This window comes from Micromonospora sp. HM134, from assembly GCF_007833915.1.
Classification (GTDB): Bacteria; Actinomycetota; Actinomycetes; order Mycobacteriales; family Micromonosporaceae; genus Micromonospora; species Micromonospora wenchangensis.
Window position 1 is genome coordinate 5,843,187 of the sequence record NZ_CP041061.1, and the last position, 57,039, is coordinate 5,900,225.

A 57,039-nucleotide genomic window follows, 5' to 3' on the forward strand; every position below is an offset into this window, starting at 1 on the left:
TATCCATGTTCGGTGTCCAGGTCCCGACGACCAGGTCGGCCCGGAAGCCGCGCGGGAGCAGCGCGGCGACCGCGTCCAGGCAGCGGATACGGTCGTCGAGTGCGGGGAACTCCTCCGCCGTGATCATGACGGGCATGTGCAGCAGGAGCGCAGCGAGGCTCGCGACCCACTCGAACCCCAGGCCGTCGATGTCCTCGGCCAGGTGGTCGAGATTCGCCGGGGGCAGCGCCGGTGCGAGGGAACAGCTGGCGGGCAGGGCCACGGCGACCACCGCCGCATACAGTTCCCGGTATCCGGGTGCGGTCTCGGTCCCGATGAACGGGATGTCGAAGTACCGGGTGGCCGCGATGGGTCGACCGGATCTGTCCCGCGCGCCGGTGGGTTCCCAGTCGACCAGCGAGATGCCCAGACGCTCCCGCGCGTCGAGGTGTCCCCCGCTGCCGGCGAACGTGACCCAGGGCAGGCCACCTGCTCCGGAGGCAGTGACCTGAGGCGCTCCGGGCAGTGACTGACGGATCAGTCGCCCCAGTTCCCTGCGCTCGCGTCCGCCGCTCGAATCGGCGATCACCGCGTAGTCGTCGAAGCGGTCGGGATGCTTGCTGTGCAACGCCCACCTCAGCGGCTGACCGGGCGCCGGATCGACGCTCATGATCACCACTTGCCGGTCCGGATTCGCCGTTCCAACGCGACCACAGGTTCCAGGATGTTGATCGGACGAACCCGGTCCCGGATACGAGGTTCGTTGTCGACCGTGACGACGTTGGCGTAGTCGCTGGGGTCGAAGGCACCGTGTTCGTCGAGCCGGAATCCGATCGCGGAACAGACGAAGTACGCCACCCGGTCGGCGAGGAAGTACTGCTCCAGCGCACGGCGGACCCGGTCCGCCCCGCTGCCTGCGGTCTGCTCGCAGAGCCAGCCGAAGAACTTGCTGGCGTCCCTGTCGGGAATGTAGGGCTGGTTGGTGACGGGGTGGGTGCTGGCCCAGTCGGACCTCAGAGCCGCGTTGAAGAGCGCCGGGTGGTCGAACTTGGTGACACAGACCGCGACGTGATGCGGCAGACGGTTCCTCACCAGCTTTCCGTCCCTGCGCAGACGGGTCATCAAATGTTCCAGGACACTCTGGAAGTAGCGGAAGTTGCCCTGCTCGTCCTCCTCCTTCGTGACGTCACGTACCGGGTCGAACAGGTACAGCAGGCCGTCGGCGTCGGCGAGCTTGCTGAGGACTGTCTCCTTGATCTCCTCGTCCTGCTTCCGGTCCAGCACGAACCACCCACCGGGCATGTCCTGCAGATCGAGGACGAACTCGATCTCCGACTGGTCGCCGGTCCGCCGGTCGCCCGGCAGGAGGCCCCACCCCCGGCGCTGCGCAGGTCGGGGCCGGGGCTCGCCGGCGATATACCAGCTCAACGGCATGCCGAGCTGCGAACTCTGCGGGAACCGCTTCTCGTGATCCAGAAGCTGGGTCATTTCGAGCAGGAATTCCGACGCTTCCTCGGTGGCGCCGTTGATGGTCCAGCTGCCGTTCTCGTCCGGCGCGCTCAGGACCGCCAGTGGCAGTGCAGCGAGGAAGGTCGTCTTCCCGCCGCCCGCCGCCCCCCAGATTCCGACCCGGACCGGCGGCTCCGACCTGGACGTCGACGCGATCGACCTGCTCGGCGGCCGGGACGTCGGCGATTCTCCGGGAGACCGGCGGCGAAAACGCAGCGCCATGTTCTCGGACTGGCGCGCGTCCGGCACCGCGGATGCGGGTTGCGCGACCGGGATCTGCTGTGCTTGCGGAGCAGCCGGGGCGGTGTGCTCCACCGACGCCCCAGGCTCGCCGGCTGCATCACCGCGTGCCTCCCTCCGGTCGCCCCGGGCCGAGGTGCGCGGTGGACCGGTCACCGTCTCGGGACCCGGATGTGTCCCCGAACCGTGGGGCGCGTCGTCATCGGACGTCGGTGACGGCGACCAGGCAGGCTGGTTCGGCAGCCGCCAGTCGAGTGGATCCAACGGCTGGGGGCGGGTCGGCGACACCGGTTCACGCGGGGGAAGACCGCTTCCCTGGACGTCGTCATCCTGCGGATCAGAGTGCATCGTCGCCTCCCTCGGTGAGCGTGCTGGGCATGCTGGGGCAGGGCCGCGCGAACGGTGGTAGGTCCGGTACAGACGGAGAGCCGAGCAGCGCGATCGCCCTTGCCAGGGAGCTCGGCGGCACGTCGTAGCCGTACCTCCCCTGCACGCCGAGTTCCCGCCAGGCGTCAGCCCGCCGTTCGATCGCACTGCGGATCCGACCGCGGTGCCGCCAGCCGGGAGGTTTCTGCACCACCACGATCGACACCCCGTCGTTACGGAGTTGGTCGGCGTAGTCCCGCCAGTCGAGCCGCTGGGGGCAGGGCAGAGCGGGGTCGAAAGGGTCCTGGGCCACCGGATAGGGGGGCTTGCCGCCGACGAACACGGCCACCCGCCGCGCCGTCGGCCGCCAGATCACCTTCGAGACCGCGACGAGGGCGTGTTCGACACCGGCCGCGACGTCGTCACGGTTCGGCAGGGCCTTCCAGAATCCCAGCTCCATCTGTGCGTCGGCAGCCGAATCGAACGCCTTCTCGACCAGGGGCACCTCGGCATCGCGCGGGTGCCGCACGTCGTGCTGCCCGTAACCCACGAGCACGACCCGCAGTGATCCCGGGGCCGGCTGACTTCCGGAGGACGCATCGGTCAGCTCACCGAGGACGGCACGGCCGAGCACGAGCCGCTCCGCCGCCTCCGCCCCGCTGATGTCGATGGCGAGTACCAGATCGGTCCGAGGGCTGCCGGCACCGACCGCGGCGAGCAGTTCGGGCCAGCCACGATGTTCGTCGCCGAACCGGTCGATGCTGAGCGTTCCGGAACTGCTCAACCGCATCGTGACCATGTCGGTACCACCCGCCGGCAGCTCAGCGGAGCCGATCCGGACCGGAAGCCACTCACGGACGTCCCGCTGACCTTCGCCGTGGCTGTCCTGGCAGAGCATCACCGGCAGGGCCAGCGGACCACGAATCCCGGGCGGCACCGCGACCGGCACCACGGCGACCGCTGGCGGCACCGTGCCCGACGGAAAGGCGAGCACCGGAACCAGCCGGCTCACACCGTCGGCATCGGCATCGGCGAGGACGAGGTGGTAGGGCCGGTCGAGCGGACGCGTACGGGACAGCCTGCGCACGGTTTCCTCGACGCCCACACCGCGCCAGACCGTCGCGGAACGGTTCCGGCAGTAGAGCTGCACCGTCCAGACGGTGAGCGCCCAGTCCGGTTCAGGCAGCACGAACAGCATCGAGCGACCGGCGAGCGACGTCATGGGAAGGTTGGTCCAGACCTCACGGGCCAGTGCCACCGGATCCACGTCACCCGGGCCGATCCCGCCCGCGACGTGGAATCGAAGCTGCGTGGCATCGCAGTCCACGCTCGTCAGCAGCTTGGCCCACGGCCACTGCTGCCGATCGCCGGCCGCGAACAGGCCCCCCTCGTCGGGAACCATCTCGACGATGTCTATACCGTCCGGCCCCAGTCCGAGCAGTGCGACGGTGCTGCCCGGTGCGGCGACCACCAGGCCGGGCCGCTGCGCGACGGCCGCCCCCGCGTCCCCGACCTCCGCACCGGCCCGCTCGGGTTCGTGGTCGTCGGGCGGGCCAGCCCGAAGAAGGTCGTGGTGCTCGCCCCCGGCGAGGAACCCCACCCCGAGGGCCCGGCGGGCCGCCAGCAGGTCCCAGCGGTGCCGCGCCGCCCCACGCAGCCTCGTGTCGTCGCGGCCGGAATCCCAGCCACACGTCGCGCAGCGGTTCTCCGCAGACCGTGGCCATCGGCAGACTTCACACCTGTCGGCGTCGAAGCCGTGCTCTCCCGTCATCGTCGACCCTTCAGCCCTGTCAGCCCGCCAATGCCGTCGCGAAAGCGGGGGACCATGTCATCACGCTTGTGCATGCGACCCACATCGGTAGGGCGTGTGTAGTTGTTTACCGGGTCAATACTCGATCGACCTCCGTTCGGTCGCGTGACTGCCGTTCTGACGAGTAACGCGGGTGCCCGATCGGCCAGGTGTGAGAGATGTTGTAGCGCACTTTCGTCCACTATGGCGCAACCAATTCAGTCGGCAATCAGACTGCTGGTAACGCTCGCCCCCATGAGGCGAAAGCGATCATCGCCGCGAGCGGCCCGCATTGTCCCCCGGCGGGACGCAAATGATCCGGGGCCTGCCGAAACACCTATCCCGACCGGCAGTGACCGCATCGGCCGGCGCAGGCGACGACCCACAAATGCCACGGTCGGCCGTAACGGAGAATTTACAAAGAATGGCAGGCGATCCTGGTATGGAAAGACCATCCAAGGGTAGGCGGGCACCATGAGGGCGAGTTTCCGGCTTGGCCGGATCGCGGGGGTACCCGTCGGGGTCAACTGGAGCGTCCTGGTCATCTTCGTGCTGATCGCGTGGGTGCTGTCGGCCAACCAGTTCCCCCGCTCGTACCCCGACCGGCCCGGTTGGGCGTACCTGCTGGCCGGGCTGGCGGCGGCGGTGGTCTTCTTCGTCGGCCTGCTGGCCCACGAGGTGTCGCACGCGGTGGTGGCGAAACGCAACGGCCTCCAGGTGGAGGGGATCACGCTGTGGCTGTTCGGCGGCGTCGCGGAGCTGCGCGGCGAGCCCTCCGACCCGGGCGCGGAGCTGCGTATCTCCGGGGTCGGCCCGCTGGTCAGCCTGATCCTCGGGGTGTTCTTCGGGGCGATCGCGGTGCTGCTGGCGCTGGCCGGGCAGGAGGGGCTGCTGCTCGGCTCGGTGTCCTGGCTGGCCGGGATCAACGTGCTGCTGGCGGTGTTCAACATCCTGCCGGCCGCCCCGCTCGACGGGGGCCGGCTGCTGCGCGCCGCCGTGTGGAAGGCCACCGGCGACCGGGCCAGGGCGTCGGTGGTGGCCGCCCGCGCCGGCTGGGTACTCGGCGTGCTGCTGATCGGCCTGGGCATCTGGCAGTTCCTGGCCGGGTACGGGCCGGGCGGGCTGTGGCTGGCGCTGATCGGCTGGTTCCTGATCGGCGCGGCCGGGATGGAGGAGCGCCAGGCCCGGCTGGGCAGCGCGCTGACCGGCGTCCGGGTCGGTGAGGTGATGACCCCGCAGCCGCAGACCGCATCGGCGGAGATGACCGTCGCCGACTTCGTCGACCACTACCTGTTCGCCTACCGGCACACGGCGCTGCCGTTGACCGAGGACGGCCGGCCCGTCGGCCTGGTCACCCTGGACCGGGTACGCGGCGTCCCGCCCGACCGGCGGGCCGCCACCACGCTGGCCGAGGTGGCCTGCCGGGCCGACGACCTGGTGCTGGCCCGGCCGGAGGAACAGCTCAACGACCTGCTCCCCCGGCTCAGCGAGTGCTCCGACGGCCGTGCCCTGGTGGTGACCGGCGACCAGCTCGTCGGCATCGTCTCCCCCAGCGACATCAGCCGCGCCGTCCAACGCAGCACCCTGCGCCCCCACCCCGCCGGCTGACGGCCGGGCAGAACCGCAACTAGGCCGATGTTGCGGCATCCGCAGCACGCGGACCCCGCAACATCGCCGACAACGGTGTCGATCAGGCAGTGCCGGCCCGCTCCACCGGGATCCACAGTTCGGCGTCGGCGTGGGTGCCACCGGCCGCGATGCGGACACTGGAGATCTCCGGACCCGGCCGGCTGCGGTAGGGGTTCGACGGGAACCACTGGGTGAACACGTCCCGCCACAGGTGCTGCACGGCCGCCGGGAACTCCCCGGAGGTCGCGAAGACCGCCCAGGCCCCCGCCGGCACGTCGAGCGCCTCCAGGTCGTCCGGCACGTCCGCGCCGGTCACCGCGCCGTACCAGTAGTCCAGCTCGACGCCCTCGGAGCGGTCCTCGCCGGGCAGGTCGCTGACGTTGACGATGCCCGCCGGCTCCTGGTCGGACAGGGCCTCGATCCGGGCCGTCGTCTCCGCCGGAATGCCCCTGACGAACGCCACGATCGCCGGGTTCATCCCCTCGTGCACCAGGGGCACCCGGGCGCGCCGACCCACCAGCCGGAACGCCGGCTTCTCCACCACCCGGTACCGCATGCTGCCGCTTCCTTCGACCACGAGCCGGAAGGACAACCGCTGCTGGGAGTGCAGTACGGCCCCCGTACGCCGCGCCTCACCCGGCCCGATGCCGTGCATCGCCCGGAACGCCCGGGTGAACGCCTCGGTCGAGCCGTATCCGTGGCGGACCGCGACGTCGAGCAACGTCCGCTCACCCGCCAGCACCTCGGCCGCCGCGACGGTGAGCCGCCGCCTGCGGACGTACTCCGACAGCGGCATTCCGGCCAGCGCCGAGAACATCCGCCGGAAGTGGTACTCCGAGGTGAGGGTGATCCGCGCCAGGTCGGCCACCTCGATCGGTCCGTCGAGGTGCCGTTCCACGTACGCCAGGGCCTCGTTCAGCCGGTCCAGCACCTGATCTCCTTCCGCGTGCCTGATCCACGCTAGGCAGCCGGAACCGGCCTGACCCGACTTCCGGTGCCCGCTGCGGTCGGGTGGTCAGGCGCGGGGGAAGTAGTGGTCCAGCAGGTCGGTGCGGAACACCCCGGCCGGGTCCAGCTCGGTGAGCAGGGCGGCGAAGTCGGCGTACCGGGGGAAGGCGGCGGCGACCACGGCCGGGTCGAGGGTGAAGACCTTGCCCCAGTGCGGCCGGGGGTCGAACGGGGCGAGCCGGGCCTCGACCTCGGCCAGCACCGGCTGCACCGCCGCCGCGTCGTCGACCCAGGTGAAGTGCACGGCCAGCGTGTCGCGGCCCTGGTTGGGGCTGAGCCACAGATCGTCGGCGGCGACGGTGCGCAGCTCGCAGATCTGCAACACGGGCGCGATCCGCTCCCGCATCCCGGCCAGCGCGGCGAGCGCCCCGGCCCCGGCCGACCGGGGCAGGTGGTACTCGGACTGGAGTTCGTCGCCGCTGCTCGGCAGGAAGCCGAGCCGGAAGTGCGGCAGCCGCTCGTGCCACGGACCGGGCTCGCCGAACTGCGGGGTGCAGCTGACCGGGTCCATCCCGGGCACCGGGTGCGCCGGCCGCCCGGCCGGGGTGGTGCCGAGCCAGTCCGGCTCCGGCGGCGGGGCGTCGGCGAGCTGCTTGCGCCAGACCTGGTCGATGTCCGTCGAGCGCCAGGTGGTGAAACCGCTGACGCTGTACGCCGAGGCGAGCGCCGCGTCCAGCGCGCCGACGGGCAGGCCCTCGCGGACGTACTGGCGGACGGTGAAGGTGGGCAGCACGTCCAGGGTGACCCGGGTGACCACGCCCAGCGCGCCGAGCGACACCACCATGCCGGCGAACCGGTCACCGGCGGACCGGTCCACGGTGAGCACGTCCCCGTCGGCGGTGACCAGTTCCAGGCCGGCCACGGCGGCGGCCAGGTTGCGGTTGCCGTCGCCGGAGCCGTGGGTGCCGGTGGCGACCGCGCCGGCCACCGAGATGTGCGGCAGCGAGGCGAGGTTGGCCAGGGCCAGCCCCTGCTCGTGCAGCCGGGTCGCCACGTCCCCGTAGCGCAGGCCGGCGGCGACGGTGACGGTGCCGCGTTCCCGGTCGACCTCGACGGTGGGCGGCAACCCGGCCAGCGAGACCAGGTCGCCGGTGGTGTCGCCGATCCGGTTGAACGAGTGGCCGCTGCCGACCGCCCGTACCCGGTCGCTGCCGGCGACCAGCCGGCGCAGCTCGTCGAGGGTGGTCGGCCGGTGGAAGGCACGGGCGGCGTAGTGGACGTTGCCGGCCCAGTTGTGCCGGGGCGCCCCGCTCACGCGTCGCCGCCCTCGGTCAGCGCCGCGTGCAGGGCGTCCAACGCCTCGTCGACCTGCCGTACGTCGTAGCCGCGCAGGGCGACCGGCAGGCCCGCCGCCCTGGCGGCGGCCAGTTCGTCGCGGGCCGCCCGGCGCCGCGCCGGGTCGTCCGAGTCGAGTGCCGCGCGGGCGTGTCCCACCAGTGTGTCGACCACGTCGGAACTGTACCCGCGCAGTCCGACGGTGAAGTCGGCGACGGAACCGGCCGTGGCGCCCCGGTCGTCGCGGAACCGCTGGCCGGCGTACCGGGCCAGGGCCGCCGCGATCTCGTCCGGGTTCTCCCGCACGTGGCCCAGGTCGAGCAGTTCGGTCGCCGGCCGGCCGTCGACCCGGGCGTCGGCGGGCAACCCGACGGCGGCGTCGGCGGGTACGCCGAGCAGCCGCAGCCCGCCGGTGCCCGGTGCGGGGCGGTCCAGCACGACCAGGGCCAGTTCGGCCCAGCGCAGCCGGCGGTGCAGCCCCCGTCGGCGCACGGTCAGCCCGTCGGCGTCGATGACGAACCGGAACGGTCGCAGGGTGTTGGCCAGCCCCACCCCGCCCAGCGCGACGCCGCCGAGCGCGGTGGCCGTCCGCAGCGGCCCGCCGCCGGTGGCCAGCAGCACCACCCCGGCCAGTACGCACACCGCCGGCAGCACCTGCCGGCCCCGTTCCCGGTGCAGCTCCACGTCGTCTCCCCCGTCGATGAGCGCGGTCCGGTGCATCATCCGGCACGGTTGTCGACGGCGTCCACGGGGAACCATGGCGCGATGAGCAGCTACCGCGACCCGATCCTGCACGGCGACGTCTACCCGTCCGAGGAGGAGATCGACCCGACCGGGGTCGGCCTGGAGCCGGCGAGCGCCCCGCCGTCGGCGTACCCGGACCGGCCGGGACCGACGACGGCGTCGACGCCCCGGGTGGCGCAGAGCGGGGCGCACTCGATCGTCACCCACCACCTGGACGGCTCGACGCAGGTGGTGACCGACCTGGACGGTGACGGGATCGCCGACGTGGTCCAGTTCGACCTGGACGGTGACGGCGTACCGGACATCACCTACCTGGACAGCGACCGGGACGGCCGGTTGGACACGGTGCTGCGCGAGCCGGGCGCCCGCCACCGCTGACCGTCCCGGCCGCCCGCCACCGGCGGGTGGCCGCCGGTGTCACAGCTGGGGCATCACCTCGGCGGCGACGAGTTCCAGGTGGTCCAGGTCGGCCAGGTCGAGCACCTGGAGGTAGGTCCGCTCGCTGCCGGCCTCGGCGTAGCGGCCGAGCTTGTCGACCACCTCGGCGGGGGTGCCGGCGAGGCCGTTCTCCCGCAGCTCGGCCGGTTCCCGACCGATGACGGCGGCCCGGCGGGCGACCTCGGCGTCGTCCCGGCCGCAGCAGAGCACCAACGCGTTGGACCAGCGCAGGGTGCCCGGGTCGCGGCCCATCTCGGCGCAGGCCGCGCGGACCCGGCCGAACTGGGCGACCGTCTCGTCGACCGAGACGAAGGGCAGGTTGAACTCGTCGGCGTAGCGGGCGGCCAGGCGCGGGGTGCGCTTGGGGCCCTTGCCGCCGAGCAGGATCGGCGGGCGGGGCTGCTGCACCGGCTTGGGCAGTGCCGGGGAGTTGTCGACCGGGTAGTGCTTCCCGGCGAAGTCGAACCGTTCGCCGGCCGGGGTCTCCCACAGTCCGGTGATGACGGCGAGTTGCTCCTCCAGCCGGTCGAAGCGCTCCCCCACCGACGGGAACGGGATGCCGTAGGCGGTGTGTTCGTCGGCGAACCAGCCGGCGCCGATGCCCAGCTCGACCCGGCCGCCGCTCATCTGGTCGACCTGGGCGACGGTGATCGCCAGCGGGCCGGGCAGCCGGAAGGTGGCCGCCGTGACCAGCGTGCCGAGGCGGATCCGGGAGGTGTCCCGGGCCAGTCCGGCCAGGGTGGTCCAGGCGTCGGTGGGGCCGGGTTCGCCGGTGGACGACCCCATCGCCAGGTAGTGGTCGGAGCGGAAGAACGCGCCGTAGCCGGCGTCCTCGGCGGCGCGGGCCACCGTGAGCAGTTGGTCGTAGGTGGCGCCCTGCTGGGGCTCGGTGAAGATCCGCAGTTCCATGCCCCGAGCATAGGGAGCCGGGCGGGCACCCGCGCGGGCCCCGCCGACCGGGCATATGCCATGACAGAAATATGCTGGTAGAGGCATACTACCTGCGTGTCCGTTGACGCCTTCGCCGTCCTCGCCGAGCCGAGCCGCCGCCGCATCCTCGACACGCTCCGCCGGGCCGAGTGCAGCGTCGGCGAGCTGGTCGACACGCTGGAGCTGAGCCAGCCGGCCGTCTCCAAGCACCTGCGGGTGCTCCGCGAGGCCGGCTTCGTCTCCTGCCGGACGGTCGCCCAGCACCGCATCTACCGCCTCGACCTGCGCCGGCTACGGGCGGTGGACGACTGGCTGGCCCCGTACCGGCGGATGTGGGAGACCCACCTCGACACCCTGGAGCGTCACCTCGACAAGGAGTGAGCACGGCCCCGCCGGCCGGCGGTCAGCCGAACGGCCTGGTCGCGTACGCGGCGCGCAGGGCGGCCAGGCCCGCCTGCTTCGGCGTCAGGGTGCCCCAGCCGGAGTTGAAGTAGTTCGCCCGCACGATCCGGGGCCCCCGCTCCGCGTTGAGCCGGGCCAGGGCCGGTGGCACGGTGGCGATCCAGGCCGCCTGGTCGGGGAAGGCGGACACCTGCACCCCCCACTCGGCGATGATCACCGGTCGGGAGAGCGCCACCGGCCCGAGGTCGGCCACCGCCCAGTCCCTCGTCCGGCGGAACCGGCCCAGCGCGGTGTGGGCCGGGTCGGTCGCGTAGACGTTCCACTGGAGGAAATCCACCCGGGACATCAACGCCTCCGGATGGGTACGCCGGAAGGCGGCCCGGTCGAAGCCGCCCGCGCCGACCGAGAAGGTGGTGCCGGCGGGCAGGCCCCGGGCCCGCAACCAGTTCACCACGTAGGTCAGCGCCTGCACCGCGCGGGCGTCCGACTCGGCCCAGGTGAACGACACCCCCGACTCGGTGGTGCCGAACTCGTGGTCGGTGTCCAACTCCGAGGCGAGTTGCAGGTTCACCGGGAACCCCAACGTCCGGTACTGCGACAGGGCGCGGGCGAGCAGCCCGTCGCACTGACCGGCGAGCACCTGCCCGTACCCGTACGCCCGGGGCCAGGTGGTGCCCGGACGCTGCTGGATGGTCATCGCCGGCGCGGGCACGGTCCAGGTCACCCCGTCGACGGTGAACGTCTGCGCGCCGGGGCTGCCGGCGCCGTAGTGCTTCAGCTCCAGCACCACGTTCGGCGCGACCCCGGCCCGCCCCAGATCGCGCAGCCAGGACATGCCGTAGCCGGGGAAGACGTACCCGTCGGCGAGGCTGCGGTACTGGGTCAGCGAACGGAAGTTCCCGCCCACCAGGTCCGCCGTCGGGTCGGCGTTGCCGGCCAGGTAGTAGCCACCCCACACCGGGGGCGCCAGGGCGTAGTCGGCCGCCGCGCTGGCGGTGCGTCCACCCTGGTCACGAACGGTCACGGTGACCCGGGGCATCAGGCCACCGCCCGGTACACGGCGGTCGCCCCGGTGTCCGAGACCACCGTCCAGGCCCGGCCGGAGTCGTCGGCGACCTCGACGCTGAGCGGGTCGATGACCGCGGTGACCCGCACCGGGGCGCTGCTGTTGCCGTCCGGGTCGGTCAGCACGATCGTGACGGTCACCGGGCGGGTGTCCGGGTCGGCGTAGCCGACGGTGAGCGTCATCGGCTCACCCGGGGAGTAGGTCGAGGCGTCGAGGCTGGCGGTCACGGTGGGAGCGGCCATCCCGGCCCCTCCTTCCTTGCTGTCCCGGTCGACGGGCACGACGCCCGCCGGCCGGAGATGGTGACGTCGTTGTCCGGACCGGGCGGTGGCGACCGGGCCCGGTCACCGCCGGCCGGCCGGGCGGGTGCGCCGCGCCTCCCCGGCCACACCCCCATCCACCTGCGTCAACAGTGCCCCCTACCGACCCCGGGCGTCCTGTCGGCAATCCGCCAGCCGGGGCCGGCGGTGCGGTCACCGGGTGCGGCGTCGGCGGAGCAGGTGGGTGCCGAGGCTGACCAGGGTGCTGCCGAGGCCGGTGCCGAGGAACACCAGCACCGCCCCCACCACCCACAGCCCGGAGTCGTCGGTCGCCGCCGCGTGCCCCGACCAGGCGGCCGTGAACGCCACCGTCATCACCGGCGCCACCAGCACCGGGCTCAGCAGCCAGCCGGCGACGGCGGCGACCACGACCAGGGTGAGCACCGCGCCGGCCACCTGCCACACCGCGTACGGGCCGGTGGTCGCGCCGGTGCGGGGGTCCGTCGACCAGCCGCTCTCCCACCCCAGCCAGGCCGCCCAGGTGCCGATCGTCGCGGCGGCGAGGAACACACCGCCGAGGAGGGTACGGGTACGCGTCATCTGCACGCCCCGATCATCGTCGGCGGGGACGGCCACCGGATGAGCACCCGTACTCACGATCACCGTCACACCACCCTTCGCAGCCGTAACCGCCCTGGTCGGGGGCCGTGTGGCGCGGGTTGACCCGATCAGCGAGACTCGGTCGGACCACCCCCGGGGGCCGTCCCCCGGACCCCGGCGAACGGTTGGAGCCCATGGCAGACCCCTCCCTGTTCTGGCTGGCCGGCGCGGTGCTGCTGGTGGCCGCGGGCGTGGCGACCACCCTGCTGCCCCAGCGACGGGCCCGCGCGGAACAGCGGCGGACCGCGTGGTCGGCCGCGCGGGCGGCGATCGACAGCGCGGCCGTCAGCCGGGACGCGGCCCCGGCCCGGGTGCCCGAGGCGGAACGGTTGCTGACCCGCGCCGAGTCGCTCGCGGGCCGGCGCGGTGGGGCCGACGCGGCGCGGGCGGCGGCCGAGCACGCCCGGCAGGCCGACCGGCTGTGGCGGGAGCAGCGGTGAACGCCGACAGGTACCGACGGCTGGCCGAGCCGTTGCGCTGGACGCTGCTCGGGATCGCCGTGCTCGTCCTGGTGGTCTTCCTGCTCGCCCAGCGGCAGCAGGGCATCGACGTCAGCTACGGCCGGTCGCCGACGTCGACGGCCGGGGTCGACACGGACAGCGCCGGCACCTCCGACCGGGCCACCGTGCCGTCGGTGGACGAGATGACCGCGCTGGTGGCCGCCGCGCCGGTGGTCCGCCTGCCGGGCTCGGTGGCGTATTGGAACGAGCAGCGGGTCCGGGAGGTGGCCGGCGACACCCGGATCCTGGTCGCCCCGCCCGGCCTGGACTCCGACGAGCGGGAGCGGGTCCGGGACGTGGAGAACGCCACGATCCGGGTGATCGGCACCGAGGTCAGCGGCGGTTTCTACCAGGCCAGCTCCGACCGGCTGCCCGCCTGGCGGGCGCAGTTCGCCACCGGGGACGTGACCGACCTGCTGATCGCCCTGATCACCGCGCTCCGCAAGGAGTCCACCCCGGCCGACCGGGACGAGTTGCGCTGGCGCGAGCCGAGCGGGCCGGAGCTGGGCACCGTCCTGACCGACCTGCGGGCGACCGGGCGGCACATCGCGCCCGGCGCGACCCTCACCGACGTGCCCGAGACCGCCGCCCGCAACGCCTTCCCCGACGGCGCGTGGTACGTCGCGCTGCCCGTGCAGCGCTACGGCGAACCCCTGCCCCGGTACGGCCCCGCCCTGAGCGCCCAGTTCCCCGACCAGCCGATCGTGGTGATGTACGGGCTCTGGATCGAATACCACGGACCCGGCGCGGCGGACTTCGCGGAGTTGGCCGGGGCCAGCTTCTACGGCCAGTTCGCCAACCTGCTCAGCCGCACCGACTACCCGCAGCGCAACGTGCTGGGCGTCTACCTCAACCGGGTCACCGACATCCGCTACGCGGGCCTGTTCGAGCGGCCCCTGCCGTACCGGCCGGCCGATCCGCTGCGGGTGGCGCTGCCGGCGCTGCCGTGGCTCTTCGCGGGCTGCGTGGCGGCGTTCATGGTGCTGTCGGCCCGGTCGCTGCGCCGGCCCGACCGCCGACCGGGCAGCCGGCGGGACACCGCGCCGACCCGGCTGGCCGGGTTGACCGCGCTGGCCGTCGAGGTGTCCCTGCTGACCGACGCCCGCAGCAACCCGGCACTGACCCGGGGCATCGTCAAACTCCAGGCCGCCCGGTCGGCGTGGGAGGAGAAGTTGCCCGCCCGGCACGTCCGCACGCTGCTCGACGAGGCGGCGGCCGAGCTGGACGACACCGCGCGCCAGGTCGGCATCGCCAGTTACCGCCCGGACAACTACCTGCGGGGCAGGCTGTCATGACACGTTCCGTATCCCCGCAGACCGGTGCCGGCCGCCCCTGGCAGCGACGCGTCGCCGGACTGCTCGGCACCCCGTTCGGCCTGGCCGTGCTGGCCTGCCTGGTGCTGGCCGGCTGGGCGGTGTGGAGCGGCGGGGCGCTGGACGGCCCGATCGCCCGGCACGTCCGCACCACGTCGTTCTACGCCGACCCGGGGCTCGACGTGGACCGGGCCGAGGCGGAACGGATCATCGGCAACCGCCGGCTCGTGGTGATCCTGCGCTCCCCCGGGGCCGACCTGCGGGACACCTGCAAACGGGTGCACCGGGCCGCCGACGGGACCGTCGTGCTGGTACTCAGCCGCGACGGCGACGACTACGACACCTACGGCTGCGCCCTGGTGCCCGGGTACGAGAAGAAGAACCTCGGCAAGGCCGCCGCCGCAGAAATGATCATCGGGCGGGGCATCGACACGTTCGTCGACCGCCCGCTGGAGGCCGTGAAGGTCATCGCCGTCAACTACGACCGGCTGGTCAAGGCCGGCACCGTACCCGACGGCGCGCGGACGATCAGCCCGTCGCTGCCCCGGTTCCTGCTCGCCGCCGCGGCGGTGACCGGGGTCGTCGCCGGAGCGTCGGTGCTCTACCTCGGCGGCCGGCGGGCCGGGCGGCTGGCGGCGGCCCGGCGGGTCCGCCGCGACGAACGCACCGACAGCCGCAGCGCGCTCAGCGCCGCCACCGCCGGCCTGGCCCAACAGATCATCGACCTCGACCCGAAGTACGCCCTGCTGAGCAGCCGCCCCGACGGCGACGACAGCAGCTTCGTCCGACGCTACCGGCAGTTGACCTCCGACCACGCCGCCCTGCTCGACCGGCTGTCGACCCTGGACGACGCCGACGAGGCGGCGGTACGGGAGCTGACCGCCCGCGTCGAGTCGCTGAGCCGCCGGGCGCAGTCCCTCGCCGACGGGAAACCCGCCAGGTCCCGGTAGCCCGCCGCACCGGCCCGGCCGGCCACCGTGCGCTCAGCTGTCCGAAGCACGACTGACCGGGGACGGCTCTGGCGCTTCCGGCGAACCGCTTCGTAGTGTGTTCGGGTTCGTCCGATAGCCGCACGGGAGGATGAAGACCGCTGAGTTCCGCCCGATCCGACCTCCCCCGGGAAGCGGCGGTCGCGGTCCACGCCGGTGACCCGCCATGAGTCTCGTCCAGCAGCTCGCCGGGTTGCCGGTGGATCGCGTCGTGCAGCTCGGCGGCGTACCCATCGACACGGTCGCGGCGACCACCACCGGGGAGACGGCCGGCCCGGTCGCCGTCGTGCTACGGCCCGGCCCGACCCGTACCCCCGGCGCCTTCGTCCGTGCCGTCCTGGACGACCTCGAACGGGTGGCGGTGGCGCTGCTGCCCGGCTGGCTCACCGAGGCCGCGGACGTCCCCCGCGCCGACCCGTTCGGCCTGGCCGCCGTCCGGGCCGCCGCCGTCCGGCGGGCGCGGGGCTCCGCGCACTTCGCACCGTTCCTGGCGTACCTCGCCGGCGTGGCGCTGTCCGGGCGGCGTCCACCGACCGACCCGTTCCCTTCGGAGATCCGCTGTCCGGGGTTGACCCGGGTGGTGGCGGACGGCTTCGGCCGACCCCGGGTGAGCCTGTTGGTCGAGGTTCCCGCCGGTCTCGACCCGGCCGGGGAACGGGCCGTCGTGGCGGGCGCGGAGTGGTTGTGCCACCACGGCCGGGTCGCCGTGTGGCTGGCCGGGACGCCGTTGCGGCACGAAGACCGGGTGGTCAGCGTCGCGCTCACCCCGGCGGCGGTCGCACCGCCCCCGCCGGCCCCGGCGACGTCACCGACGGTGCTGGGGCGTCCCCATCCCGGCAGCAGCACCGAGGCGGCTCTGGAGGCCGCCCTGGCCGCCGAGAGTTGGGCGGCGGGCCGGGTCTGGAACCACTACCACCAGTCGCATCCCCTCACGCCCCCGGTCTGCCTCGACCTGCTCTGGCCCACGGAACGGTGTGTCGTCGAGGTCGACGGCCCGGAGCACTGCCGGCCGGACCGGTTCGAGGCGGACCGGCAGCGCGACGTGCGGTTGCAAATGGACGGTTACGCCGTCCTCCGCTTCACCAATGCCCGAATCAACCACGACGTCGGCGCGGTGGTGCACCAGATCGGCACCGTCATCCGGGCCCGGCGACGCGACATGGCGGAAGGAACGTTCCATGCCCGGCGATGACCTCACCCCCTCCGAGAGCGCGATCCTGGTCGTGTTGATGGCCGAGGCCCGGGAGGTGCCCAACACCGAGTTGCGTAAGCGCTACGGCGTCGACATCCGCAAGTCGTACCGGGACAAGCTCAACCGGCTCGGCTACCTGGACAGCCGCCGTGAGGGCAACACCTTCCTGCACCAGCTCGCCGACAAGGGCTGGGTACGGGTGCAGGAGGACCTGCCCTTCCAGTCCCCGGTCGGCCGGATCCTCGGTGGGGCGCTGACGGCGTTGCAGGTGAACCTGCGGGACCGGGTCATGGCGCGCAGCGACTACCGCACGTTCGGTGAGATGTTCGCACTCACCGACGTGCGGGGCGGTGAGCCCCGGCCGGACCTGCGGCGCACCCTCGGTCTGCGCGTCCGGCACGCGTACGGGGCGTTGGCCGCCGAGCCGGGGGCCTGGGTCAGCCTGGCCCGGTTGCGGCCGTTCTTCGGCGACGTCGACCCCGCCGACCTCGACGAGGCGCTGCGGGATCTGGAGCGCGAGCCGGACGTGGACATCGTCCCGGAATCCAACCAGAAGGCGCTCACCACGGCCGACGTGGCGGCGGCCCTGCGGCTGGGCGGCCAGGACAAGCACCTGCTGGCGATCGGGGTGGGATGACCGGGGCGGAGCACGCCGCCCTGGCGGCACTCAGGTTCGACTGGGCGCCGGTGCCCGACGACGTCTGGCGGCCCTCGCCGTTCCACGTGGAGGGCCTGCACAGCGCCGTGGTCCGCGACATCCTCGACGGGGTGGCCGACGCCCGCCACAGCGCCGACAGCAGCCCGATCGGGCTGGTGCTCCAGGGGCAGCGCGGCTCGGGCAAGACCCACCTGCTGGGCTGGATCCGGCAGCAGGTGCAGCAGCAGGACGGCTACTTCTTCCTGGTCGGGCTGCTCGACGCGCACGGCTTCTGGGACAGCGTGCTCGCCGCCGTGCTCGACGGACTGTCCCGGCCGGTGCCCGGCGGCGAGAGCCAGCTCCGGCTGCTGCTGCGCCGGCTCTCCTCGCTGGTCGGGGCACCCCGGTCGGCCCGCCGCGCGGTGATGGGGGAAACCGAACTGACCCGGCCGGCCCTGGACGCGTTCGTCGAAGGGCTCGTCGGGTACGCGCCGCACGTGGCCCGCGTCTGCGGGGAGACGGCGCGGGCGCTCGCGCTGAGCGCCTCGGAGGACGTCGCCCACCGGGACGTCGCGGAGAACTACTTCACCTCCGGCGAGGAGGGGGAGCCGGGTGAGCGCAGCGCCTGGGGCATGCGGCGGACGCCGCGCGGCCCACAACGGATCGTCCAGGAGATCTCCTGGCTGCTGGCCCTCACCGGCCCGTCCGTGATCGCCGTCGACCAGATCGACACGCTCATCGCGCAGTCCGTGGCCGCCGGTGACGTCCTGCACGCCCGACCCGGCGCGCAGGACGACCCGGAGCAGGCTGCGGTGCACGCCCGGATCGCCGACGGCCTGATGTCGTTGCGCCAGCTCACCCGCCGCACGCTCACCTTGGTGGCCTGCCTGCCGACGTCGTGGACGATCATCAGGAGTCGGACGGTGGACACGGTGAGCGACCGGTTCCGGGTGCCACCCCGGCTCACCACCATCCATGATCCCGCGCTGGCCCGGAGGATCATCGAACGACGGCTCGCCGTCCGGTTCGCCGAGGTCGGCTTCGTACCCCCGTATCCCTCGTGGCCGGTGCGGCCCGACGCCTTCGCACACGCCGAGGGGATGACCCCTCGGGAACTGCTGATCGACATCGACCGGCACATCCGGGACTGCCTCGCGGCCGGCGAGGTGCGGGAGCTGACCCGGCTCGGTGATCCGACGCAGCCGCAGCCCCACAGCCCGCGCGGCGTTCCCGCCGCCGGCCTGGAGCCGTTCGACAAGAGGTTCGCCCAGCTCAAGAACGAGGCCGACGTTTCCGGTCCGCTGACCCGCGACGGCGAGGACGGAACGGTTCCCGCCCTGCTCGCGGCCGGCCTCACCGCCTGGGTGGTGGAACGCGGCGAGGGCGGCGGATCGTTCAGCGTGGACCCGCCCCCGAGCGCCCAACCGCCGCTGCACGCCCGGCTCCGGCTCACCCTCGACGAGGCCACCGAGGACCAGGTCCACTGGTGTTTCCGGGCGATCAGCGAGGAACACCACGCCATCGCCGCGCTGGCCCGGCTCCGCAAGGCGTGCACGGTGGCGGGGCTCGACGCCCGGGTGGCCCGGCGCAGACTGTTCCTGCTCCGCAACGGCGCCTGGTCCGGCGGCGCCAAGACCCGGCAGGCGGTCACGGCCTTCACCCGGGCCGGCGGGACGATCCTGCCGCTGGACCACGGGGATCTCCGCATCCTCGGGGCGCTGCGGGTCATGCTCGCCGAGTCACCGGTCGACATCCGGGGTTGGCTGACCGCCCGTCAACCGACCCGGGACCTCACCGTGTTGCGACAGGCCCTCGCCTCCGTCGCCGACTGGCTCCCCGCCGCTCCCGGTGACGACACGGCGGGACGCGTGGCACCGTCCGGACCGGGCGGGGCCGGGCGGACCGACGCCGGGTGTGGGCGACCCGGTCCGGGGCAGGTCGATCCGCTGCCGGCCGGGGCTGCGGAGTCCGGTCCGCGTCTCACCGTGGGATACGACCACCGCACCGACGAACCCGTGTCGCTCCCGCTCGAAGCCCTCCGCAAGCACACCACCATCTTCGCCGGCTCCGGGTCCGGCAAGACCGTGCTGATCCGCCGCGTCCTGGAGGAGTGTGCCCTCGCCGGGGTCTCCGCCATCGTCCTCGACCCCAACAACGACCTGGCCCGGCTCGGCGACGGGTGGCCGGAACCGCCGCCGCAGTGGCGCGCCGGGGACGCCGGGAAGGCCCGCGACTACCTCGCCGGGACCGACGTGCTGGTGTGGACGCCACGCCGGTCGTCGGGCCGCCCGCTGAGCTTCCAGCCGCTGCCGGACTTCCGCAGCGTGCGCGACGACCCCGACGAGTTCCACGAGGCCGTGGAGGCGGCTGTCGCGTCGCTCGCGCCCCGCGCCCAGCTGACCGGTCGCACCAACAAGGTCCACCTGGGGCTCGCCGTGCTGCGTAAGGCCGTGGAGCACTACGGCCGGCGGGGTGGCAGCCGGGTACAGGGCTTGATCGACACCCTGGCCGACCTGCCGGACGGGCTGCTGGACATCGACGGGGCGGACAAGATCGGCGTGGGGATCGCGCAGTCGCTGGCCGCGGCGATGGTCAACGATCCGCTCTTCGGCGGCGAGGGCAGCCCGATGGACCCGGGGCTGCTGCTCACCCCCGCCCCCGGCGCGCGGGCCCGGATCTCCGTCGTCAGCCTCGTCGGGCTGCAGTCCGACGAGGCCCGGCAGGGCTTCGTCAACCAGTTGCAGATGGCGCTGTTCGCCTGGATCAGGAAACACCCGGCGAACGACCGGCCGCTGCTCGGGCTGCTCGTGATGGACGAGGCACAGACGTTCGCCCCGTCCGGCGCGATGACGCCGTGCACCCAGAGCACGCTGGCCCTGGCGGCGCAGGCCCGCAAGTACGGCCTGGGGCTGGTCTTCGCCACCCAGGCGCCCAAGGGGTTGCACAACCGGATTCCGGGCAACGCGGCGACCCAGCTCTACGGCCGGCTGAACAGCCCGATCCAGATCGAGGCCGCCCGGGAGATGGCCAAGGCGAAGGGTGGCGACATCGCCGACGTCGCCCGGCTCGGCACCGGCGAGTTCTATCTCGCCGCCGAGGGTGCCGCACCGGTGAAGATCCGGACCCCGCTGTCGCTCAGCCATCATCCGCGTAGCCCGCTGACCGCCGAGGAGGTGCTGGAACGGGCCCGCCGCAGGTGAGCTCGACGACCCCGCCGGCCTGCGGATCTTGTCACCGGGATCTAGCGTGGAAGGAGCCTGTTCACCGGCAGTAAGGATCATCGATGTTGCGCAAGCATCTGGTCGGGTTGATCGTCGGCGTCGTCCTCATCGCGGTGCTGGGGGCCGCCGCCGTGGTCTGGCTCACGCTCAACGGGCCGCAGAAGACCGGACCGGGTCCGGACGCGGCGGCACCGGCCGGGGCAACCGCCTCCGGGGCCACGCAGCCGCCGTCCGGCAGTCCCGCCCCGTCGACCGCCGCGCCCGGCACGGCCGCTTCGGCCTCGCCGGAGGCCGGCCCACGGCGAATGAGTCGCCTCCTCTACGACGACGGGCAGAACACGGCGACCGTCACGGGTCTGGAGGTGACGACGTCGGGACAGCTGCGGGTGCAGTTGCGCTACGAGACCCGGTCGCCCGGCGGGTGGGTGCTGAGCTGCCCGGAGCGGGCGGTGGATCTCCAGTCGTCGCACCTCACGCTGGCCGACGGGCGGCGGGTCAACCCGGTCGACACGTACTGCGCGGCGGAGCGTTCCGGTGAGGATTTCACCCTGCGGCCCGGTGCGGTCCTGGAGAGCTGGGGCGTGTTCCCGGTCGTCCCGTCCGGCGGTTCCTTCTCGCTCACCTGGTACGACCTGGGCACCGTCGACGGGTTGAAGCTCTGAACCGACCTGACTGACGGGTCAGTGCGCGGGGGACGGCTCCGCCAGGCCGGGCGGGGCGGCATGCCGGGTTTCGGTGGCGCACACGCCGGCCAGGAGGTCGGCGGTGGTGTGCGCCCGCACGTCGGCCTCCGTACCGTCGGCGAACCGCGCGACGACGGCCCGGACGTGCCGCTCGGCGGTGTCGGCGAGCCCGTCGTAGACGGCGGCGAAGGTCTCCCGGGCGGGGCCGCGCAGCCAGCCGGCGGGCAGCAGCCGCAGCGGTAGCTGCGGGTCGAGGGTGGGGAACCGCCGGAAGGTGTCCATCACCTCGGTCCGGGCCCGGACCGCCTCGGCGCCGTCGACCCGGCCGGCGGCGATGCGCGGCAGGATCGGCTGCCAGCGCCGCAGGAAGCTCTCGTACTGTTCGGCGACCGCCGCGACGTCCCAGGCGTCGAGCGGGTCGCGGCCGGCGACCGCGTCGAGGTCGACCCGCCGGCCACGGAACACCGTGACCGCGCCGAGGTGGAGCTGGGCGAGGTGGGCCCGTGCCTTCGGGGTCAGCTCGTGCGGTGAGATCCACAGTCCGTCGTACAGCGGCGCGTAGCCCAGCCACCGGAGTTGGCCGCGCAGGGCGCGTCGTTGCGCGCTGCGCTCCTGGGGCAGGGAGAACGCGACGAGGGTCCAGCACTCGTCCCACGGTTGGGTGGTGGTGGTCGCGGCCATCACCCAACTGCCGCCGACGGAGAGGCTGACGGCGGCGGACCGGCTGAGCCGGTACGAGCTGCGTCGGCCCTGCCGGCTCCCTTCGAGGACCCCCCGGCGGGCCAGCCGGCTGATCACGGTCCGCGCGCCGGCGAGGCTGACGTCGGACTCGGCGAGCAGCGCGACGATGGCGGCGGACGGCAGCCATGCCCGGGTACGCAGCGTGTAGTCGGCCAGCAGGGTCACCGCGACGCCCTGGGGCGAGTTGCCGGCCTGCCGGCGGGGCAGCCGCACCGGGTGGTCCCCGTCGTCGGGGAAGATCTCCTCGATGTCGAACGGGTGTGGCACTGGGGACGCTCCGGGCTCGGCTGGGCGACGGTGGCACCGACTGTAGACGGCGCACCGGTGCCCGCCTACCGAACGCGGTCCGGGGTGGACCCGGGCGCGGAACCGGTGACCGCCCAGTGTATCGAGGCCATTCGATTGACACTTGTCGGACCTAGGAGAACACTAAGTGCCATGCAATGCCCTAGGGCCGGGGCAGGGCATGCCGGACGTAGTGGGCCAGCGCGGACGACACGGGCATCCGGGCGTACCCGTGTCGCACGGTCGCGCGGCCGATCTCAACCTGTGAGGGAGTCACGCCCATGAGAATCAGACGGAAACTGCTGCTCGCCCTGGCGGCGCCGCTGGTCGCCACCGTGGCGGCAGCCGCCCTGGTGGTACCGACGCTCCAGCCGGCGTACGCCGCGTCGCTGGTCGAGGTGACCAACTTCGGCGACAACCCCGGTCGGATGCGGATGCACATCTACGTGCCGAACACCCGCCCGACCAACCCGGCGATCGTGGTGGCCATGCACGGCTGCGGCGGCACCGGCCCCGGCTTCTACTCCAGCAGCGAATTCGCCTCGCTGGCCGACCGGTACGGCTACATCGTGATCTACCCGTCGGCGACCCAGCAGGCCGGCTTCGGCAACTGCTTCGACACCTGGTCGGACGCCGCGAAGCGCCGGGGCGGCGGCAGCGACCCCGTGTCGATCGTCTCGATGATCAACTACACCGAGCGGCAGTACGGCGGCGACCCCCGCCGGGTGTTCGCCACCGGCAGCTCGTCCGGCGGCATGATGACCAACCACATGCTGGCGGTCTACCCGGACGTGTTCGCCGCCGGCGCCGCCTTCATGGGGGTGCCCTACAACTGCTTCGCCAACGCGGCCGACTACCCGCCCGGCGCCAGCCAGTGCACCGGCGGGAACATGAACCGCACCCCGCAGCAGTGGGGCGACGCGGTCCGCCAGCAGGCGTACCCCGGGTACACCGGCCCCCGGCCGAAGGTGCAGCTGTGGCACGGCACCGCCGACACCCTGGTGCCGTACTCGCTGCTCCAGGAGACCATCGAGCAGTGGACGAACGTGTTCGGGCTCAGCCAGACGCCCACCTCCACCGACACCCCGCAGTCCGGCTGGAACCGCCGCCGCTACGCCGACAGCAGCGGCAACGTCCTGGTCGAGGCGTACAGCATCCAGGGGGCGGGGCACAGCCTGCCCTCCGGCGGGATGGCCGCCGTCGCCCTCCAGTTCTTCGGCCTGACCAACCCCACCCCGACCACGCCGCCGCCCACCACCCCGCCGCCGACCACCCCGCCGCCCACCACCCCGCCGCCCACCACGCCCCCGCCGACCACCCCGCCGCCGACCACCACCCCGCCGCCCAGCTCCGGGGCCTGCCGGGTCACCGCCAGCGTCAACGCGTGGAACAGCGGCCTGACCGAGAACCTGACCATCACCAACACCGGTTCCAGCGCCGTGAACGGCTGGTCCCTGGTGTTCACGCTGCCCGGCGGGCAGAGCATCACCTCCGGCTGGAACGCCACCTACTCCCCCTCGTCGGGGCAGGTGACGGCGCGTAACGCCAGCTACAACGGCACCATCCCGGCCGGCGGCTCGGTCGACATCGGCTTCCAGGCCAACCACACCGGCAACACCGCCAAGCCCTCCTCGTTCACCCTCAACGGCGCGGCCTGCACGGTCGCCTGACCGTCCCGGTCCGCCTCCGGGTGCGACCCGTCATCCGGTACGGGCCGCGTGGCCCGTACCGGATGATCCGCTCCCCCGCCCGGTGACGGGCGGGGGAGCTTTCCGCGCCCGACTCCCTCGCCGACGGCGGCGCAACGCTTGACATTAGGCAGGCAGATGACTGCATAATGCTGGTCATGGCCGGTGACATGGACAAGGTGTTCAAGGCGCTCGCCGACCCGACCCGTCGCCGGTTGCTCGACAGCCTCCGCCGGGAGGACGGTCAGACCCTGGGCCAACTCTGTGCCCAACTGGCCATCACCCGGCAGTCGGTGACGCAACACCTCGGCGTGTTGCAGGAGGCCAATCTGGTCAACGCCGTCCGACGCGGCCGGGAGAGGTGGCACTACCTCAACCCGGTCCCCATCCACGAGTTGCCGCAGCGTTGGATCGCCGCGTTCGAGGAACCCCGGCTACGGGTGCTCGACGCGATCCGCCGACAGGCAGAGGAGCCGCAGATGACCGTCACCAAACCCACCTTCGTGTACGTGACCTACCTCCACGCCACCCCGGAACGGGTCTGGGAGGCGTTGACCGACGCCGACCTGACCGGCACCTACTGGGGTCACCACAACGTCTCCGACTGGCGACCCGGCTCCCGGTGGGAACACCGGCGCACCGACGGCTCGGGCATCGCCGACGGCGGCGGCACGGTCCTCGAAGCGACCCCGCCGACCCGGCTGGTCATGACCTTCGGCGACGTCGACGCCGAGGCCGGGCCGGACGCCTCCACGGTCACCTTCCTCATCGAACCGCACCGGGACATCGTCCGGCTGACCGTCACGCACGTGAACCTGCCGTCCGACGAGGACTTCGACGCGGTCTCCGCCGGCTGGCCCGCGGTCATGGCCAACCTGAAGTCACTGCTCGAAACCGGCCGCGCGCTGCCCCAGGCGCCCTGGGAGATGCACGCCGCGCTACGGGCCGCCCAGCAGAGCGGCGGCGACGGCACGACCCGGCCCGACGCACCCTGACGCCGGCCCTACCGGCTGAACCCGGACAGTTCCTGGGCCGCGGTGGCGACGCCGAACCACCGGGACAGCCGGTCGCGCAGTTCCCGCTGGTCGGCACCGACCCACGCCACGTGCCCGTCGGGTCGCAGCAGCAGCGCGGGCACCGCCAACTCCTCTCCGACGTCGACGACGCGATCGACCCGGTCCGCCCAGCCCGCCACCGAGAGTTCCCCGGTCTGGTCCAGCAGCAGCCCCCGCCCCCGGTGCATCAGCCCGTAGAGGCGTCCCCGCTTCAGCTCCACGTCCCGCAACCGCCGACCGAGCAGGTCGTGGCCGGCACCGAGGTCGTACCGGACCGAGATCGCGGTGATCTTCTCGATCAGGTACCGGTTCACCTCCTCGAAGTCCATCAGCTCGGTCAGCAGCCGACGGACCGCCTGCGGGCCCGCCTCAAGGGACATCAGCTCCGTCTGCGCGCGGGTGTTGTCCAGCACGTCCGCCGCCACCGGCCGGCGCTCCGCCTGGTAGGTGTCCAGCAGGTCCGCCGGCGCCCACCCGGCGACCTGCGCGGCCAGCTTCCAGCCCAGGTTGAACGCGTCCTGGAGACCGAGGTTGAGCCCCTGCCCACCCAGCGGCGGGTGCACGTGCGCCGCGTCGCCGGCCAGCAGCACCCGGCCGACCCGGTACCGCTCGGCCAGCCGGGTGGCGTCGCCGAAGCGGGACAGCCAGCGGGGCGAGTGCACCCCGAAGTCCGTGCCGGCGGTCGCCCGCAACTGCTGCCGGAAGTCCTCGATGGTCGGTGCGACCGCCCGGTCCTCACTCACCCCGGCGGCCGGTACGACGACGCGGTACAGCCCCTCGCCGTCCCCGACCGGGCCGACCCCGAACCGGAGCTGCGTCCGACGTACCCGGGTCATCACCGCGACGACCTCGTCCTGCGGCGCGGTCAGCTCCATCACGCCCAGCAGCGTCTCGTTCCTGGTGGGCTCACCGGGGAAGCCGACACCCAGCAGCTTGCGCACCGTGCTGCGGCCACCGTCGCAGCCGACGAGATAGCGGGTACGCAGGCGGGTGCCGTCGGCCAGCTCGGCGGTCACCGCGTCCCCGTCCTGGCTGAGCCCGACCAGTTCACTGCCCCGCCGGATCTCGACGCCGACCGCGGTGGCGTGCTCGGCCAGCAGCCGCTCGGTGACCGGCTGCGGGATGCCGAGGACGTAGCCGTGCGCGGTGTCCATCCCCGACGGCCACTCCTTGGCGATGCCGGCGAAGTAGCCGCCGATCTGGAACTGTTTTCCGTGCGCGAGGAACCGCTCCAGCAGGCCCCGCTGGTCCAGCAGTTCGATGCTGCGCACGTGCATGCCGAGCGAGCGCACCACGCTGGTCGGCTCGGCGTCGCGCTCCAGCACCGCCACCCGTACGTCGTGCAGCCGCAGCTCGGAGGCCAGCATCAGGCCGGTCGGCCCACCGCCCACGATGGTCACGTCGATCATGGATTCCCCGTTCGACCGCTCGCGTTGCCCGATGCGTCGATACCGACGCATGCTTCGCGAATCTCGGATTTCGCCAGGTTCTGGCGTCGAGTGGAGATTCTGCACCGGCACCCGGGTCTTGCCACAAGACCCGGGGTGCGATATACGTTAGAAGTGGCAGGGAGGCTCCGACCCCCTGCCTTTGCTGTTTCCCCCGCAGAGCCCCCGTCCGCGACGCCGCGCGCCCCGACGAGGGGGTCGGCTACCGGCCCAGCCGCTCGGCGTGCTCGTGACAGCTCCGCGTGGCGTGCGTGATGAATTCGAGGATGTGCGCCAGCGTCTCGTCGTCGTACCGCCGCAGGAACGCCTGTCCGTCGGTCACGATCGGCCCGTAGATCGCGCCGATCTTCCGGTTGGCCGCCTCGGTGGGGCGGACGGTCACCCGGCGACGGTCGGCGGTGTCGCGTTCCCGGGTCGCGTAGCCGGCGCGTTCCAGCCGGTCGATCGCGGTGGTGACACCCCCGGTCGTCATCCCGGCCGCGACGGCCAGTTCGCCGGGGCTCGGCGGCTCCGGCGCGAACAGCAGTTCGAGGCAGCGCATGTCCGTGCGGTTCAGGCCGAGCAGGTCGGCGGCGCGCTGGTCGAGCACGTCGACCGCGCGCTGGTACGCCTGCATCGCCTCGCCGAGCTGCTCCGCCAGACCCATGGTGGGAAATTCTAGCCAACCGCCGTACGGTATCTAGATAATCTAGTAATCAGATTCTCTAGAGGAGCGGGGACATGGACGTACTCGTGATCGGCGCCGGAACCGGCGGGATGTGCCTGGCACACGGCCTACGCCGGGCCGGCATCAACGTCGCCGTCTACGAGCGGGACCGCACCCGCAGCGACGGCCTGCACGGCTACCGGGTCGGCATCGACCCGCACGGCAGCCGGGCGCTCAAGGCGTGCCTGCCCGACCAGCTCTACCGCACGTTCGTGGCGACCTGCGCCCGCGCGCCGGAACACTTCGTGTTCTTCGACGAGCAGCTCCGGCCGACGCTCGCGCTGCCCCTGCGCCCGGCCACCGACGACGTCGACAGCGAGAGGTCGGTGAGCCGGATGACCCTGCGCCAGGTGCTCTTCACCGGCATGCAGGACGTCATCCACTTCGACAAGACCTTCGTCCGCTACCGGCACCAGGCCGACGGTCGCGTCACCGCCCACTTCGCCGACGGGACCACCGCCACCGGCGACCTCCTGGTGGCGGCGGACGGCGTCAACTCGGCGGTACGCCGGCAGTACCTCCCCCACGCCCGCACCGAGGACACCGGCATCATCGCGATCGCCGCGAAGGTGCCGATGACACCCCGGACCACGGCGCTGCTACCGACGCGGTTCTTTCCCGGCATCGGCATGGTCCTCGCACCCGGCGGCAAATCCTGCATCCTGCACTGGATGGAGTTCCCCTGGGACCAGCAGGGCCGGCCGAGAAACGACGACGAACTGCTGGCGCGCTGGCCCGGCCTGCAGTTCGACAACACCCGCGACTACCTCAACTGGGGCATCGCGGCGGCGGCCGACAAGTTCCCGGCCGACATCATGACGTACGGCGGCGACGACCTCATCCGCCTCGTCCTGCGGATGACCCCGACGTGGAGCCCCCGGCTGCGCCAACTGTTCACCCTCGGCGACCCGAGCACCGCGTTCGCCATCACCATCCGCACCTCGGTGCCGATCCCGGCCTGGCCCAGCACGAACGTCACCCTGCTCGGCGACGCCATCCACACCATGACGCCGGGCCGGGGCGTCGGCGCCAACACCGCGCTGCGGGACGCGCAGCGCCTGACCGACGAGCTGACGCTCGTCCGCGACGGGCACAAAGGGCTGGTCGAGGCCGTCCACGACTACGAAACCCGGATGATCGAGTACGGCTTCCAGGCCGTCCGGGACTCCCGGGAGCAGATGACCGCCGACGCCCTGGTCCACAAGCCGGTGCTGGGTCGCGCCGCGCTCGCCGGCATGCGCGGCTACCTGCGCGTGGTCGACCGGGTCCCGGCGCTCAAACGCAGGATGATCGACGGCCTGTACGAGTACCGCGGCGGCCAGGACTGACCAGCGCCCGTGCGGGTGCGCCGCCCTGGCCTGCGCTTCGGCGGCCGTGCGCCCCGCTCGGACATCCGTTTCGGGTGGGGCGGACGGGACTCGAACCCGTGGCCGATGGATTATGAGTCCACTGCTCTAACCTGCTGAGCTACCGCCCCCGATACCGCGCCGGATCGTAACCCGCCCGGCTGGCCACCGGCCACCACCGAACCGGCCCGCCCACCGACACCGATCGGCACGATGGGCTACGCGAGAATAACAGTCAGCAGTCGATCCGGATGCACCCGAACCGGCGTTGCGCGAGCACCGGAATCAGCCCGCCGCGCGCAGTTCCGCGAGCACCGATCCGGCCGTACGCCAGCCGCTGGCCAGCGCCCCCTGGATGGACGGACTGTCCCGGTGGTCGCCGGCCACGAAGATCCCTCCGCCGAGCGCCACCGGCTTGCGGAGCCGCCCCTGCGGGGGTGGCGCGGCGGGCAGCGCCTCGGGGACCGACACCGTGGTCAGGTGTTCCCAGTCCGCTGTGGAGCGTCCGTAGAGCCGGTCCAGTTCGGCGCGGATCGTCGGTTCGGGCGGGGCGGTGGGGCCGACCACGGAGGTCGCCACGAGGTGCCGGCCGGGCGGGGCGTACGACGGCGCGGCCCGGCTGACCACCACCGTGTTGGCGACGAGTTCCCGCCGGTCGCCGTCGACGAGCAGGACCGGTTCGTCGAGCGGCGGCTGGGGGGCGCTGTGGTAGTAGGTGGTGTAGCTGTGGGTGCGTACCCGGGGCAGGGTGGGCAGCAGCGTGGTCGCCGCCGTCGGGTCGGCGGCGACCACGACGGCGCGGCAGGTGATCTCACCAGCCGGGGTGCGGACCCGGCCGGGGGCGACCGAGGTGACCGGGGTGTCGCAGGTGATCAGGTCGGCGGGCAGCGGGGCGGCGATGGCCTGCGGCAGCGCGGCCATCCCCCGGGCGGGCAGGCCGATCCGGCCCCGGACGAAGGACCGCAGGATCATCGCCAGCACGTGGCTGGAGGTCTCCAGTTCCCGGTCGATGAGCACGCCGGACAGGAACGGCCGGATCAGCTCCTCGATGATGGTGTCGGACAGCCCGGCCCGGCGCAGGGCGGTCTCGCTGCTGGTCTCCGGCGCGGTCAGCAACCGGTGCGCCGGCAGGGTCGCGCAGCCGGTGGCGAGGGCGGCGAAGCGGAGCCGGTCGGGCAGCGAGCCGACGCCGGCGAGCACGGTGGCGGGTGTGCCGCCGGGTTCGCGTAGCGGGTGTACCAGCCGGTCGAGCCGGTCGCCGCGGCGGACCAGCACCCCGGAGGTGAACCAGCCCAGGTCGAGGGTGCCCAGGTCGAGCAGGGTGCCGAGCCTCGGGTAGGCGGTGTTGAGCACCTGGAAGCCCCGGTCGAGCAGGTAGCCGTCGACGGTGTCGGTGGCGACCCGGCCGCCGATCCGGTCGCCGGCCTCCAGCAGCCGCCAGGGCACCCCGGCCCGGTGCAGCCGGCGGGCGACCGCCAGCCCGGCGAGACCACCGCCGACGATCACCACGTCCGTCTCAGCGACCATGTGCCACCTCCGCGTCGTCGCGCGCCGACCGGGACAGTCGGCTCGGCCACCACACCGTGGGCCCGATGTCGTACGACAGGGCGGGCACCAGCAGCGAGCGGACCACGATGGTGTCCAGCAGTACCCCGACGGCGACCGCCACACCCAACTCGACAAGCACCACCAACGGCAGTACGGCCAGCGCCGAGAAGGTGGCGGCGAGCACGATACCGGCCGAGGTGATCACCCCGCCGGTGACGGTGAGCCCGGCCAGCACCCCGGCCCGGGTGCCCCGGCGGGCGGACTCCTCGCGGACCCGGCTCATCAGGAAGATGTTGTAGTCGATGCCGAGGGCGACCAGGAAGACGAAGGCGAACAGCGGGAACGACGCGTCCACGCCGGGGAAGTCCAGCAGGTAGGTGAAGACCAGCGCGCAGAGCCCGAGGGTGGCCAGGAAGGACAGCACCACCGTCGCGATCAGCAGCACCGGCGCGACCAGCGCCCGCAGCAGCAGCGCCAGGATCACCGTGATCACCACGAGGACGACGGGGATGATGACGTTGCGGTCCCGGGTGGACGCGTCGGAGGTGTCCACGTCGATGGCGGTGAACCCGCCGACCACGGCGTCGGCGGCGGGCACCCGGTGCACCGCCTCGCGCAGGTTGCGGATGGTCCGGGCGGCGGCGTCGCTGTCCGGCGGGTCGGTCAGGGTCGCCTCCAGCTGCACGCGTCCGTCGACCACCAGGGGTGGGGCGTTCGGGTCGGGCGGGCCGGTCTGGTCCCGCCCGGTCACCGGGCGCACGGCGGCCACCCCGGGCACGCCCTGCGCGACCTGGGCGACCTGCCCGGCGGTCTGCTGCCGGGTGAAGATGGTCGCCGGGCTGCCGGTGCCGCCCGGGTAGTGCCGGGCGATCACCTCCTGCCCGGCGACCGATTCGGTGCGGTTGGCGAACAGTTCGGACTGACCGAGGGTGGTGGCCCCGAGCTGGGTGAGGCCGAGGGTGAGCAGGGCCAGCACCACGGCGGTGGTCAGCCACACCACCCGGGCCCGGCGGGCGACGAAGCGGGCGATGCGGGCCCACACCCCGTGTTCGGCCTGCGGGTCCGCCCGGTCCACCCCGGGGGTACGCGGCCAGAACGCCCACCGGCCGCCGAGCACCAGCAGCGCGGGCAGGAAGGTCAGCATCACCAGCAGGGTGGCGGCGATGCCGATGGCGGCCACCGGGCCGAGCGCCCGGTTGGAGTTGAGGCTGGACAGCAGCAGGCAGAGCAGGCTCACGATGACGGTGGCCCCGGAGGCGGCGATGGCCGGGGCGGCACCCCGCCAGGCGGTACGCATCGCGTCCCAGGGGCGCTCGTGCCGGTGCAGTTCCTCCCGGTAGCGGGCGATCAGCAGCAGCGCGTAGTCGGTGCCGGCGCCGAAGACGAGCACGGTGAGGATGCCCTGGGCCTGCCCGTTCAGCTTGATCACGTCGTGCTTCGCGAGCTGGTAGACGAAGACCGACGCCAGCGCGTACGACATCCCCGCCGCCAGCAGCGGGAAGATCCACAGCACCGGGCTGCGGTAGACGACCAGCAGGATGATCAGCACCACGACCAGGGTGACCAGCAGCAGGGGCCCGTCGATGGCGGAGAAGACCTCGATCAGGTCGGCGAGCAGGCCGGCCGGGCCGGCGACGTCCACGGTGAGCCCGTCGCGGTCGCCCCCGGCGATGCTCCGTAACTCGTCGACCACCTGGCCGATCTGTTCGCCCTCGGCGTCGTCGATCGGCACCACCACCTGCAGGGCCTGGCCGTCCTGGCTGGCGATCGGTGGGGGCAGCGGCCCGACCACCCCTTTGACCTGGGCGAACCGGGTGCTGTCGGCGACCGCCCGTTCCTTGTCGGCACCGGTGATGCCGGTGCTGCGCGCGTACACCACCAGGGCGGGGGTGGTCGGTCGGGCGACGAAGCCGGCGGCCAGGTCCTGGGCGCGGGTCGCCTCGGCGTCGGTGGGCAGGAAGGCGGCGTTGTCGTTGGTGGCGACGTCGCCCAGCTTGCCGGCGTACGGTCCGGCGATGCCGCCGACGACCAGCCAGGCCAGGACGACCGCCACGGCGATCAGCGTGGCCGTGCCCCGGCCCCGTCCACCGGCCATCCCGGTCCACCCCTCAGTCGACGCACCGGTCGACGCGGCGGGAGTCCAGGTCGACATCCGTCATCCTGCCGCCCGGGTACGCCCTCGGGGGCCGAAACCGCCCATCCGGTCCTCTTCGCGGCGGCGCGGGGCATCGGCAGCGGGGCCGGGATACGGAAAAACCCGTCGGCGAGGCCGACGGGCGGGAGTGGAAGACTGGGCTCCCCCGTTTGGACTCGAACCAAAAACCTGCCGGTTAACAGCCGGCTGCTCTGCCAATTGAGCTACGGGGGACTGCTTCGCCGCGTCGTACCGGATCTCTCCGGCGCTCGGCGACGGCACAAGAGTACAGGACTTCGGGGGGGTTCGGTCCAGGGGGTTACCGCATTCGACCGCCGCGCCACCGCCCGAACGATCGACGCTCACAATGCGGACAATTCGTCATCCCGGCACAACCAGGTATGAGCGCGGAGCAGGATGGGTAGTTAGCTGTCGACCGAGAAAACTGTGGGGCGCGACGATGGTCGGTCCCGACCGGGCACCACCGGCGGGAGCGACGGGAGCGTCAGGTACGGAAGGAGCCGCCATGCGCGGAAAGATCATGTTTCTTGGCGGGCTGGCTGCGGGCTTCGTCCTGGGCGCCCGTGCCGGCCGGGAGAAGTACGAGGAGCTGGTCGTGCGGGGCCGCAAGGTGCTCGACCACCCGACCGTCCAGGAGGCGGCCGGGGTCGCACAGGCCCAGGCCACCCGCCTGTACAGCGAGGGCAAGGACAAGCTCGGCCAGTCCAGGCTCGGCGAGAAGCTGCACACCGGCAACGGCGGCAAGCCGGAGCTGACCCCGGCCGACGACGCCTTCGCCGGCACGCCGGCCACCGTCGGCGCCAAGTCGGGCGTCAGCCCGACCAGCTCGACCACCACCACCCCGAAGCCCAAGGCGCCGGGCACCGGCGCCAACGGCAGCACCCTCTGATCGTCCGTACGTCGTCGGGCCGGTCGCCACGTGGCGACCGGCCCGACGGGTGTCTCAGTCCTTGCCGCTGCTGAACGCCGCGTCGAACGCCGCCGTCGGGGCGTCGAACGCCAGCCGGCGGACGAACTCCAGCGCCTCCGGCGCACCGACGAGCCGGTCCATCCCGGCGTCCTCCCACTCCACCGAGATCGGCCCGGTGTACCCGATGGCGTTCAACGCCCGGAAGCAGTCCTCCCAGGGCACGTCACCGTGGCCGGTGGAGACGAAGTCCCAGCCGCGCCGCAGGTCGGCCCAGGGCAGGTGGGAGGCGAGCCGGCCGCGCCGACCGTCCCCGGTGCGCACCTTCGCGTCCTTGCAGTCGACGTGGTAGATCCGGTCGGCGAAGTCGAAGATGAAGTTCACCGGGTCCAGCTCCTGCCACACGAAGTGCGACGGGTCCCAGTTGAGCCCGAACGCGGGCCGGTGGTCGATCGCCTCCAGCGTCCGCTTGGTGGTGTAGTAGTCGTAGGCGATCTCGCTGGGGTGCACCTCGTGGGCGAACCGCACCCCCACCTCGTCGAAGACGTCGAGGATCGGGTTCCACCGGTCGGCGAAGTCCTGGTAGCCGCGCTCGATCATCGCCGGCGGGACCGGCGGGAACATCGCCAGCGTGTGCCAGATCGACGACCCGGTGAAGCCGACCACCGTGTCCACGCCGAGCTTCGCCGCCGCACGGGCGGTGTCCTTGATCTCCTCGGCGGCCCGCTGGCGTACCCCCTCGGGTTCGCCGTCGCCCCAGATCCGGGCGGGCAGGATGTCCTGGTGCCGCTCGTCGATCGGATGGTCGCAGACGGCCTGACCCACCAGGTGGTTGGAGATCGTGAAGACCTTCAGGTTGTGCTTGGCCAGCGTCTCCCGCTTGCGCTCGACGTACGAGTCGTCGGCGAGCGCCTTGTCGACCTCGAAGTGGTCGCCCCAGCAGGCGATCTCCAGCCCGTCGTAGCCCCATTCGGAGGCGAGTCGACAGACCTCGTCGAACGGCAGGTCGGCCCACTGGCCGGTGAAGAGCGTGATCGGTCGCGCCATCGTCTGTCTCCCCTGTTGTGGTGGGGATTCCTGAGCTGACCGGGGCGAGGGTGACCGGGCCGGGCCGGTACGTCGACGGCCGTGCCGGGTCACCGGTGGGTGCACACGCACCTGGGCCCAACGGGTTGCGCCTCCCGTCGGGTCACCGGCCACCCACGGGTCGCCGCCCACCACTCTAAGCCCACCCCACCCCCCACGAAACCCCTCTCCCCCACCCACCCGCGCGTCCCCGCCTCCTCCCTCCCGCCCGCCCACTCGCTCGCTCGCTCGCCCACGACGATCAAGAGGTTTGCGTCACGCGGGTGGCCCCGTCGTGACGCAAACCTCTTGATCACCGATGCTCAGCCCGGCCCACGGCCGGCGGGTGGCGGGCGGGGTGGGGTGGGGTGGGGTTACTGGGGGAGGGTCCACCTCTGGTTGGGGGCGGAGGAACTGCACGTCCAGAGGAGGACCACGGTGTTGTCGGCCGAGTTGTTGCCGGAGACGTCCAGGCACTTGCCGGAGGCGGGGTTGCGCAGGGTGCCGTCGGACTGGGACGACCAGACCTGCGGGCTGCCACCGGTGCAGCTCCACAGCTGGATCTTCGTACCGTTGGCGGTGCCGCCACCGGAGACGTCCAGGCACTTGCCCAGCGCCTTGATCGGGCCGTTCGGGGTGACCGTCCAGGTCTGCCGGGCGCTGCCGTTGCAGGTGAAGATCTGGATCTGGGTGCCGTCGGCGGTGGCGCCGTTGCGCACGTCCAGGCACTTGCCGGCCAGACCCTTGATCGGGCCGGTGCCGTTGGTCGGCGTGGTGCCGCCCAGCTCCTTGATCCGGATGTTGCGGAACGAGGCGTCGTCACCGGTGCCGTGGTTCTGGATGCCGATGTGGCCGGCGAGCGAACGGACCGGGTTGGTGTTGGTGAAGTCGTTGATCTTCGCCCCGTTGAGGAAGACCTGGAGCCGTTCCCCCTCGACCAGCAGCTCGTAGGTGTTCCACTCCCCCGGCGGGTTCAGCGCCGCGTCCCGGGCGGCCTGGTCGGCGGCCTGGAACGAGTAGATCGAGCCGGTGGTCCGGTCGGCGGTGTCGGTGGCGTCGATCTGCACCTCGTAGCCGTTGTCCATCGCCGAGTTCGGGTCGCTCGACGGCGGGAACCCGATCAGGACGCCGGAGTTGTCGTCCCCGTCGACCTTCCAGTCCAGCTTGAGCGAGTAGTTGGTGAACTGCTTCGCGCTGTACCAGAGCATGCCCAGCCCGCCGACCGAGCTGAGGGTGGCGTTGGAGTTGGTGAAGCTGCCCGGCCCGGCCTGCGACCAGCCGTTGGTGGACCCGTTGTAGAGCGCGGTGTAGCCGGTCTCGGGCCGGCAGTCGGCCTTCGTCCGGCCGGCCGCGTACCGGATGCCGCCGAGCAGGTGGGAGCGGAAGGCCGGCTCGGAGTACGCCGACTGGTTGTGGCCGCCGCCGGTGTAGAACGACCGGCCGCCGTTGTACGTCTTGCACCAGACGTGCGGGTGGTCGGCCCCCATCCCACCCCCCGAGTACGACGACTCGTCGAGGTTGGCCAGCACGTGCGCGGTGGAGCGGGCGTTGGTGCGGTAGTTGTACCACTCGTCGGTGCGCTGCCAGGTCGGGCCGAGGTGGGCGGTGGCCGCGTGCGCGCGGTCCTCCACCCGTACGGTGGCCTGCTGGATGGCCGGGTGGGAGGCGAACCACGCCCCGACCAGGTTGCCGTAGAACGGCCAGTCGTACTCGGTGTCGGCGGCGGAGTGCACGCCGACGTACCCGCCGCCGGCGGCGATGTACGACTCGAAGGCGCTCTGCTGGCTGGCGTTGAGCACGTCACCTGTGGTGTTGAGGAAGATCACCGCCTCGAACCGGGCGAGGTTGGCGGTGGTGAACTGGCCGCCGTCCTCGGTGGCGGTGACGGTGAAGTTGTTCGCCGCCCCCAGGTCGCGGATGGCCTGGGTGCCGACCGCGATGGAGTCGTGCCGGAATCCGGCGGTCTTGGAGAAGACCAGCACGTCGTAGGCGGCGTCGGCGGCGGTCGCCGAGGTGGCCGGGGCGGTGCAGGCGAGGACGGCGAGGACGGCGGTGGCCGCGCCGAGGATCGGTCGGAGGAGTCTCATGTCGTGCTCCAGTACGCCGGGGGGCGCGGGACCGGACACCGCCGGTCCCGCGCCCGTCAGGTCAGGGCAGGGTCCACTTCTGGTTGGCGGCGCCGCTACAGGTCCACAGCAGGACCACGGTGCTGTCGGCCGAGCTGTTCCCGGAGACGTCCAGGCACTTGCCCGAGGCGGGGTTGCGCAGCGTCCCGTCGGTCTGCGCCGACCAGACCTGCGGGCTGCCGCCGGTGCAGCTCCACAGCTGGATCTTGGTGCCGTTGGCGGTGCCGCCGCCGTTGACGTCCAGGCACTTGCCCAGCGCCTTGATCGGGCCGTTCGGGGTGACCGTCCAGGTCTGCCCGGCCCCACCGTTGCAGGTGAGGATCTGCACCTGGGTGCCGTCGGCGGTGGCCGCGTTGCGCACGTCCAGGCACTTGCCGGCCAGGCCCTTGATCGGCCCGGTGCCGTTGGTCGGCGGTGGGGTGGTGCCGGTGTTCAGGGTGAACGCGTCCAGGTCGTAGAGCAGTCCGCTGCCACCGGCGAAGGTCAGGTAGAGCGTGGTGGTGCCGGTGGGCGCGCCGGACACCGTGCCGGTGACCGTGGTGAAGACGTCCCAGCCGCCGGTGACCGGCACGGTGGCCTGTCCGAGCACGGTGCCGGTGGGCGAGCCGGCGCGGATCTGGACGGTGCCGCCGGCACCGGCCGAGGAGACCCGGGCGGTGAACGAGGTGACGTTGCCGAGCTGGTACGGGGAGAACCCGATCCAGTCCCCGTTCTCGATGTTGCCGACGGTCTTGCCGCCCTCGGCGGGGGTCTTGTCGAAGGTGGCGATGCCGGACGAGGTCTTGAAGTGCTCGGCCTGCCGCCGCCGGGGCTGGAGGGTGTGCTGGGTGTGCGTGGTGAGCCCACCGGCGTCGGTGTACTCGGCGTCGAAGATGGCGAAGATGTTCGCCGCCTCGTCGTGCTCACCGTCGACCGGGATGGTGATCGTGCCGGAGCAGCCGTTGGCCGAGGTGATCTGGTGGCCGTGCTGGTCGTGGCCGAGCACGTAGGTCATCTTGACCTTGGTGCAGTCGATCGTGCCGTCCTCGGGGTCGGTGACGGTGATGCTGAACGGCACGGTGTCCCCGAAGGAGAACAGCGAGCCGTCGCCGGGGCTGTTGATGGTGACCGTCGGGACGGTGTTGCCGACGCTGACGGTCACGCTGCTGGTGCCGGTCGCCCCCTGCGGGTCCCGCACGGTGAGCGTCGCGGTGTACGCGCCGTTCGCGGTGTACGTCTTGCTGGGGTTGGCCGCGGTGGAGGTGGTGCCGTCGCCGAACGCCCACGAGTAGGTCAGCGTCCCGCCCTCGGGGTCGGTGGACCCGGCCGAGGAGAAGTTCACGGTCAACGGCGCGGGGCCTGAGGTGCGGTCGGCCGTCGCGCGGGCGATCGGCGCCCGGTTGCCGCCACCGACGTAGTCGAAGCGGTACAGGGCGGAGTTGGCGTCGCCGTTGTAGTAGCCGGTGCCGTAGTCGAGCAGGTAGTACGCCCCGTCGGGGCCGAACGCGGAGTCCATCACCTGCTTGCCCGTCCAGGGGAAGCTGTCGATGGTGCCGGGCGACCCGTCGCTGTTGAGGTGGATCGGCTTGACCCAGCCCCGGCCGAACTCGGTGGCGAAGAACTGCCCGTCGAAGGTCTGCGGGAACTTCGTCACCGAGGGGTTGTTCGGGTCGTACCGGTAGACCGGGCCGGCGGCCGGGGACTCGGAGCCGCCGCCGAACGCGGCGGGGCTGCCGGCGTCCCCGCCGTACCTGATCCAGGCGGGCTTGGCCGGCGGGAGGGTGCCCAGGCCGGTGTTGCGGAACGAGTTGTTGGTCGGCCCGCCGGTGCAGTTGAACTTGGGGCCGGTGGAGTTGCTGGCGAAGTTCCACTCGTTGTACGTCTCGGACGTGGTGTTGGTGCCGGTGCAGTACGGCCAGCCGTAGTTGCCGGGGCCGGTGACCCGGTTGAACTCGACCTGGCCGGAGGGGCCCCGGTTGGCGTTGGTGCTGCCGGCGTCCGGGCCGTAGTCGCCGACGTAGACGACGCCGGTGGCCTTGTCGACGCTGATCCGGAACGGGTTGCGGAAGCCCATCGCGTAGATCTCGGGGCGGGTCTTCGCGGTGCCCGGGGGGAACAGGTTCCCGCTCGGGATCGAGTACGTCCCGTCGGGGTTCATCTTGATCCGCAGGAGCTTGCCGCGCAGGTCGTTGGTGTTGCCGGCGCTGCGCTGGGCGTCGTAGGCGGGGTTGCGGTTGGTGCGCTCGTCCAGCGGCGAGTAGCCGGCGGAGTCGAACGGGTTGGAGTCGTCGCCGGTGGACAGGTAGAGGTTCCCGGCGGCGTCGAAGTCGATGTCGCTGCCGACGTGGCAGCAGATGCCCCGGTCGGTCCCGACGTCGAGCACGTCGACCTTGCTGGCCTGGTTGAGGGTGAAGTCGCTGTTCAGGGTGAACCGGGACAACCGGTTGACGCCCTGCCAGGCCGACCAGTTGCTGCCGGTGGCGGGCGCGTCGCCGCCGGGGGTGGACAGCGGCGGCGCGTAGTAGAGGTAGATGAACCGGTTGCTGGCGAAGTCCGGGTCGACCCCGAGGCTCTGCAACCCCTCCTCGTCGTGGGTGTAGACGGGGATCGTGCCGACCACCCGGGTCACGCCGGCGGAGTCGGTGCGCCGCACCGTGCCGTTGCGGGCGGTGTGCAGCACGGACCGGTCCGGCAGCACGGCGAGCGACATGGGCTCGCCCATCTCGTTGACGCCACGGGCCAGCTCGACCTGCTGGAAGTCGCTGGCGTTGATGGTGTGCGCGGCGGCCGGCGCGGTCGGGCCGGTGGTGGCGGCGACCGTGCCGGCGGTGACGGCCAGCAGCATTGCGGTCGCGGAGGGTAGCCACCGTCGGGAACGGTGACCGGTGGGGTCCTTTGTGGACATTGGAGGGCTGTCCCTTCCTGACGGATCACGGCCAGGGCGGGACGCGTGCCGCCGCGCCGGATGCCGGGTGGTGGGGTGGAGTGGTGGGGTGTGGCAGGGCAGGCCGGGCGGCCGGGGGTGCCCCGGTCGGCCGGTCCGAACCCTCGGCCGGGGCGCGAACCGCCCAGCGGAAGGTCGCTCGCCAAGGGGTTACCGCGCCGCCGGTTCACCTTGACGAAACATGCCCGTGATGCCACAAACATTAATGGTGACCTATATCAATGTCCATACCCTCTGCCCACCGTTGTGGGTTTTCATCAGATGAAGCCCGCGCCCCGGCCGCCCTCCCGGCACCGCGCCCGACGACAGCGGGCCGGTCGGCCCGGGTGACGACCTGCGGGTCACCGGACAGTGACAAGAAGTGCCACACCCCCCGGGTGGCCACCACCTGCCCCGGCCCGGTGTCGCCGGCTGGCGACACCGGGCCGGCCCACCCGCACGGGAATCCACATTCATCTGATGAAAGACCGGCCGCCGCGCCGGACTCCTGCCGGTCCCACCGCGCCGGGGTGCACCCTCCGGACCACCGCAGGGGCCGGGGCGGGACGGCTCAGTGCTGCCGGTGCACGGCCTGATCGGCCAGGGCGGCCAGCGCGGCACGGGCCGGCTCCGCCAACGGCACCTGGGCGAGCGCGACCCGGGCGGCGTCGGCCCGGACCCGGATCAACCGCTCGATCTTCTCCCGCGCCCCGGTCGCCTCGATGATCGTCCGCAGTTCGGCGGCGCCCGCCGCGTCCAGCTCGGGATTGCCGAACAGGTCCCGCAGCCGGGCGGCCTGGGCCCGGTCGGCGGCGTCGCGGGCCATCGCCATCATCACCGTCGGCTTGCCCTCCCGCAGGTCGTCCAGGATCGACTTGCCGGTCACCGCCGGATCACCGAAGACACCCAGCACGTCGTCGCGGAGCTGGAACGCGTCACCCAACGGATCGCCGAAGTCGACAAGCGCGGCGATCAGCTCCGCCGGGCCCCCGGCCAGCGCCGCGCCGATCTGCAACGGCCGGGTCACCGTGTACCGGGCCGCCTTCATCCGGATCACGGTGAGCGCGCTGGCCACCGAGCCGTCCCCGACCCCGGAGACCAGGTCCAGGTACTCCCCCGCGATCACCTCGGTGCGCATCCGGGCGAAGACCCGGTACCCCTGCCAGATCTGCGCGGAGGTCATCCCGCACTCGTGGAACATCTGGTCCGACCAGGCCGCGCAGAGATCCCCGCAGAGCAGCGCGGTGTTGCGGCCGTACGTCTCCGGGTCGCCGCGCCACGCCGAGCGGGTGTGCAGCTCGGCGAAGACCCGGTGCACCGACGGCGCGCCCCGGCGGTGGTCGCTGCCGTCCAGGATGTCGTCGTGGATCAGCGCGAACGCGTGGAACAGCTCCAACGCCGCCGCAGCCACCACGATCGGGCGGTCGTCCACGCCCCCGGCCCCACGCCAACCCCAGTAGCAGAACAGCGGACGCAACCGCTTCCCGCCGGCCAGCACGAACCGGTGCAGGGCGGAGAAGATGCCGCGCGGGGCACCGTCCGGCCAGTCCGGGCCCTGCCGGTCGAGGAACGCCACCAGCTCGGCGTCGAAGCGGGTGCGCAGCTCACTGGCGTCGGTCGGGGCGGCGGTGAGCGTCACCGCCGCTCCCCCGCGCCCGGCGGGCCGGTCGGGGCCGTGGACGCCCCGTCGGCACCCGCCCCCAGCCCGGCCAGGTCCAGCAGCAACGCCTTGACCTCGGTCGCGGCGAAGGTGTCCCGGGCGAGCGACGGGTCGGAGCAGAGCAGCACCGGGCCGTCCGCCGGATCGGCCGGCAACCGGCCGTGCGAACCGCGCACCGCCCGCGCCCCCGCGTCCAGACCCACCACGCTCATCAGGTAGCGCATGCCGAGCTTCTTGCGGGCCAGCGCCACCCCCGCCCGCCGCTTCGCCGCACCCGGCGCGGCCGGGTCGAAGAACAGCTCCGCCGGGTCGTACCCGGGCTTGCGGTGGATCTCCACGTTCCGGGCGAAGTCCGGGGCGCGGTCGTCGTCGAGCCAGTAGTAGTAGGTGAACCAGGAGTCCGGCTCGGCCACCAGCACCAGTTCACCGGCCCGCTCGTGGTCCAGCCCCGCCGCCGCCTTGCCCTCGGCGTCCAGCACCTCGGCCACCCCGGGCAGCCCGGCGCAGAGCTTCGCCACCGCGGCCACGTCCGCCGGGTCCTTCACGTAGACGTGGGCGACCTGGTGGTCGGCCACGGCGAACGCCCGCGACGTCCACGGGTCCAGGTACTCCATGCCGTCCTGGGTGTAGACCCGCAACAGCCCCTCGGCACGCAGCAGCCGGTTGACGTCCACCGGGCGGGAGACGTCGGTGATGCCGTACTCGGAGAGCGCCACCACCGTCGCGTCGGCGGCCCGCGCGGCGTCCAGCAGCGGGGCGAGCACCGCGTCCAGCTCCGCCGCCGCGGCGGCGGCCCGGGGCGAGGACGGGCCGAAGCGTTGCAGGTCGTAGTCCAGGTGCGGGACGTAGACCAGGGTCAGGTCGGGGGCGTGGTCGGCGAGGATGCGCTCGGCCGCCCGGCAGATCCACCGGGACGACGGCAGCCCCGCGCCCGGCCCCCAGTAGGTGAACAGCGGGAAGGTGCCCAGCGCGTCGGTGAGCGTGTCGCGCAGCTCCGGCGGGTCGGTCCAGCAGTCCGGTTCCTTGCGCCCGTCGGCGTAGTAGATCGGGCGGGGCGTGACCGTCCAGTCGACGTCCGCGCCCATCGCGTACCACCAGCAGACGTTGGCCACCGTGTAGCCGGGCTCGACCCGGCGGGCCGCCTGCCACACCTTCTCCCCGCCGACCAGCGCGTGGTGCTGCCGCCACAGCAGCACCTCGCCGAGGTCGCGGAAGTACCAGCCGTTGCCGACGATGCCGTGCCCGGACGGCTGCTCACCGGTCAGCAGGGTGGCCTGCGCCGAGCAGGTCACCGCCGGCAGCACGGTGCCCAGTCCGGCGGAGAACCCCTGCTCGGCGACGGCACGCAGCCGGGGCATGTGGGCCAGCAGCCGGGGGGTCAGGCCGACCACGTCCAGCACCACCAGCCGGCGGCTCATGCCGACACCTCGCTGCGCCCGGCGCGGCGGTGGCACCTCGTCGTGCCGGGTCGGTGGCGCTCGCTCATCGTCGTACTCCCAGGGTCGTCGGGACGGCTCGCCCGGCCGGGGTGAGGCCGAGGGTGACCAGTTCGTCGCGGGCGAAGGCCAGTTCGGCGGCGATGCCCACGGCCAGCTCCGCGTCGGTGCGCGGACGCCGCGCCGCCGGCAGCACCCCCCACGTGTACGTCTCGACGTCCAGGTGGTCACAGCCGGCCGTCGGGCCGGCGAGCAGCGCGGCCAACGCGGCGCGCAGCACCGGCAGGGTGGAGGTCAGCGGCGGCTCGGGCGGGGCGTGCAGCGGCACGTGGTAGTGCACCCGCCACGCCCCGGGCAGCCGCGCGGCCAGCGCCGCGTCCAGGTCGTCGGCCGCGTACGCCGGGTCGGCCGGGTCGGCGGCGTGGGCGCAGCCGGCGGTACGGGTCTGGTGCAGGAACCTCGGTTCCACCCAGCGGCCCAGCGCCTCGGCGTCGGCGACCGGGTCGGCCGACTCCAGCGCGGCGGAGACCTGCACCTTGACCACCGGCAGGCCGGCGGCGTCCAGCCGGGCCAGCGCCTCGACCGGCTCCTCCCAGGCGCAGGCGAGGTGGGCCAGGTCGAGACAGATCCCGAGCCGCTCCGGGTCCAGGCCGCCCAGCAGCGCGGCGGCCTGCCCGCTGCTCTCCACCACGCAGCCCGGTTCCGGCTCGAAGGCCACCCGCACCGGGCGGCCGGTGTCCCGTTCCACCTCGGCCAGCCCGGCGGTGAGCGCGGCGAGCCGGCGACGGGCGGTGTCGGCGTGGGCCGCGTCCCAGGGCTCCCGCCAGGCCAGCGGCAGGGTGGAGATGGAGCCCCGGGCCGCGTCGTCGGGGAGCAGGTCGGCCAGCACCCGGGCCAGGTCGAGGGTGTAGCGCAGCCGCTGCCCGGTGGTCCAGTCCGGGTGGTACACCGCGCCCTTGACCACCGGGGCCTGGAAGGCCGCGTACGGGAAACCGTTGAGGGTGACCACCTCCAGCCCCCGGTGGGTCAGCTCGGCGCGCAGCCGGCGCCGGGCGGCCGGGTCGGCGGCCAGCTCGGCGGCGACCGGGGCGGCCAGCCACAGCCCCAGGCCGAGCAGGTCCGTGCCGAGCGCCTCCCGCACCGGCACCGCGTACGTGTCGAGTTGGGCGAGGACGCCGGCGGTGTCCTCGGCCGGGTGCACGTTGGTGCAGTAGCCGAGGTGGACGGTGCTGCCGTCGGCGTGCCGCAGCCGCATCAGTCGCCGCCGCGCAGGATGGAGTTGCCCTCGAAGGTGCCGCTGGTCGGGGTGTCCAGGTCGGTCAGGTCGAGCCGGCCGGACTGCCCGTAGAACTCCACCGGGTTGCGCCAGAGCACCCGGTCGACGTCGTCGTCGGTGAACCCGGCGGCCAGCATCGCCTCGCCGGTGGCCCGGGTCAGCAGCGGGTCGGAGCGGCCCCAGTCGGCGGCCGAGTTGACCAGCATCCGCTCGGTGCCGTACGTGCGCAGCAGCTCCACCATCCGCGGCGGCGACATCTTGGTGTCGGGGTAGATGGAGAAACCCAGCCAGCAGCCGCTGTCCCGGGCCAGCTTCACGGTCACCTCGTTGAGGTGGTCCAGCGCCACCCGGCCCGGCGCGATGCCGCTCTCGGCGACCACCGCCAGGCTGCGTTCGACGCCGCGCGCCTTGTCCCGGTGCGGGGTGTGCACCAGGGCCGGCAGATCGTGGTCGACGGCCAGGGCGAGCTGGGTGGCGAACGCCTCGTCCTCGGCCGGGGTCATGTCGTCGTAGCCGATCTCGCCGACCGCGACCACGGCGTCCTTCTCCAGGTAGCGGGGCAGCAGGTCGAGCACGGGCCGGCAGCGGGGGTCGTTGGCCTCCTTCGGGTTCAGCGCCACGGTGGCGTGGTGCCGGACGCCGAACTGGCCGGCCCGGAACGGCTCCCAGCCGATCAGCGAGTCGAAGTAGTCGGCGAACGAGGCGGCGCTGGTGCGCGGCTGCCCCAGCCAGAAGGCCGGCTCGACCACGGCGCGGACCCCGGCGGCGGCCATCCGCTCGTAGTCGTCGGTGGTCCGCGACGTCATGTGGATGTGGGGGTCGAAGATGCGCATGTCACGCCTCTCTGATGGTGAGCCGGTCGAGCAGTGCGGTGGCGTCGGCGGGGAGCTGCCGACCGGCGGCGTGCCGTTCCGCGGCGAGCGCGGCGAGCATGGTGGCCAGTTCCCCGTCGGCACGGTCGTCCAGGTCGGCGACGACGGCCAGCGGCACCCCGATGAAGACGCACTTGAGCACCGCCTGCCGCCAGGCGTCCGCGGCCAGGTGCCGGGCGTACGGCCCGAGCGCGGCGGCGACCAGCCGGGTGTCGTTGGTGCGGATCGCGTCGTGCAGCAGCGGCACCCCGGCGTCACCGATCGGCAGCAGCGGCAGGGCCTTGAGCACGGCCCGCTTCTCGGCGGCGTCGCCGTACCGGTAGACCTGCTCGACCTGCCCGGCGGCCCGGTCGGCGGGCAGGGCGGCCAGCAGCAGCGTCCGGGCCGCCTCGTCGGCGCTCCAGCCGGGTGCGCCGGGCAGTTCGTGCCGGCCGCACCGGCGGGCGGCGGCCGGGAAGTACCGCGCGACCGTGTCGGGCTCGGCCGCGACGCGGCGCAGTGCGGTCTCCAGCCAGTCGGGATCGGGTGCGCCCTCGAGCGCGGCCCGCAGTCGATCCGGTGTCATCCGTCTTCCCTCCCCAGGTGCGTACGGTCGGCGGTGGTCAGTCCGCCCCGGTGGTGCCGGCGGGCACGGGTGGCGCGCCCGCCGCGAGACCGGCCTGCCGGGCGGCGGTGCGTAGGAAGTCCAGCGACCGGGCGGCCACGGTGGGCGCGGCGTGCGAGTGCCGGGGCAGCTCCACGGCGACGAGTCCCCGGTAGCCGCCGTCGGCCAGGGCCCGCAGCACCGGCGGGAAGTCGATCTCGCCGGTGCCGAACTCCAGGTGTTCGTGCACGCCCCGGCGCATGTCGTCGATCTGCACGTTGACCAGGTGGTCGGCCACCTGGCGGACACAGTCCGGCACGGTCGCCGACTCCAGGCAGCGGCAGTGTCCGATGTCGAGGGTGATGCCGAAGCGGGCCGGCCCGCCGAGGGCCCGGTGCAGCCACCGCCAGCCGGCGATGTCCTCGACCAGCATTCCCGGTTCCGGTTCGAAGCCCAGGGTCACCCCGGCCCGGTCGGCGGCGGCCACCACCGTGGCGCAGCCGGCGACCAGCCGGTCCCGGGCCACCTCCACCGGGACGTGGCCGGGCCGGACCCCGGCCCAGAACGAGACCGCCTCCGCGCCGAGGTCGGCGCCGACCCGCACCGCCCGTTCCAGGAAGTCGATCCGGCCGGCCGGCTCGTCGTGCAGCAGCGTCGGGGCGTGCTTGCGCCACGGGTCGAGCAGGTAGCGGGCACCGGTCTCGACCACCACGCCGAGGCCGAGCGCGGCCAGCCGGTGCGCCACCGCGTCGACCCGACGGGCCAGCCCCGGCGCGTACGGGTCGAGGTGGTCGTGGTCGAGGGTCAGCGCGACCCCCTCGTAGCCGAGGTCGGCCAGCACCGTCAGGGCGTCGTCGAGCCGGTGGTTGGCGAAGCCGTTGGTGCCGTAGCCGAACCGCAGCCGCTCCGGGGCCGGCGAATCGGCGGGGGTGGTGGTGGGCGGTGGGGTGGTCATGTCGGGGAGAGCTTCCGGGCCAGCCGGCCGCCCAGCGGCGCGGCGAGCGCGACCAGCGCGCCGACCAGCCCGGCGCCGGCCCGGGCGGTGAGCGCGCCCTGCAACGAGGGCAGCCCGGTGATGCCGGCCCCGACGGCGGCCCGGACCCGGCCGGCGGTGGGCTCGGCGGCGACCCGGGCCTGCGCGCCGCCGTACCGGGCGACGTACCAGCCGGCCAGGCCGACCGGCAGCGCGGCGGCGACCATGGCGGCCAGGGGACGCGGGGACGACTCGGCGGCCAGGGGACGCGGGGACGGCGTGGCGGCCCCGGGGCGCGGGGACGGCGGCGGGGTGGCGCGGCGGGGCAGGGTGGTGGCGGCCAGCGCGACCAGGGCGGTGCCGGCGAGGGTACGCCGGGGCAGCGCCGCGTCGGCGCCGGTGACCTCACGTCGGGACAGGGCGGTGACCGTCCAGGTGTGCGCGGCGACGGTGAGCGCCGCCGGCAGCGCCCGCACCGGCCGGCCGGGTGACGCGCCGAGCAGCACGTCCAGCCCCCGGCAGGCGGCCATCACGGCGGGACCGGCGGCGGTGTTCTTCGCCGCGAGGTCGTACCCCCAGATGGTGGCGGCGAGCGGGAGCGCGACGGCGGCGGCGCGGCGACCGCCCACGGCGGCGGCCAGGCCCAGGCCGGCGGCGGTGAGCCCGGCGGCGACCCCGACGGCGGCGGCCGGGGTGATCCGGCCGCTCGGGATGGGCCGTTCCGGGCGTTCCTCGGCGTCCAGCCCCCGGTCGGCCCAGTCGTTGGCGGCCATCCCGGCCCAGTAGAGCAGCACCGACGCACCGGCCAGCCCGGCGGTACGCGGGCCGAGCACCCCGGCCGCCGCCGCCCCGGCCACCAGGTCCCCCGGTACGGACAGCGCGGCCGGTGCCCGGACCAGCTCGGCCAGGTCGGCCAGGCTGGTCACCCGGCACCGCCGGCGTGCAGCTCCCGGGCGAAGTCGACGAGCCGCTGCCACTGGGTGCTCAGCGAGTGGGTGGGCGAGTCGATCGGGTCCTTGAAGAAGAAGGCCAGCTCGGGCAGGGGGCCGACCCGGCCGGCGGCGTGCGCGGCGGCGGTGAGCCGGGCCAGGTCGAGCACCAGCGGGGCAGCCAGCGCGGAGTCGCAGCCGTGCCAGGTGAACTCCATCCGCATCCCGGTGCCGAGGAAGCCGGCGAAGGTGATCAGATCCCAGGCGGTCTTGAAGTCGCCGAGGTCCTCGACGTAGTCGATCCGGGTGCCGCCCTGCGGCACGTAGCCGAGCGTCTCGCCGAGGACCCGCTGCTTGCTGTCCACCTTGGCGGCGTTGGCGCCCGGCTCGGCCAGGGTCGCCCCGTCGCCGCCGCCGAGCAGGTTGACCCCGGACCAGGAGCGGACCGCGAGGTTCCGCATCGCGAACATCGGGGCGAGCACCGACTTGACCAGGGTCTCCCCGGTCTTGCCGTCGTGCCCGGCGTACGGCAGGCCGCGCTGGGCGGCCAGCGCCGCGAGCGCCGGCAGGCGCAGCCCGGTGGACGGGGTGAAGTCGACGTACGGGCAGCCCGCCTCGACGGCCGCGTAGGCGTAGAGCGAGCTGGGCGGGAGCACCTCGTCGGTGCCGGCGAGGGCGGCCCGCAGGGCGTCCGGGTCGGCGTGGCCGGGGTGCGTGGCGGGGGCGGGTTCGGTGGCGGAGACGTTGACCACCACGACCCGGTCCAGCCGGTGCCGGTCGCGGAACGCGGTCAGCTCGGCGGTGATGGTGGCCGCCCGGTCGGCCTGGCTGCCGCCGGTGGGCGCGGGCCGCAGGTCGTCCTCGACGGCGGTCAGGTCGGCGGTGAGCGCGGTGGCCAGCCGGCCGGGCAGCACGCCGGCGGCGGCGAGCGCCTCGGCCCGCTTGGTCAGCGGGGTGGTGGCCACGTCGTGACCGCCGAAGACCAGGTCGGCGAAGGTGGGCAGGGCGGGCCCACGCAGGTCGGGAAGTTCGGTGACGCAGCCGGTGGGGCCGGTGAGACCGGCCCGCAGGGCGAGGCCCCCGACGATGGCGGTGGTCGCGACGGAACCGCGCGCTCCCACCAGCCAGACACCCGTTCTCATGGTGCTCCTTCCGTCGGGTGGAAACGTCCTGTCGGTCGAGTCGTACGGTGGGGCGCGGGGTGGCCCCGCCCGCCCGGTCGTACGGGATGGCACCGGGCACGGCGACGACGTCGGCGGCATCGTCACCGCACCCGGTTCCCGTACGGCGTGCGGACGGGGCTGGCAGGCAGGGCCGGTTCGGCGTCTCGGCCCTGCCTCCCCGCATCCGGCCGACGGCGGCGGCGCGCCTCCGGCCGGACGACTGTGGTGGTGATCCGGTTTGTCGAATCACGTTCATCTATGTTCTAACAGGCGGCCCTCCGGTGCGACCGGGGAATCCCGGTCCGGCCGCACCGGACGGCCGACGTGCGCGTGCCCCGGGCCGACGGCCCGGCGCACGCCCTCCGACACCGACCCCGGCCCGGCCGCGGGGCGCAACCGCGGCCGGTCCCTCGCCGGTCGGCGGCGGAGGTGGCTGGTCAGACGGCGAGCGCGGCCAGGGCCGGCTCGACGTCGGTCCACTGGGAACCGAGCTCCGCCGAGCGGGTCACCGCGTCCAGCACGAGCTGGACCTGCAACGCGTCGGCGAACGACGGGGTCGGGTCGACGCCGGTGGCGACCGCCTCGACGAAGTCGCGCATCTCGTGCGTGAAGGAGTGCTCGTAGCCGATGATGTGACCCGGCGGCCACCAGGCCGCCATGTACGGGTGCTCGGCCTCGGTGACCAGGATGCGGGCGAACCCCTGCTCGGCCGTCGGCCGGGTGGCGTCGTAGAACTCCAGCTCGTTGAGGCGTTCCAGATCGAACACCACCGAACCGAGCGAACCGTTGATCTCCACCCGGAGGGCGTTCTTGCGGCCGGTGGCGAACCGGGTCGCCTCGTACGTGGCCAGTGCTCCGTCGTCGAGCCGGGCCACGAAGATCGCGGCGTCGTCGACGGTGACCGTGCCGGTCGCCGTGGCGGTGCCGTCGACCTCGGCGGCCAGGCCGCTGGACGCGCCCGGCAGCGGGCGTTCCTTGACGAACGTCTCGGTCACGGCGCTGACCCCGGTGATCCGTTGCCCGGTCACGTACTGGGTCAGGTCGATGATGTGCGCCCCGATGTCACCGAGGGCACCGGAGCCCGCCTTGTCCTTCTCCAGCCTCCAGACCAGGGGGAACTGCGGATCGACGATCCAGTCCTGGAGGTACGTCGCGCGGACGTGCCGGATCGTCCCCAGCCGTCCTTCGGCGACGAGCTGTCGCATCAGGGCGACGGCGGGCACCCGGCGGTAGTTGAACCCGCACATGGACCGGACCCCGGCGGCTGCCGCGGTGGCTGCGGCGGCGGTCATCGCCCGCGCCTCGGTCACCGTGTTGGCCAGCGGTTTCTCGCAGATCACGTGCTTGCCGGCGGCGAGCGCGGCGAGGGCGATCTCGGCGTGGCTGTCACCTGGTGTGCAGATGTCGACCACGTCGATGTCGTCCGAGTTGACCAGGGCACGCCAGTCGGTGGTGTGCGCGTCCCAGCCCAGCCGGTCGGCTGCCTCGGCGACCTTCGCGGCGTCCCGGCCGCAGATCTTCGCCATCCGAACCCGGGCGGGCAGGTCGTACACCCGGTTCACGGTGCGCCACGCCTGTGAGTGCGCGGCGCCCATGAACGAGTACCCGATCATCCCGATCCGGAGTTCGTTGTCGTGAGTGGACAAGGTGGGTCTCCCCCCGTGTATCAGAACCCGAGCTTGAGGTAGTTGCTCGCGTTCTCCTTGGTGATCGTCTCCGAGGCGAGCACGATCTCCTTGGGCACCTGGAGTTCCACCAGGTCGGACATGCCCTTGCCCTGGGCGATGAGGCGGGCCAGGGAGATGGCCGAGGAGGCCATCGACGGGCTGTAGGTCACGGTCGCCTTGAGCACCGTGTTGTCGGCCTGGATGTCCTCCATGGCCTTCTTCGAGCCGGCGCCGCCGACCATGAAGAACTCCTTGCGGTTGGCCTGGTTGACCGCGGCCAGGACACCGATGCCCTGGTCGTCGTCGTGGTTCCAGACCGCGTCGATCTTCGGCAGGGCCTGGAACAGGCCGGTGGCGGCCTGCTGGCCGGAGTCGGCGGTGAACTCCGCCGGCCGCCGGTTGGCCACCTTGAACCCGGCCGTGGCCAGGGTGTCGGCGAAGCCCTTGGACCGCTGCTGGGTCAGCTCCAGCGAGTCGATGCCGGGGATCTCACCGATGACCGGGTTGCTGACGCCCTTGGCCTTGAGCTGGGCCACGATGAAGTTCGCGGCGGCCACGCCCATGCCGTAGTTGTCGCCCATGATCTGCAGCCGGTAGGCCAGCGCGTCGGGGAAGGCCCGGTCCAGGTTGACCACCGGGATGCCGGCCTTCATCGCCTCCAGGCCGAACGCGTTGAGCTCCTTGCCGTCGTGCGGCAGCACCACGATGACGTCCGGCTTCTGCGCGACCAGGGTGGACAGCGCCGCCCGCTGGGCCGCCGCGTCCGCGCCGGCCTCGACGGTCTTGAAGTCCACGTCCGAGTACGCGCCGGCCTGCGCCTTGGCGTTGTTGGTGATGGCGGCGATCCAGCCGTGGTCGGCGGCGGGGGCGGAGAAGCCGATGGTGACCTTCTTGCCGGGGGCGCTGTTGCCGCCCTCGGCGTTGTCGGCCGCCTTGGTCTGCGCCGCGGTCGGTGTGGACTCGTTGCTGGTGCAACCGGCGAGGAGCACACCGGCGCCGACCGCCGCGCCGCCGAAGAGCAACCGGCGACGGGACAGGTCACGGGGCTGGGTCATGACGACCTCCAGAAAATGACGGATGGTGGGGGTGAAAAAGGTTGTGCTGATCCCGGCCACCGTCGGTGGCCGCCGGAATGTGATGGTGCGAAACGAGTCGGGCTGCGCCCGGTCAGGCGGGGGTGGTGACCTTGTTGCGGCTGAGGAACTGGGTGACGCTGCGGAACTGCACCTGCTGGATCAGGACGGCGCCGACGATGATGCCGCCCTTGACCATGTTCTGGGCCTCGGTGGACAGGCCGTTGATGGCGAAGAGGTTGGTGATGGTGGAGAAGATCAGCACACCGAGCAGGGAGCCGATGATCGTGCCCCGGCCACCGCTGAGCAGCGTGCCGCCGATGATGGCCGCGGCGATCGCGTCCAGCTCGTAGAGGTTGGCCATGGCCGCCTGGGCGGAGTTGGCCTGCGCGGTCAGCATGATCGCGGCGATGCCGCAGCACAGCCCGGACAGCGCGTAGAGCAGCAGGGTGTGCCGCCGGACGTTGATCCCGGCGAGCCGGGCCGCCTCGGGGTTGCCGCCGACGGCGACCGTACGCCGGCCGAAGGTGGTGCGGTTGAGCAGCACCCACCCGGCGGCGACCACGGCGGCGAGGATGTAGACCAGCAGCGGAATGCCGAGCAGATCGGTGCTGGCGATGCCGTTGATGAAGGAGTTGTTCGACACCTGGGTCTGCTTGCCGGAGATCTGGGCGGCCAGACCCCGGGCGGCGACCATCATGGCCAGCGTGGCGATGAACGCCACCAGCCGCCCGTACGAGATGAGTATCCCGTTGACCAGGCCGACCGCCACGCCGACCACGATCGCCGTGAAGATCATGCCGCCCGCGCCGTAGCTCTGGGTGGCGACCGTGGTCGCCCACACCCCGGCGAGGGCGACGATCGCGCCGACCGACAGGTCGATGCCGCCGCCGATGATCACGAAGGTCATCCCGACGGTGACCACCCCGACCACCGAGGCGAGCTTGAGGATGGTCAGCGTGTTGCCCCACACCCAGTCCGGGTTGGAGTAGAGATCCCAGCGGGTCGCGGCGCCGATCACGATCAGCACCACCAGCACGCCGATCAGGCCGAGGTTACGCTTCGCGCCCTCACCCCCGTCGCCGCTCCAGAAGGACAACCCGCCCGTCCTCGGCTTCTCCTTGAGCGACGCCGTCACCGCCGGGTCTACCGGCGGGGACTGCGCCGGCAGGTCCGCCGGCCGGTCCGGCGTCGCGGTCCCGGTCGACTCACTCATGCCGTCACCTCGTTATGTCCACTGCGCTCGCTCATGCCGGCGCGCCTTCCATCAGAGACCCCGCCATGACGAGGTCGAGCACGGTGTTCTCGTCCAGTTCGCCGGCGGGCGCCTCGCGCACCATCCGGCCCTCCCGCATCACCAGCACCCGATCGGCCAGGCCGAGCACCTCGGGCACCTCGCTGGAGACCAGCAGCACGCCGACCCCCTGGGCGGCCAGGCCGCGGATCACCCGGTACAGCTCGGCACGGGCCCCCACGTCCACCCCCCGGGTCGGCTCGTCGAGCAGCAGCAACCGGGTGTCGCCGAGCAGCCAGCGCCCGACCACCACCTTCTGCTGGTTGCCGCCGGAGAGGGTGCGTACCGCCCGGCGCACGTCGTTGGGCCGGAGCTGGAGGTCGTCGGCGATCCGCTCCGCCTCGGCCCGCTCCCGCCCGGCGTTGGTGAAGCCGAGGCGGGCGTACCGGGTGAAGGTCGCCAGGGTGACGTTGCGGTGGATCGGCTCGCCGAGCAGCAACGCCTGGCTCTTGCGTTCTTCGGGGGCCATGCCCATGCCGGCCCGGACCGCCGCGCCGACGCTGCCCGGCCGCAGGGTCCGGCCGCCCATCCGGATGGTGCCGGATTCGGCGCGCCGGGCACCGTAGATCGTCTCCAGCAGTTCCGAGCGGCCGGAGCCGACCAGCCCGGCGATGCCGACGATCTCGCCGGGACGGACGCTGAGCGAGACGTCGGCGAACTCGCCGGTCCGGCTCAGCCCGTCGACCCGCAGCAGTTCGTCGCCGGTGGCCGGCGCGGTCGGGCGGTCCGGGAAGACGTACTCGATGGTCCGGCCGGTCATCCGGGCGACCAGGTCGCGGGTCGGGGTGTCCCGGGCCGGCAGGTTCGCCGCGGTGGTCCGGCCGTCCTTGAGTACGGTGACCCGGTCGCCGATCTCGCGGATCTCCTCCATCCGGTGCGAGATGTAGATGACCGCGATGCCCTGGGCGGTGAGTTCCCGGATGATCCGGAAGAGGTTGTCCACCTCGTCGTGCGCCAGCACCGCGCTCGGCTCGTCCATGATGATCAGGCGGGCCTCGTGGGACAGCGCGCGGGCCATGCTGACCACCTGCTTGCCGGCGGCCGGCAGCGCGCGCACCATCCGGCCGGGCGGGATCTCGCCGTGGCCGAGCCGGCTCAGGATCTCCCGGGTACGCCGGGCCATCAGCCCGCGCCGGACGAATCCGGCGACCTTCGGCTCGTGCCCGAGGAAGGCGTTCTCGGCGACCGACAGGTCCTCGACCAGGTCGAGTTCCTGGTAGATGGTGGCGATGCCGGCGCGCATGGCGGCCTGCGGGTTGGCGAAGTGCGCCGGTTCGCCGCGCCATTCCACCTGGCCGGAGTCGGGCCGGTGCACCCCGGCGAGCACCTTGATCAGGGTGGACTTGCCGGCGCCGTTCTGCCCGAGCAGGCAGTGCACCTCACCGGCCCGCACCTCGAGCTGCACGCCGTCGAGGGCGCGTACGCCGGGGAAGGTCTTGACCACGTCGGTCAGCCGGAGCACCACCTCACCGGCGACGGTGTCGGCGGGCGCCTCGACCAGCGGGGCCTTGTCCCCGGCGGCGGAATGCGACTCGGCGCTCATGATGCCTCCCCGAAGGCGACGTCGCTGGCGAGGACGGCCGCGCCGGCCACTCCGGCGCGCGGTCCCAGCTCGGACAGGACGACCGGCAGGTTGCCGGTGGCCAGCGGCAGCGAACGGCGGTAGACCACGCTGCGGATCTCGGCGAGCAGGATGTGCCCGAGGTGGGCCAGCCCGCCACCGATGACGATCATCGACGGGTTGGTGAAGCTGACCAGCCCGGCCAGCACCTGCCCGACCCGGCGGCCCCCGTCGCGGATGAGCTGGATGCAGGTGACGTCGCCCTCGATCGCCGCCTCGGCGACGTCGCGGGCGGAGACCGCGCCCCGGGCGGCGAGCCGTTCGGCCAGCGCCGGCGAGGTACCGGTACGCGCCGCGACGGCGGCCTCCCGGGCCAGTGCCGCCCCGCTGAACACGGCCTCCAGGCAACCGGCGTTTCCGCAGGTGCAGGCCGGTCCGCCGGCCTCGGCCTGGATGTGCCCGATGTCGCCGGCACACCCGTCGGTGCCCCGGTAGACCTCGCCGCTCAGGTAGATCCCACACCCTATTCCGGTGCCGATCTTGACGAAGAGGAAGTCGTCGACCGAGTGGGCCACCCCGCCGTGCCGCTCGCCGATCGCCATGATGTTCACGTCGTTGTCGACCACCGCCGGGCACCCGTGCTCACGGCTGATCAGCTCGCGTACCGGGTAGCGGTCCCAGCCCGGCATGATCGGCGGCGAGACCGGCACCCCGTCGCGGAAGCTGACCGGGCCGGGCAGGCCGATGCCGACACCGTTGAGCCGCTCGTACGCCCCGTCCACCCGGGCCTTGTGCAGCAGGTCGTTGACCCGGTGCAGGATGGCCTTCGGGCCGGAGCGGATGTCGGCCGGCTCGGCGTACGCGGCGATCGGTTCGAGCCGCCCGTTGACCACCTCGACGTCGATCGAACTGGCGCCCATGTCGATGCCGGCGAACCGCAGGTGGGGGTTCAGCTCGACCAGGGTCGACCGGCGGCCGCCCCGCGAGGCGGCCAGTCCGGCCTCGGCCACCAGACCCAGCCCGACCAGCCGTTCCAACTCGGCGAGGAGCCGGGGCCGGGGCATCTGCAACCGGTCGCCCAGCTCGGCCCGGGACGCTGGCCCCTCGTCACGGAGCAGCCGTAACAGCTGCACGTGCAGGGGATCTGCCGTCCGCACGGGACTCACCTCCGCCTCAGGGTTCACATTGACGTCACGCCGTTGTGTTGTGGTCGACACAGTAGGAGACTTCCGTGGCACGTGTCCATAGCTTCGGTCGTTCCTCCGGCAACTTTTGTCCGAACGAACAAAAGCTACTAGTCGATCAAGAAAAGGTTGACAGACCGAGAAATCTCCGCAACGACCTGCTACGGGCACCGGGTGAGCGCCGCCCGCCGGGCCCGGCACGGGCGGGGGAAGCATTACCGGATCGCACCGGGACATGACAAGACCCCGCCCCGCCACGGTCGACGCGGCGGGGCGGGGCGGTGGTTCCGACGGGCCCCTCGGGGGCGGCCCGTGTGACGCGGGTCAGCGGCCGGGGGCGGCGTTGCGCTTCTTGCGCAGCTTGCGGTCGTCGCGCAGCTCGACGTACGGCTCCTCGTCCGGGTCGTGGCCGGCGGAGATCGCCCGGCCCCGCTCCAACTCGGCGTCGAACTCCGCGCCGAGCAGGATCGCGATGTTGCTCAGCCAGAGCCAGACCAGGAAGATGATCACGCCGGCCAGTGCCCCGTAGGTCTTGTTGTAGGACCCGAAGTTGCTCACGTACAGGGCGAACAGGCCCGAGACCAGCAACCAGAGCAGCACCGCCAGCACGCCACCCGGGCTGACCCAGCGGAACCCGCCGTGCCGGGCGTTCGGCGACGCCCAGTAGAGGATCGCGAACATCAGGCTGACCAGCACCAGCAGCACCGGCCACTTGGCGATGTTCCACACCGTCACCGCCGTCGAGCCCAACCCGATGGCGCTGCCGGCCTGCTCGGCGAGGCCGCCGGTGAAGACCACGATCACCGCGGCGGCGAGCAGCAGCACCCCCACCAGGGCGGTCACCCCGAGCCGGATGGGCAGCGTCTTCCACACCGGCCGCCCCTCCGGCACGTCGTAGATGCTGTTCGAGGCCCGCATGAACGCGCCCACGTAGCCGGAGGCCGACCAGAACGCGGCGACCAGACCGATGACCGCGGCGACGCTCGCCAGCCCACCCGACTGGCCGGCCTGGTCGATCGCGGTCTCGATGATGGTGCGGATGTTCTCCTCCGGCACCACCTGCCCGACGGTGTCCCGGACCCCGCTGGTGGCGCGCTCCCCGAGCAGACCGAGAATCGAGATCAGCACCAGCATCCCGGGGAAGATCGACAGCACCCCGTAGTAGGTCAGCGCGGCGGCCCAGTCGGTCAGGCTGTCCTCCTGGAACTCCCGCCCGGTGCGTTTGAGCGCCGCTCTCCAGTCCGCCCGGTGCAGGTCGGCGGGGCTGTCCGGGCCGTCGTCGGGACCGGCCGGCCGGGTACGCGCGTCGACCTCCCGCCGACCGCCCCGCTGCCGGTCACCGGACACTGGCCCGCCGGACACGGGCTCACCCGACGGGCGGTCCCCCGACCGGTCCCGGTCGCGCCGGGCTGCGGTCACGGTGGCCGCGTCGTCGCGGTCGGCGTGGGTCTCGTCGGAGGCCATCGCCCCTCCTCGGGGATCTGCGGATGTCGCCCTCCGACATGCCCCGCCGCAGCCGCCGCCTAACCCCCGACCAGCGGCAGAGGTGACGACGGGCACTCCCCCGCCGCCGGGCGTGCGGGCAACGCCTCGGGATCGGGCCGCCGGTCCCCCCGCAGGCCCGTTAAGCCCTTCTCGCCGTTCCGGCGACGAATGCCCGCCAGGCATACGGGTCAAAGGCCAGCACCGGCCCGCCCGGGTCCTTGGAATCCCGCACCATCACCACGCCGGAAAGGTTCTCCGCCACCTCGACGCACGCACCACCGCCGCCATTGCTACGGGTGCTCTTGCGCCACCGAGCATCGCTCAGATCCATGCTTCCGCCACCTCCCCTATCAACTCGATGGACTGCTGCTGGGAAAGTGTCTCACCACGAATCGACTCCCATACCTCAACCACCTCCCGCAGGTAATCGGTGCGGTCGACCACCTGCCCGTGACGCTGTCCTTCCAGGTAGACGACGTCCTCGCCGGTGGGAGAGGTGGCAATGACGAAAGGGCCGTCAAGGCCGGGATAGGCACCGGCGGACAGCGGCACCACCTGGATTCGGACTCGCGGCAACGTCGTGCCGAGTTTCACGAGGTGCTGCAACTGCTGACACATGACCTCCGGCTGACCAACCTGGCGACGCAACACGTACTCGTCGATGACGGCAGTGAGCAGTGGCGGCCGGTCCCGGGTGAGCACTACCTGGCGCTCGATTCGCGTGGCTACCTGTTGTTCGATTTCGTCGACGCCGAACAGCCCGGCACCGACCAAGATGGCGCGGGCATATTCTTCGGTCTGAAGCAGGCCGGGAACATAGAGCGGCTCAAACCAACGGAACGCCCGCGCCTCCGCTTCGACTGCCGTCCAGTCCCGCGCCCACGGCACCACGGTTTCCCGGCTGATCCGGCGTTGGATTCGTTCGAAGCGGCCGTCGGTGGTGAACACGGTGTCGCAGCGGCGGGCGAAGTCCAGGCTCGGCCGGCGTTCGCAGGTCTCCACCTTGGCGACCAGGGCACCCGAATAGCTCAGCGCCTCGGCCAGCGCCGCCTGGGACATGCCGTGGGCGGCCCGGGTGAGC

Annotated in this window: 48 protein-coding genes and 2 tRNA genes (2 of these 50 running past the window's edge); 14 read left to right on the forward strand and 36 right to left on the reverse strand. The window is 72.7% G+C overall.

Annotated features, from left to right (window positions below; all coding sequences use genetic code 11):
* The 3 genes in view from FJK98_RS25200 to FJK98_RS25210 are tightly spaced (at most 2 nt apart) and all read right to left on the reverse strand, a layout consistent with a single transcriptional unit that may run on beyond the window.
* On the reverse strand, positions 1–649 hold the start of the coding sequence (locus FJK98_RS25200; RefSeq protein WP_145921201.1) for a hypothetical protein. Its footprint begins 1,778 nt before the window's first position; 649 of the gene's 2,427 nt are visible here — the first part of the coding sequence; the start codon lies at positions 647–649; its stop codon lies off the left edge, out of view.
* A gap of 2 nt (positions 650–651) precedes the next feature.
* The gene (locus tag FJK98_RS25205; RefSeq protein ID WP_145921202.1) at positions 652–2,076 is read right to left on the reverse strand and encodes a hypothetical protein; all 1,425 of its coding nucleotides are present in this window, start codon (positions 2,074–2,076) and stop codon (positions 652–654) included.
* Complete coding sequence (locus FJK98_RS25210) at positions 2,066–3,865, reverse strand: hypothetical protein (RefSeq protein ID WP_145921203.1); 1,800 nt, start codon at positions 3,863–3,865, stop codon at positions 2,066–2,068. The genes FJK98_RS25205 and FJK98_RS25210 overlap by 11 nt, the downstream gene beginning before the upstream one ends.
* A gap of 492 nt (positions 3,866–4,357) precedes the next feature.
* Between FJK98_RS25210 and FJK98_RS25215 the strand changes: the two genes are divergently transcribed.
* Positions 4,358–5,491 (forward strand): site-2 protease family protein, encoded by a 1,134-nt coding sequence (locus tag FJK98_RS25215; protein ID WP_145921204.1) that lies wholly within the window; start codon positions 4,358–4,360, stop codon positions 5,489–5,491.
* A gap of 82 nt (positions 5,492–5,573) precedes the next feature.
* Here FJK98_RS25215 and FJK98_RS25220 read toward each other — a convergent pair whose 3' ends face one another.
* The 3 genes from FJK98_RS25220 to FJK98_RS25230 form a co-directional block, all read right to left on the reverse strand.
* Positions 5,574–6,443 (reverse strand): AraC family transcriptional regulator, encoded by an 870-nt coding sequence (locus tag FJK98_RS25220; protein ID WP_145921205.1) that lies wholly within the window; start codon positions 6,441–6,443, stop codon positions 5,574–5,576.
* Between the two features lie 84 nt (positions 6,444–6,527).
* On the reverse strand, positions 6,528–7,775 hold the full coding sequence (locus FJK98_RS25225) for an FAD-binding protein (protein WP_145921206.1): 1,248 nt from the start codon (positions 7,773–7,775) through the stop codon (positions 6,528–6,530).
* A complete protein-coding gene (locus tag FJK98_RS25230) occupies positions 7,772–8,518 on the reverse strand; it encodes a hypothetical protein (protein WP_145921207.1) in 747 nt (248 codons plus the stop codon). Before FJK98_RS25230 ends, FJK98_RS25225 begins: the two co-directional genes overlap by 4 nt.
* A gap of 42 nt (positions 8,519–8,560) precedes the next feature.
* Here FJK98_RS25230 and FJK98_RS25235 point away from each other — a divergent pair, with 42 nt between their 5' ends.
* On the forward strand, positions 8,561–8,917 hold the full coding sequence (locus FJK98_RS25235) for a thrombospondin type 3 repeat-containing protein (RefSeq protein WP_145921208.1): 357 nt from the start codon (positions 8,561–8,563) through the stop codon (positions 8,915–8,917).
* Between the two features lie 39 nt (positions 8,918–8,956).
* Here FJK98_RS25235 and FJK98_RS25240 read toward each other — a convergent pair whose 3' ends face one another.
* On the reverse strand, positions 8,957–9,886 hold the full coding sequence (locus tag FJK98_RS25240; protein ID WP_145921209.1) for an LLM class F420-dependent oxidoreductase: 930 nt from the start codon (positions 9,884–9,886) through the stop codon (positions 8,957–8,959).
* A gap of 96 nt (positions 9,887–9,982) precedes the next feature.
* Between FJK98_RS25240 and FJK98_RS25245 the strand changes: the two genes are divergently transcribed.
* Positions 9,983–10,288 (forward strand): helix-turn-helix transcriptional regulator, encoded by a 306-nt coding sequence (locus FJK98_RS25245; RefSeq protein WP_145921210.1) that lies wholly within the window; start codon positions 9,983–9,985, stop codon positions 10,286–10,288.
* A 22-nt stretch (positions 10,289–10,310) separates the two neighbouring features.
* On the opposite strand, the gene FJK98_RS25250 is transcribed toward FJK98_RS25245, so the two are convergent.
* The 3 genes from FJK98_RS25250 to FJK98_RS25260 all read right to left on the reverse strand — a co-directional run bounded on the left by FJK98_RS25250 (position 10,311) and on the right by FJK98_RS25260 (position 12,298).
* On the reverse strand, positions 10,311–11,348 hold the full coding sequence (locus FJK98_RS25250; RefSeq protein WP_145921211.1) for a hypothetical protein: 1,038 nt from the start codon (positions 11,346–11,348) through the stop codon (positions 10,311–10,313).
* Entirely contained in the window at positions 11,348–11,617 is a 270-nt protein-coding gene (locus tag FJK98_RS25255) for a hypothetical protein (protein ID WP_145921212.1), read from the reverse strand. Before FJK98_RS25255 ends, FJK98_RS25250 begins: the two co-directional genes overlap by 1 nt.
* A 231-nt stretch (positions 11,618–11,848) precedes the next feature.
* Positions 11,849–12,298, reverse strand: a complete 450-nt coding sequence (locus tag FJK98_RS25260; protein ID WP_240762347.1) for a hypothetical protein — start codon at positions 12,296–12,298, stop codon at positions 11,849–11,851.
* Between the two features lie 131 nt (positions 12,299–12,429).
* On the opposite strand from FJK98_RS25260, the gene FJK98_RS25265 reads away from it, so the two are divergent.
* The 7 genes from FJK98_RS25265 (at position 12,430) to FJK98_RS25295 (ending at position 20,809) form a co-directional block, all read left to right on the forward strand.
* Positions 12,430–12,735: a DUF6403 family protein gene (locus FJK98_RS25265; RefSeq protein WP_145921213.1), complete on the forward strand. Its 306-nt coding sequence runs from the start codon at positions 12,430–12,432 to the stop codon at positions 12,733–12,735.
* On the forward strand, positions 12,732–14,090 hold the full coding sequence (locus FJK98_RS25270; RefSeq protein WP_145921214.1) for a hypothetical protein: 1,359 nt from the start codon (positions 12,732–12,734) through the stop codon (positions 14,088–14,090). The genes FJK98_RS25265 and FJK98_RS25270 overlap by 4 nt, the downstream gene beginning before the upstream one ends.
* Complete coding sequence (locus tag FJK98_RS25275; RefSeq protein WP_205789201.1) at positions 14,087–15,058, forward strand: hypothetical protein; 972 nt, start codon at positions 14,087–14,089, stop codon at positions 15,056–15,058. The genes FJK98_RS25270 and FJK98_RS25275 overlap by 4 nt, the downstream gene beginning before the upstream one ends.
* 205 nt (positions 15,059–15,263) lie before the next feature.
* Positions 15,264–16,289 (forward strand): endonuclease domain-containing protein, encoded by a 1,026-nt coding sequence (locus FJK98_RS25280; RefSeq protein WP_145921215.1) that lies wholly within the window; start codon positions 15,264–15,266, stop codon positions 16,287–16,289.
* A complete protein-coding gene (locus FJK98_RS25285) occupies positions 16,276–16,926 on the forward strand; it encodes a hypothetical protein (protein WP_145921216.1) in 651 nt (216 codons plus the stop codon). Before FJK98_RS25280 ends, FJK98_RS25285 begins: the two co-directional genes overlap by 14 nt.
* Positions 16,923–20,126: an ATP-binding protein gene (locus FJK98_RS25290; protein WP_145921217.1), complete on the forward strand. Its 3,204-nt coding sequence runs from the start codon at positions 16,923–16,925 to the stop codon at positions 20,124–20,126. The genes FJK98_RS25285 and FJK98_RS25290 overlap by 4 nt, the downstream gene beginning before the upstream one ends.
* Positions 20,127–20,209: 83 nt before the next feature.
* On the forward strand, positions 20,210–20,809 hold the full coding sequence (locus FJK98_RS25295; RefSeq protein WP_145921218.1) for a hypothetical protein: 600 nt from the start codon (positions 20,210–20,212) through the stop codon (positions 20,807–20,809).
* 18 nt (positions 20,810–20,827) lie between these two features.
* On the opposite strand, the gene FJK98_RS25300 is transcribed toward FJK98_RS25295, so the two are convergent.
* Positions 20,828–21,838, reverse strand: coding sequence for a PaaX family transcriptional regulator C-terminal domain-containing protein (locus FJK98_RS25300; protein WP_145921219.1), 1,011 nt, complete (start codon positions 21,836–21,838; stop codon positions 20,828–20,830).
* Positions 21,839–22,137: 299 nt separating this feature from the next.
* On the opposite strand from FJK98_RS25300, the gene FJK98_RS25305 reads away from it, so the two are divergent.
* Together FJK98_RS25305 and FJK98_RS25310 are read left to right on the forward strand one after the other, a co-directional pair.
* Positions 22,138–23,526, forward strand: a complete 1,389-nt coding sequence (locus FJK98_RS25305; protein ID WP_145921220.1) for a PHB depolymerase family esterase — start codon at positions 22,138–22,140, stop codon at positions 23,524–23,526.
* A 176-nt stretch (positions 23,527–23,702) separates the two neighbouring features.
* On the forward strand, positions 23,703–24,539 hold the full coding sequence (locus tag FJK98_RS25310) for a metalloregulator ArsR/SmtB family transcription factor (RefSeq protein WP_228542903.1): 837 nt from the start codon (positions 23,703–23,705) through the stop codon (positions 24,537–24,539).
* Between the two features lie 8 nt (positions 24,540–24,547).
* On the opposite strand, the gene rox is transcribed toward FJK98_RS25310, so the two are convergent.
* Positions 24,548–26,008 carry a rifampin monooxygenase gene (gene rox / locus FJK98_RS25315; protein ID WP_145921221.1) on the reverse strand — a complete coding sequence of 487 codons (1,461 nt, stop codon included), beginning with the start codon at positions 26,006–26,008 and terminating at the stop codon, positions 24,548–24,550.
* A gap of 241 nt (positions 26,009–26,249) precedes the next feature.
* Positions 26,250–26,693: a MarR family winged helix-turn-helix transcriptional regulator gene (locus tag FJK98_RS25320; RefSeq protein WP_145921222.1), complete on the reverse strand. Its 444-nt coding sequence runs from the start codon at positions 26,691–26,693 to the stop codon at positions 26,250–26,252.
* 74 nt (positions 26,694–26,767) lie between these two features.
* Between FJK98_RS25320 and FJK98_RS25325 the strand changes: the two genes are divergently transcribed.
* Positions 26,768–28,081 (forward strand): NAD(P)/FAD-dependent oxidoreductase, encoded by a 1,314-nt coding sequence (locus FJK98_RS25325; protein WP_145921223.1) that lies wholly within the window; start codon positions 26,768–26,770, stop codon positions 28,079–28,081.
* Positions 28,082–28,156: 75 nt separating this feature from the next.
* Here FJK98_RS25325 and FJK98_RS25330 read toward each other — a convergent pair.
* From FJK98_RS25330 to FJK98_RS25345, 4 genes are all read right to left on the reverse strand, one after another.
* Positions 28,157–28,230: transfer RNA gene (locus FJK98_RS25330), tRNA-Ile, on the reverse strand.
* Between the two features lie 154 nt (positions 28,231–28,384).
* Positions 28,385–29,626 carry an NAD(P)/FAD-dependent oxidoreductase gene (locus FJK98_RS25335; protein WP_145921224.1) on the reverse strand — a complete coding sequence of 414 codons (1,242 nt, stop codon included), beginning with the start codon at positions 29,624–29,626 and terminating at the stop codon, positions 28,385–28,387.
* On the reverse strand, positions 29,616–31,742 hold the full coding sequence (locus FJK98_RS25340) for an MMPL family transporter (RefSeq protein WP_145921225.1): 2,127 nt from the start codon (positions 31,740–31,742) through the stop codon (positions 29,616–29,618). The genes FJK98_RS25335 and FJK98_RS25340 overlap by 11 nt, the downstream gene beginning before the upstream one ends.
* 200 nt (positions 31,743–31,942) lie before the next feature.
* Positions 31,943–32,015: transfer RNA gene (locus FJK98_RS25345), tRNA-Asn, on the reverse strand.
* Between the two features lie 292 nt (positions 32,016–32,307).
* On the opposite strand from FJK98_RS25345, the gene FJK98_RS25350 reads away from it, so the two are divergent.
* Positions 32,308–32,691: a hypothetical protein gene (locus FJK98_RS25350; RefSeq protein WP_145921226.1), complete on the forward strand. Its 384-nt coding sequence runs from the start codon at positions 32,308–32,310 to the stop codon at positions 32,689–32,691.
* A 54-nt stretch (positions 32,692–32,745) separates the two neighbouring features.
* Here the strand turns inward: FJK98_RS25350 and FJK98_RS25355 are convergent, their stop codons facing one another.
* From FJK98_RS25355 to FJK98_RS25445, 19 genes are all read right to left on the reverse strand, one after another.
* Positions 32,746–33,756: a sugar phosphate isomerase/epimerase gene (locus FJK98_RS25355; RefSeq protein WP_145921227.1), complete on the reverse strand. Its 1,011-nt coding sequence runs from the start codon at positions 33,754–33,756 to the stop codon at positions 32,746–32,748.
* 392 nt (positions 33,757–34,148) lie between these two features.
* Positions 34,149–35,861: a ThuA domain-containing protein gene (locus FJK98_RS25360; protein ID WP_145921228.1), complete on the reverse strand. Its 1,713-nt coding sequence runs from the start codon at positions 35,859–35,861 to the stop codon at positions 34,149–34,151.
* Between the two features lie 61 nt (positions 35,862–35,922).
* On the reverse strand, positions 35,923–38,724 hold the full coding sequence (locus tag FJK98_RS25365) for a carbohydrate-binding protein (RefSeq protein WP_228542902.1): 2,802 nt from the start codon (positions 38,722–38,724) through the stop codon (positions 35,923–35,925).
* A gap of 649 nt (positions 38,725–39,373) precedes the next feature.
* The gene (locus FJK98_RS25370; RefSeq protein ID WP_145921230.1) at positions 39,374–40,441 is read right to left on the reverse strand and encodes a polyprenyl synthetase family protein; all 1,068 of its coding nucleotides are present in this window, start codon (positions 40,439–40,441) and stop codon (positions 39,374–39,376) included.
* Positions 40,438–41,880, reverse strand: a complete 1,443-nt coding sequence (locus FJK98_RS25375; protein WP_145921231.1) for an alkaline phosphatase family protein — start codon at positions 41,878–41,880, stop codon at positions 40,438–40,440. Before FJK98_RS25375 ends, FJK98_RS25370 begins: the two co-directional genes overlap by 4 nt.
* A gap of 64 nt (positions 41,881–41,944) precedes the next feature.
* The gene (eboE, locus tag FJK98_RS25380) at positions 41,945–43,153 is read right to left on the reverse strand and encodes a metabolite traffic protein EboE (protein WP_145921232.1); all 1,209 of its coding nucleotides are present in this window, start codon (positions 43,151–43,153) and stop codon (positions 41,945–41,947) included.
* Positions 43,153–44,007: a TatD family hydrolase gene (locus tag FJK98_RS25385; protein ID WP_145921233.1), complete on the reverse strand. Its 855-nt coding sequence runs from the start codon at positions 44,005–44,007 to the stop codon at positions 43,153–43,155. The genes eboE and FJK98_RS25385 overlap by 1 nt, the downstream gene beginning before the upstream one ends.
* Position 44,008: 1 nt before the next feature.
* Positions 44,009–44,611, reverse strand: a complete 603-nt coding sequence (locus tag FJK98_RS25390) for an EboA domain-containing protein (RefSeq protein WP_145921234.1) — start codon at positions 44,609–44,611, stop codon at positions 44,009–44,011.
* Between the two features lie 37 nt (positions 44,612–44,648).
* Complete coding sequence (locus tag FJK98_RS25395; protein ID WP_145921235.1) at positions 44,649–45,584, reverse strand: sugar phosphate isomerase/epimerase; 936 nt, start codon at positions 45,582–45,584, stop codon at positions 44,649–44,651.
* Positions 45,581–46,528 carry an SCO3242 family prenyltransferase gene (locus tag FJK98_RS25400; RefSeq protein ID WP_145921236.1) on the reverse strand — a complete coding sequence of 316 codons (948 nt, stop codon included), beginning with the start codon at positions 46,526–46,528 and terminating at the stop codon, positions 45,581–45,583. Before FJK98_RS25400 ends, FJK98_RS25395 begins: the two co-directional genes overlap by 4 nt.
* Positions 46,525–47,673, reverse strand: coding sequence for an inositol-3-phosphate synthase (locus tag FJK98_RS25405; protein WP_145921237.1), 1,149 nt, complete (start codon positions 47,671–47,673; stop codon positions 46,525–46,527). Before FJK98_RS25405 ends, FJK98_RS25400 begins: the two co-directional genes overlap by 4 nt.
* 458 nt (positions 47,674–48,131) lie before the next feature.
* Complete coding sequence (locus tag FJK98_RS25410) at positions 48,132–49,340, reverse strand: Gfo/Idh/MocA family protein (RefSeq protein ID WP_145921238.1); 1,209 nt, start codon at positions 49,338–49,340, stop codon at positions 48,132–48,134.
* Between the two features lie 20 nt (positions 49,341–49,360).
* Positions 49,361–50,416, reverse strand: a complete 1,056-nt coding sequence (locus FJK98_RS25415) for a substrate-binding domain-containing protein (RefSeq protein ID WP_145921239.1) — start codon at positions 50,414–50,416, stop codon at positions 49,361–49,363.
* Between the two features lie 112 nt (positions 50,417–50,528).
* On the reverse strand, positions 50,529–51,650 hold the full coding sequence (locus tag FJK98_RS25420; protein ID WP_145921240.1) for an ABC transporter permease: 1,122 nt from the start codon (positions 51,648–51,650) through the stop codon (positions 50,529–50,531).
* A 31-nt stretch (positions 51,651–51,681) separates the two neighbouring features.
* Positions 51,682–53,271, reverse strand: a complete 1,590-nt coding sequence (locus tag FJK98_RS25425; RefSeq protein ID WP_145921241.1) for a sugar ABC transporter ATP-binding protein — start codon at positions 53,269–53,271, stop codon at positions 51,682–51,684.
* A complete protein-coding gene (locus FJK98_RS25430) occupies positions 53,268–54,446 on the reverse strand; it encodes an ROK family transcriptional regulator (protein WP_145921242.1) in 1,179 nt (392 codons plus the stop codon). Before FJK98_RS25430 ends, FJK98_RS25425 begins: the two co-directional genes overlap by 4 nt.
* Positions 54,447–54,797: 351 nt before the next feature.
* Positions 54,798–55,937: a YihY/virulence factor BrkB family protein gene (locus FJK98_RS25435; protein ID WP_145921243.1), complete on the reverse strand. Its 1,140-nt coding sequence runs from the start codon at positions 55,935–55,937 to the stop codon at positions 54,798–54,800.
* A 160-nt stretch (positions 55,938–56,097) separates the two neighbouring features.
* A complete protein-coding gene (locus FJK98_RS25440; protein WP_145921244.1) occupies positions 56,098–56,289 on the reverse strand; it encodes a DUF397 domain-containing protein in 192 nt (63 codons plus the stop codon).
* Positions 56,280–57,039 carry the 3' portion of a helix-turn-helix transcriptional regulator gene (locus tag FJK98_RS25445; protein WP_240762349.1) on the reverse strand. The gene runs 44 nt beyond the window's last position, so 760 of the gene's 804 nt are visible here — the last part of the coding sequence; its start codon lies beyond the right edge, outside the window; the stop codon is at positions 56,280–56,282. Before FJK98_RS25445 ends, FJK98_RS25440 begins: the two co-directional genes overlap by 10 nt.

Bases quoted from the DNA above. Each gene is read 5' to 3' on its own strand.
- FJK98_RS25440 (WP_145921244.1), bottom strand. From the start codon at position 56,289: ATGGATCTGAGCGATGCTCGGTGGCGCAAGAGCACCCGTAGCAATGGC.
- FJK98_RS25375 (WP_145921231.1), bottom strand. From the start codon at position 41,880: ATGAGCCGCCGGCTGGTGGTGCTGGACGTGGTCGGCCTGACCCCCCGG.
- FJK98_RS25415 (WP_145921239.1), bottom strand. From the start codon at position 50,416: ATGACCCAGCCCCGTGACCTGTCCCGTCGCCGGTTGCTCTTCGGCGGC.
- FJK98_RS25285 (WP_145921216.1), top strand. From the start codon at position 16,276: ATGCCCGGCGATGACCTCACCCCCTCCGAGAGCGCGATCCTGGTCGTG.
- FJK98_RS25295 (WP_145921218.1), top strand. From the start codon at position 20,210: ATGTTGCGCAAGCATCTGGTCGGGTTGATCGTCGGCGTCGTCCTCATC.
- FJK98_RS25280 (WP_145921215.1), top strand. From the start codon at position 15,264: ATGAGTCTCGTCCAGCAGCTCGCCGGGTTGCCGGTGGATCGCGTCGTG.
- FJK98_RS25205 (WP_145921202.1), bottom strand. From the start codon at position 2,076: ATGCACTCTGATCCGCAGGATGACGACGTCCAGGGAAGCGGTCTTCCC.
- FJK98_RS25305 (WP_145921220.1), top strand. From the start codon at position 22,138: ATGAGAATCAGACGGAAACTGCTGCTCGCCCTGGCGGCGCCGCTGGTC.
- FJK98_RS25310 (WP_228542903.1), top strand. From the start codon at position 23,703: ATGGCCGGTGACATGGACAAGGTGTTCAAGGCGCTCGCCGACCCGACC.
- FJK98_RS25290 (WP_145921217.1), top strand. From the start codon at position 16,923: ATGACCGGGGCGGAGCACGCCGCCCTGGCGGCACTCAGGTTCGACTGG.
- FJK98_RS25355 (WP_145921227.1), bottom strand. From the start codon at position 33,756: ATGGCGCGACCGATCACGCTCTTCACCGGCCAGTGGGCCGACCTGCCG.
- FJK98_RS25435 (WP_145921243.1), bottom strand. From the start codon at position 55,937: ATGGCCTCCGACGAGACCCACGCCGACCGCGACGACGCGGCCACCGTG.
- FJK98_RS25425 (WP_145921241.1), bottom strand. From the start codon at position 53,271: ATGAGCGCCGAGTCGCATTCCGCCGCCGGGGACAAGGCCCCGCTGGTC.
- FJK98_RS25210 (WP_145921203.1), bottom strand. From the start codon at position 3,865: ATGACGGGAGAGCACGGCTTCGACGCCGACAGGTGTGAAGTCTGCCGA.
- FJK98_RS25365 (WP_228542902.1), bottom strand. From the start codon at position 38,724: ATGCTGCTGGCCGTCACCGCCGGCACGGTCGCCGCCACCACCGGCCCG.
- FJK98_RS25335 (WP_145921224.1), bottom strand. From the start codon at position 29,626: ATGGTCGCTGAGACGGACGTGGTGATCGTCGGCGGTGGTCTCGCCGGG.
- FJK98_RS25390 (WP_145921234.1), bottom strand. From the start codon at position 44,611: ATGACACCGGATCGACTGCGGGCCGCGCTCGAGGGCGCACCCGATCCC.
- FJK98_RS25360 (WP_145921228.1), bottom strand. From the start codon at position 35,861: ATGAGACTCCTCCGACCGATCCTCGGCGCGGCCACCGCCGTCCTCGCC.
- FJK98_RS25420 (WP_145921240.1), bottom strand. From the start codon at position 51,650: ATGAGTGAGTCGACCGGGACCGCGACGCCGGACCGGCCGGCGGACCTG.
- FJK98_RS25325 (WP_145921223.1), top strand. From the start codon at position 26,768: ATGGACGTACTCGTGATCGGCGCCGGAACCGGCGGGATGTGCCTGGCA.
- eboE (WP_145921232.1), bottom strand. From the start codon at position 43,153: ATGCGGCTGCGGCACGCCGACGGCAGCACCGTCCACCTCGGCTACTGC.
- FJK98_RS25215 (WP_145921204.1), top strand. From the start codon at position 4,358: ATGAGGGCGAGTTTCCGGCTTGGCCGGATCGCGGGGGTACCCGTCGGG.
- FJK98_RS25320 (WP_145921222.1), bottom strand. From the start codon at position 26,693: ATGGGTCTGGCGGAGCAGCTCGGCGAGGCGATGCAGGCGTACCAGCGC.
- FJK98_RS25240 (WP_145921209.1), bottom strand. From the start codon at position 9,886: ATGGAACTGCGGATCTTCACCGAGCCCCAGCAGGGCGCCACCTACGAC.
- FJK98_RS25385 (WP_145921233.1), bottom strand. From the start codon at position 44,007: ATGCGCATCTTCGACCCCCACATCCACATGACGTCGCGGACCACCGAC.
- FJK98_RS25350 (WP_145921226.1), top strand. From the start codon at position 32,308: ATGCGCGGAAAGATCATGTTTCTTGGCGGGCTGGCTGCGGGCTTCGTC.
- FJK98_RS25255 (WP_145921212.1), bottom strand. From the start codon at position 11,617: ATGGCCGCTCCCACCGTGACCGCCAGCCTCGACGCCTCGACCTACTCC.
- FJK98_RS25265 (WP_145921213.1), top strand. From the start codon at position 12,430: ATGGCAGACCCCTCCCTGTTCTGGCTGGCCGGCGCGGTGCTGCTGGTG.
- FJK98_RS25405 (WP_145921237.1), bottom strand. From the start codon at position 47,673: ATGAGAACGGGTGTCTGGCTGGTGGGAGCGCGCGGTTCCGTCGCGACC.
- FJK98_RS25230 (WP_145921207.1), bottom strand. From the start codon at position 8,518: ATGATGCACCGGACCGCGCTCATCGACGGGGGAGACGACGTGGAGCTG.
- FJK98_RS25275 (WP_205789201.1), top strand. From the start codon at position 14,087: ATGACACGTTCCGTATCCCCGCAGACCGGTGCCGGCCGCCCCTGGCAG.
- rox (WP_145921221.1), bottom strand. From the start codon at position 26,008: ATGATCGACGTGACCATCGTGGGCGGTGGGCCGACCGGCCTGATGCTG.
- FJK98_RS25340 (WP_145921225.1), bottom strand. From the start codon at position 31,742: ATGGCCGGTGGACGGGGCCGGGGCACGGCCACGCTGATCGCCGTGGCG.
- FJK98_RS25395 (WP_145921235.1), bottom strand. From the start codon at position 45,584: ATGACCACCCCACCGCCCACCACCACCCCCGCCGATTCGCCGGCCCCG.
- FJK98_RS25250 (WP_145921211.1), bottom strand. From the start codon at position 11,348: ATGCCCCGGGTCACCGTGACCGTTCGTGACCAGGGTGGACGCACCGCC.
- FJK98_RS25235 (WP_145921208.1), top strand. From the start codon at position 8,561: ATGAGCAGCTACCGCGACCCGATCCTGCACGGCGACGTCTACCCGTCC.